The sequence below is a fragment of the Bradyrhizobium sp. cir1 genome (assembly GCF_014198245.1).
Lineage (GTDB): Bacteria > Pseudomonadota > Alphaproteobacteria > Rhizobiales > Xanthobacteraceae > Bradyrhizobium.
This window is the reverse complement of record NZ_JACIHE010000031.1, coordinates 1-55,914: the sequence shown is the minus strand read 5'-3', so window position 1 is coordinate 55,914 and position 55,914 is coordinate 1. Positions and strand designations below refer to the sequence as shown.

The window sequence follows — 55,914 nt, the reverse complement described above, 5'->3', positions numbered from 1 at the left end:
GGAGATGCAGGGACACAACAACGGCCTCGCGCCACACTGGAGAATGAAGATGTTTCGTAAGCTTGCTCTTGGTCTGATCGCCGCCGGCTCGCTCGGCGCTGCCGCTCTCGCGCCCACCGCCGCTTCGGCTCACGGCTTCCATCACTGGGGTCATGGCTGGGGCCCGGGCTGGGGTTATGGCGGCATCTACGTCAACACCGGCGTCAGCAACTGCTACCAGGAGCGCGTCGTCCAGACCCGTCACGGCCTGCGCGTCCGCGTCGTGAATGTCTGCGCCTACGGGATCTACTGATATCTCGCCCTCACGACAAAGCTCCGGTCGCATCGCGGCCGGAGTTTTGCGTTTGGCTAGCTACCCTGCCGCTGCCGGCGAAACCAGGCCCAGGTCTCGCGCGTCGTTTGAATGTAGCCGCGCCCGCGATAAACGATCTCGCCGTCGACGATCTCGTTCAGCTTCGGCAGGGCGTGAAAGGGAATCGAGGGATAGGCGTGATGCTCGACATGGTAGGGCATGTTCCAAGCGAACCATTTGACGATGGTACCGGTATAGGTGGTGCGGGTGTTCTGGAAGGCGCTGCGGGTGCGGTCGCAGCCGGTGTGCTCGGCATAGAGATAGGGCCGCAGGAAGAACTGCCCGATCACGAGCGGCACGATCCAGACCCAGAGCAGCAGCGCTGAGGAGAACCACAGCGAGAGCGCAATCAGCAGGGCATAGAGTGCGACATAGGCACGCGCCTCGGCCACGATGGTGGCGCGCTTGTTCTCGGGAATCCAGGGTACGACGACCTTGCCGGTGACGGCATGGCCGAGCATCAGCCGCAGACGGCCGGCGACCTGGAGCAGGCCGCTATAGGCGATCGCGAGCTGGGTGTCGGAGGCCGGCTTCCTGCCGACGATCAGTTCGGGATCCTTCTCCGGATCCTGGGTGTAGCGGTGATGGTCCCAGTGGAACAGGCAGTAATATTCGTACGGCAATCCGATGATGAAGGCCGAGAGATAGCCGACCGCGAGATTGAGGCCGCGGCTTCTGAACGCGGTCTTGTGCGCGGTCTCATGCACCGCCATGAACAGGAAGGCGACGACATAGCCCTGCACCGCCATCAGCGGCAGCGCCCAGAGCACCCCGTAGCACGAGGTCGCCATCCAGATCAGAGTGCCGACCAGCGCGATCATTCCGTAATGACCGAGGCTCTGCGCAGCGCCCCTGAGATTGGAGCGCACCGACAATTCGCGCAGCATCGCCGGGCTCAGCGGCTTCAGGCGATGGCCGGGCTCTGAAATGGTCGCGTCGGTCATGATCGAATGCCTGTGCTACTTGGCGAGGAGCGCTGCGATCTCGGCCTTGATGAAGGCCTGGTCGCGCGGGTTGTTGACGGGATTGCCGGCGCGATGGCCGTGCAGCGACGGGATCGGATGCAGCACGGCTGACTTTGCATTGACCAGCTTGCCGAGCTCGTCCTCATTGTCGCGGACATCGAAATAGCGATCGGTCGCACCCGGAATCAGCAGCATCTGCGCCGTGATCGCGGCAAGCGCGCGATCGAGATCGCCGCTGAAAGCGGCGCAGCGACTGATGTCGCCGCGCTGCCAGATGCCGATCTGCGCCAGCAGATCGTTGGCATCGCGCCGCGCGAAGGTCGCGTCCCATCCACGGACGAGATAATCTTCCAGCGAGGTGAAGCCGGCCTCGCGCCAGAGCTCGTCGCGATAGAAGCCGTGCGACATCGCCCAGCCGGCATAGACGCGCCCCATGGCGCGATAGCCGGCGACAGGCTTTTCGACAAAGCGGCCGTCCCGGAAAGCGGGATCGGCAGTCAGCGCCGCCTTGACGCTTTCCAGGAAGACATGATTGTAGGGCGCGCAACGCGCGCTGCCGCAGACGACGGCGGCGCGCTCGACCATTTCAGGGTGCAGCGCCGCCCAGTGATAGGCCTGCATGCCGCCCATCGACCAGCCATAGACCAGCGCGAGCTTTGTGATACCGAAGCGCTCGGCGAGAAGGCGATGCTGGACGGCGATCGCGTCGTGATAGGTGACTATCGGAAACGGCGCGGCGGAGTTCGACGGCGAGGACGACAGGCCGTTGCCGAACAGGTTCGGGATGATGATGAAATAGCGCGAGGAGTCGAGCACGCCATCGGACCCGATCAGCCATTCGCTGTCGACATGCTGCGCGCTGAACGAGGTCGGATAGAGGATGACGTTGTCCCTGGCCGGGCTCAGCGTGCCGTAGGTCTTGTAGGCGAGCTTGAGCCCTGAGAAGACGGCGCCCGACTGGAGCGCGACGTCGCCGGCCTCGAAGATCTCGTAGTCGCGCTCAGCCATTACGCGTCCGCCCCTCGCTCACGCGGCCCCACAACGCGCCGCAGCAACGGCGATGCATCGATCATGCCGGGTTGCAGACGCGCCGTTGCGCCATCTCAATAACTGTACGTTTAGTACATTTATTATGGGTCGGCAAGATAAATCCGATCGGAGCGCCGGCTCTCAGGCGATGGCCGCGATATATCGCGCCACCGATGCCGCGAAGGCGGCCTTGGCGCCGCTGGCGATGTTGCGTCCCCACCAGGCGCCATAGATGCGGTCGAAGGCGAGCGGCTCGACGGCGCCAGCGATCCGCCGCACCGCGGCTGCGTTGAGCGGCATGTAGTTCGGATAGGAGTACATGAAGCTGACGAAGCGGCGGTCCATCGTCACCTGCGCGATGTCCCCGGTGAGCAGCGCGCCCCCGCCGTCCGCGCCGCGTGCCCAGTGCAGCACGGTGGCGCCGGCGAAATGGCCGCCGGTGCGCAGCAGCAGCACATCGTCGGAGATGCGGTGCTGATCGCCGGTCCAGTGCACGATCGATGGATGCGGACGCGTCACCCATTGACGGTCGTCCGCGTGCAGATAGACCGGCACACCGTCGAACGCCTCGCTCCAGTCGGCGAGCGCGCCATAATAATGCGGGTGCGAGATCGCGATCGCTTTCAGCCCGCCGAGCGAACGCACATGCGCAATCGCCTCCGGCGTCGCCAGCGGCACGCAGTCCCACATCATGCATCCCTCGCTGAGCGGCACCAGCAGCGCGCGCTGGCCGATGGCGAAGCTCGGCTCGAGCCCAAGACCGGTGAGGCTCAGATCGTCGCGCCAAACCACGCGGTGACGTTCCGCCAGCGCCTCGCGCGTCAGAAAGGTCTGTCCCTTCCAGTTCACGAATTGCCGTTCGTCCTCGCAGATCGGACAGGACGCGGGCGGGCGTCCGCTGTCCGAAAATTGCGCGCCGCAGGTTTCGCAGGTCCAGAAGGGCATGGTCATGATCCGAAAGAGGCCGGAATGGCGTGACGCGACAGCGTCCCGCCGACGCAAGTGGCGAGGAACCAACGCTGTCAGCGCAGGTTACGTTCTGGTCCATGCCGGCGCAATTGGCCGGTCATCACGATCAGCTTTGCACGAGACTTACTCGACGGCAGGAACATTTTCAGCGTCTCGATGACATCGCGCCCCTCAACAACCCGCACCTGGCCGCTGTTTGCAGTCAATTTCTTCATGGCCGACATGCAGTCCGGCATCGGCCCCTTCGTTGGCGTATTCCTGCAGGAGCGCGGCTGGGCGAGCGGGCTGATCGGCACCGCCATGACGATCGGCAATATCGCCGGCATGCTGATCACGACGCCGATTGGCGGCTTCATCGATGCGAGCCGCAACAAGCGCATGTGGGTCGTCATTCCCGGCATCTGCGTGGTCGCGGCATCCGCGATCATCCTGATCTCGCAAAATTTCTGGGCCGTCACTTTCTCCCAAATCGCCCAATCGCTCGCGAGCGCCGCCATCGTGCCGGCGGTCACCGGGATCACGCTCGGCATTGCCAGACAGAAAGGCTTCAACGCGCTGAACGGCCGCAATCAGGCCTTCAACCACGCCGGCAACATGGTCGGCGCGGCGTTGTCGGGCTATCTCGGCTACAAGTTCGGCTATGTCGCCGTGTTCGTGCTGGCGGCGGTGTTCGGCGCCATCGCGATCGCCTGTGTGATGATGATCCCGGCGAAATCGATCGATGATCGCGCCGCACGCGGCAGTAGGGAGGACGACAGCAAGGCTCCGCCGGACGGCATGTCCGTCCTGCTCAAGCACAAGCCGCTTCTGGTGCTGGCACTGGCGCTGGCCCTGTTCCATCTCGGCAATGCCGCGATCGTGCCGCTCTATGGACTTGCGGCCGTGGCCGAGGGACAGGCCAACGGACCGAGCTTCGTCGCGACCACCGTCGTGATCGCGCAAGGCGTGATGATCGTGACCTCGCTCATCGCGATGCAGGTCGCAGGCAAGCGCAACTACTGGCCGGTGATCCTCGTCTCCTTCATATTCTTACCCGTCCGCGGTGTGCTCGCCTTCTTCGTCACGGGATGGTGGGGCGTCGTGCCGATGCAGGTGCTCGACGGCATCGGCACCGGACTACAAACGGTCGCCGTCCCCGGCATGATCGCGCGCTCGCTCAACGGCACCGGCCGCATCAATCTCGGCCAGGGTGCCGTGATCACGGTGCAGGGTGTCGGCGCCAGCCTCAGTCCCGCGCTCGGCGGCTGGATCGCGCAATGGATCGGCTACGGCCCGACCTTCCTGCTGCTCGGCGGCTTTGGCCTTGCGTCGACGGCGCTGTGGCTGGCCTTCGGAGCAGCCGTGAAGAAGTATTGAAGGGAGCATCTCCGAGAAGACGGAGAAGCCCTGTTACTCCGAGCTGACCAGCGGCTGGCGAAGACTGCTGCTCACGTCCCAAAGCTCTTCTGGACCGCCTTGTCGAGCGTCTCTCCGCCGACGAAGCGCTGGCGCAGCTCGCGCTTGAGCAGCTTGCCGCTCGGATTCTTCGGCAGGGCATCCACGAAGATCACGCGCTTGGGCACCTTGAAATGGGCCATATGGCCGGCGCAATGCTTGATGACGGTTTCTTCGTCGAGCTCTTCCCCGGTCTTGACCACGACGATGGCGGTGACCGCCTCGATCCAGCGCGGATCGGGCAGGCCGACCACGGCGACCTCGGAGACGGCGGGTATGCGGTACACCATCTCCTCGACCTCGCGGCTCGCGACATTCTCCCCGCCGGTCTTGATCATGTCCTTGACGCGGTCGACCACGGTGATGTGGCCCTCGTCATCGACGGTGGCGAGATCGCCGGAGTGAAACCAGCCGCCGCTGAACGCCGCCGCGGTCTTCACCGGATCGTTGTAATAGCCGGAGAGCAGATGCGGCGAGCGATGCACGATCTCGCCGACCTCGCCGACCTTGACGTCTTCCATCGAAGTATTGACCACGCGCGTCTCGACATTGAGCACCGGCTTGCCGGCCGAGCCGGCCTTGCGCAGCTGATCCTCGGGACGCAGCACGGTCGCCAGCGGCGCGATCTCGGTCTGGCCGTAGAAATTCCAGAACTTGACGTTGGGAAGGCGGCGCTGGAGCTCGAGCAGGACCTCCACCGGCATGATCGAGGCGCCGTAATAGCCCTTCTGCAGCGTCGACAGATCGGTCTTGTCGAAGTTCGGCGAGCGCAGCATCGCGATCCAGATCGTCGGCGGCGCGAAGAAGGACGTGATCCTGTGCGCCTGGATCAGCGCCAAGATGTTGTCGGCTGTCGGCTTGCCCGTAATCACGCCGGAGGCGCCGAGATAGATTTGCGGCCCGAGGAACACATCGAGCTGGGCACAGTGATAGAGCGGCAGCGCATGCAGGAACTTGTCCTCCGCACTCATGCCGCCGTCGATGACGCAGCTGACATACTGCCACATCACGGCTTCATGGGTCAGCATCGCGCCCTTGGGCAGCGACTCCGTGCCGCTGGTGTAGACGATCTGCGCGAGATCGCGGCTGTCCACCGACGCCTCCAGGAACGAGCCGTCGGGATGAAGAAGATCGTCGAAGGTGGTGAGGCCCGCGGGCGCAGTCGCTGGATCCTCGCCCGGCAACCAGATCATCTTCTCCACCGCGCAATCCTTCGCGCTTGCGGCCTTCGCCGGCTCGACGAAATCAGGCCCGGTCGCGAGCAGCTTTGCGCCGGAGCTCTTCAGGATGAAGTTGATCTCGTCCGGATTGAGCATGAAGTTGATCGGCACCAGCACCGCGCCGATCCGCGCCACCGCGAAACGCAGCGCCGCGAAGGCGTGTGAGTTGCGCGAGAGCACCGCGAGGCGGTCGCCCTTCCTGACGCCGAGACCGAGCAGACCGCGGCCGAGCCGATTGCAGATCGCATCCATCTCGGCAAAGGTCCAGCTCACGCTGCCGCAGCTCACCGCAAGCTTGTTCGGCTCGCGGCCCGCCGACCGGCGCAGGAGATCGCCGATGGAATGCTCGCGCGCTTTCGAGATGGTGGCTGCGGTGTCGCTCGACATTTCCATTTCCCCCAAGATTTGCAATTCGCGCGACGCTCGGCCTCGACATTGGCGAGGGCTTTGCATTTACGCGCTCGAATTTACACGAAGGGTAGTCGGCGCTGCCGGCCACGTCAAATTGCCTGCGCGCCGGCGTCATGACGCAAGAATTGCCCCCTCGCCGCGGCGAATTTGCGCTGGTGCACCAACAATAATATCGAGGAAAATCATGCATCGGATCGCGCGCGCCGCCTTTGCGGCCGGGCTGCTATCTGCGTTTTTCGTCAACCCATTGTCCGCCCAGCAGACCCCGCTCAAGATCGGCGTGCTCTCCGACTTCTCCTCGGTCTATTCCGACATCGGCGGCATGGGGAATGTCGAGGCCACCAAGATGGCCATCGAGGATTTCGGCGGGCAGATGTTCGGCAAGCCGATCGACATGGTCTCGGCCGACGTGCTCAACAAGCCCGACGTCGCCTCGACCATCGCCCGCAAATGGTGGGAGACCGAAGGCGTCGACATGATCATCGACCTGCCGACCTCGGCCACTGCGCTCGCGGTGATGGAGCTGTCGAAGCAGTACGAGAAGATCATGATCGTGACGGATGCGGCGAGCTCCGACATCACCGGCAAGTCGTGCTCGCCCTATACGGCGCACTGGACCTACGACACCTATGCCAACGCACACACGGTGGGCAGCGCCATCGTCAAGAACGGCGGCGACACCTGGTTCTTTCTCACCGCCGATTACGTGTTCGGCCATTCGGTCGAGCGCGACACCGGCGACGTCGTGAAGGCCGCCGGCGGCAAGGTGGTCGGCAGCGTCAAGCATCCGCTCAACACGGCGGACTTCTCGTCCTTCCTGCTGCAGGCCCAGGCCTCCAAGGCCAAGATCATCGGGCTCGCCAATGGCGGCGGCGACACCATCAACGCCATCAAGCAGGCCGGCGAGTTCGGCATCGGCGCCGGCGGCCAGAACCTGGCCGCGATCGTGATGTTCATCTCCGACGTGCACAGCCTGGGACTGAAGCTCGCGCAGGGACTGATCATCACCGAGGCCTACTACTGGGACCTCAACGACAAGACCCGTGCCTTCGGCAAGCGCTTCATGGAGCGCGTCAAGCGCATGCCGACCATGAACCAGGCCGCGACCTACAGCGCGACGCTGCATTACCTCAAGGCCGTGCAGGCCGCCGGCACCAAGGACACCAAGACGGTGATGGCCAAGATGCGCGAGCTTCCGGTAAAGGACGCCTTCACCGACAACGGCACGCTCCGCGAGGACGGCCGCATGGTGCACAGCATGTTTCTGTTCCAGGTGAAGAAGCCCGAGGAATCGAAGGGTCCGTGGGATTACTACAAATTGCTTGCCGAGGTCCCTGCCGACCAGGCCTTCCGGCCGCTGAAGGACGGCGGCTGCCCGCTGCTGAAGTGAGCACGGATAATCCGTGAATCGACGACGAACCGCTCAACAAGGCTTGCCGTCCGCCTGATCGAACAGGGCGGACGGGCCATCGCGACCAACTGCCCAAAATAGAGACAGGCACACCGCCGTCTGATCTGCATCAAGTTGCGATGCAAAAATCGCTGCAATGTTGTGGCTGCTCGTTCGCGCAAATGGCGGCTGGGCACTCTTGTCTCAACATGTGGGCGCCGCCGCTCGGCGTTTGTGCACAGATGAACTTCACACTGGGGCGCGTCGTCGCCGCGATCGCCATCGTCCTTGCAGGCGGCGGCTATTACTACTGGCAGCACCGCAATTCCAACACGCTGCCCGCGGGCTTCTCCCGCGGCAACGGCCGCATCGAGGCGGTCGAGATCGACATCGCCACCAAGACGCCGGGCCGGATTCGCGAGATTCTCGTCAACGAAGGTGATTTCGTGCGGGCGGACCAGGTTCTGGCGCGCATGGACACCGAGCAATTGCAGGCGCAGCGTCGCCAGGCCGAAGCGCAGCTCCAGCGCGCCACGATCAATGTCGAGACCGCGAAGAGCCTGGTGAACCAGCGCGAGGCCGAGCGCAAGGCTGCGGAGGCCGTGGTCGACCAGCGCGTCGCCCAGCTCGACACCACGAGCCGCAAGCTCGATCGTTCCGAGCAGTTGATCAGGACGAATGCGGTGTCGCAGCAGGTGCTGGACGACGACCGCTCGGCCAATGCCACGGCGAAGGCGGCGCTGGCCGCGGCCCAGGCCCAGGTTGCGGCCTCGGAAGCCGCGATCAGTTCCTCACGTGCCATGGTGATCGATGCCGGCGCCTCGGTCGACGCCGCCAAGGCCGCGATCGAAAGCATCAACGCCGACCTCAACGACAGCGTGCTGAAGGCGCCGCGCGATGGCCGCGTGCAGTATCGGGTGTCGCAGCCGGGCGAGGTGCTCGCGGCCGGCGGCCGCGTCCTCAACATGGTCGATCTCGGCGACGTCTACATGACGTTCTTCCTGCCGACGGCGGATGCCGGCCGTGTCGCGATCGGCACCGAGGTTCGTCTCGTGCTCGACGCCATCCCGCAATATGTGATTCCGGCCAAGGCCACCTTCGTCGCCGACGTCGCGCAATTCACGCCCAAGACCGTCGAGACCGAGGAGGAACGTCAGAAGCTGATGTTCCGGATCAAGGCGCATATCGCGCCGGACCTCCTGCGCCAGCACATCGAGCAGGTGAAGACCGGCCTGCCCGGCATGGCCTATGTGCAGCTCGATCCGGCCGCACAATGGCCGGACAATCTCAAGATCAAGCTGACCCGATGAGCGCGGCAGCCGCAGCCGATGCACCGCCCGCGCCCGGCATCGTGGTGCATCTCGAAGGCGTGGGCCTGAGCTACGGCAAGACCCGCGCACTGGACGCCGTGACGCTCGACCTCCCGTCCGGCTGCATGATCGGGTTGATCGGTCCCGACGGCGTCGGCAAGTCAAGCCTGCTCGCCCTGATCGCCGGCGCGCGCGCGATCCAGGAGGGACGCATCCATGTGCTCGGCGGCGACATGGCGAGCACACGCCATCGCCGCAACGTCTGCCCCGACATCGCCTATATGCCGCAAGGGCTCGGCAAGAATCTGTATCCGACGCTCTCGGTGTTCGAGAACATCGACTTCTTCGGCCGCTTGTTCGGACACGACAAGGCGGAACGACGCAGGCGCATCGCGGGCTTGCTGCGCGACACCGGGCTCACCCCCTTTGCCGACCGGCCCGCCGCAAAACTCTCCGGCGGCATGAAGCAGAAGGTGGGCCTGTGCTGCGCACTGATCCACGATCCCGAGCTCCTGATCCTGGATGAGCCGACCACCGGCGTCGATCCCTTGTCACGGCGCCAGTTCTGGGAGCTGATCGCCTCGATCCGGAGCAGCCGGCCCGGCATGAGCGTGATCGTCTCGACCGCCTATATGGAGGAGGCCGCGCAGTTCGACTTTCTCGTCGCGATGAATGCCGGTCGGGTGCTGGCGACGGGAACGCCCGCCGCGCTGCTGCAGCAGACCGGTGCCGATACACTTGACGATGCCTTTATCCATCTCTTGCCGGAGGAGGATCGCAGCAACCACACCAGCGTCGTCATTCCCCCGCGTAGCAATGGCCATGACGAGATCGCAATCGAGGCCGACCATCTGACCCGGCGTTTCAACGACTTCGTCGCCGTCGACGACGTGAGCTTCCGCATCAGGAAGGGCGAAATCTTCGGCTTCCTCGGCTCGAACGGCTGCGGCAAGACCACGACCATGAAGATGCTCACGGGTCTGCTGCCCGTGAGCGGAGGCAACGCGCGGCTGTTCGGCAATGCGATCGACGCCGGCGACATGTCCGTACGCCGCCGCATCGGCTACATGTCGCAGGGCTTCTCGCTCTATTCGGAGCTGACGGTCGCACAAAATCTCGATCTCCATGCGCGGCTGTTCGAGCTGCCTTTGGAGACCATCGCCGCGCGCATCGACGAGATGATTACCCGGTTCGATCTTGCGGACGTGACTGACGCCCTGCCCGATGCGCTGCCGCTCGGCCTCAGGCAGCGGTTGTCGCTGGCGGTCGCGATGATCCATGCGCCCGACATCCTCATCCTCGACGAGCCGACCTCCGGCGTCGATCCTGTCGCACGCGACCGCTTCTGGCAGATTCTCGCCGAGCTCTCGCGCAAGGACAATGTCACCATTTTCGTCTCGACCCATTTCATGAACGAGGCCGAGCGCTGCGACCGGATCTCGCTGATGCATGCGGGCAAGGTGCTGACCTCGGACACGCCTGCCGCGATCGTGGCCGCACGCGGCACCGCCACGCTGGAGCAGGCCTTCATCGCCTGCCTCGAAGAGGCGATCGCCGATACGGCGGACGCAGCTGCTCCGCCGGCGGCCGCATCGCCTGCGCCAGCCGGGACGGCGGCGCCGCGCAAGCGCAGCGCGACATTCAATCTGACCCGCATGCTCGCCTACTCCCGGCGCGAGGCGCTCGAGTTGCAGCGCGATCCGATCCGCGCCACGCTGGCAATCCTCGGCAGCGTGCTGCTGCTGTTCGTGCTCGGCTACGGCATCAGCATGGACGTCGAGAACCTGACCTTCGCCGTGCTCGACCGTGACGACAGCGCCATCAGTCGCGACTACAGCCTCCAGATCGCGGGATCGCGCTACTTCACCGAAAAACCCCCGATCACCGATTACGCCGACCTCGACCGCCGCATGCGCGCCGGCGAGATCGGCCTTGCCATCGAATTGCCGCCCGGCTTCGGCCGCGACGTCAGCCGCGGCCGCCATGTCGAGATCGGCGCCTGGGTCGACGGCGCCAACCCGACCCGCGCCGAGACGCTGCGCTCCTATGCCCAGGCCATCCACGCGACCTGGCTCGCGCAGAAAGGCCGCGAGCTCTATGGCGAGGCGGCGATCGCCGGCTCCTACCAGCTTCAGCTGCGCTATCGCTACAATCCCGATGTCAGAAGCGTCGTCGCCATGGCGCCGGGCATCATCCCGCTGCTGCTGATCATGATCCCGGCGGTGCTCGCCGCACTCGCGGTCGTGCGCGAGAAGGAGCTCGGCTCGATCGTCAATTTCTACGTGACGCCGGTGACGCGGCTGGAATTCCTGCTCGGCACGCAACTGCCCTATGTCGTGCTCGCGTTCGGAAACTTCCTGCTCCTCGTCGGCTTCGCGCTTGTCGTGTTCGGCGTGCCCTTCACCGGAAGTTTTGCGACCTATGCGCTCGCCGCCCTGCTCTACGTCACGGCTACGACCGGCATGGGGCTGGTGATCTCGGCCTTCATGAACAGCCAGATCGCGGCGCTGTTCGGCACGGTGCTGCTCACGCTGATCCCGGCCATCCAGTATTCCGGGCTGATCGATCCGGTCTCATCGCTGCAGGGACTGGGCGCCCTGGTCGGCCGGCTCTATCCCACCACCTATTTCGTCACGATCTCGCGCGGCACCTTCTCCAAGGGCCTGGCGTTCGACACCCTGCACAATGATCTGCTGGCGCTCGCCATCATGGTCCCGGTGCTGGTGACGGCCGGCGCAATGCTGCTGAAGAAACAGGCCCGCTGACCATGCGCCTCGACAACGTGCTGCAGCTCGGCATCAAGGAATTGCGCGGTCTGGTGCGCGACCCGATGCTGCTCGTGCTCATCGTCTATTCCTTCACGCTGGCGGTCTATGCCGGGGCAAAGGCCCTTCCAGAGACGCTGAACCGCGCCGCGATCGCCATCGTCGATGAGGATCATTCGCCGGTCTCGACCCGGATCGGGATGGCGTTCACGGCGCCCTATTTCTCCGAGCCGCGCCTGATCTCGCCATACGAGATGGACCGGAGGATGGATGCCGGCCTCGACACCTTCGCGCTCGACATTCCGCCGGACTTCCAGCGCGACCTGCTGGCGCGGAAGTCGCCGGCGATCCAGCTCAACGTCGACGCGACGCGGATCTCGCAGGCCTTCAACGGCGGCGGCTATGTCGAGCAGATCGTCGGCGCGGAGGTCGCCGAATTCCTGGCCCATACGCGCGATGCGCAGGCAGCGCCGATCGAGCTGGCGCTGCGCGCGCGCTTCAACCCCGAGCTGAAGAAATCATGGTTCGGCGCCATCGACCACATCATCACCTCGATCACCATGCTCTCGATCATCCTGACCGGCGCCGCCCTGATCCGCGAGCGCGAGCACGGCACGATCGAGCACCTCCTGGTGATGCCGGTCACGCCGCTGGAGATCATGGTCAGCAAGGTCTGGTCGATGGGAGCGGTGGTGCTGATCGCCTCCGCCCTGTCGATCCTGTTCGTGGTCAAGGGATGGCTGGCGGTGACCATCGACGGATCGGTTGCGCTGTTCCTCGTCGGCGCGGCGCTGCAGCTGTTCGCCACCACCAGCATGGGCATCTTCCTCGCCACCGTCGCCGGCTCGATGCCGCAGTTCGGGCTGCTCCTGATCATGATCCTGCTGCCGCTGCAGACCCTGTCGGGCAGCATGACGCCGCGCGAGAGCATGCCGCAATTCGTCCAGGACATCATGCTGGCCGCGCCCAACACGCATTTCGTGATGCTGGCGCAGGCCATCCTGTTCCGCGGCGCGGGCCTCGAGGCCGTATGGCCGCAGCTGCTCGCGCTGACGCTGATCGGCGTCGTCTTCTTTGCGATCGCGCTGCGCCGGTTTCGCGCCTTTCTGGCCTAAAGCGCGATGAGATCTGGATGAATCGTCATCGCGCTTTAGGTTGTTGTTTACGCATGATCTTGTCGGAAAACCGCTTCGCACTTTTCCGGATCATGCTTTAGGCTTGGGCCAGGCAGCTCAGAGCTTGTGCCCCTTCTGGCGCAGCGCCTCGATGAGGCGCTGCTTCAATTCGTCGGCGGCCTTCTGGCTGACGTCCTGGCTGATCTGCACGCTCGCCTGCGCCAGCGCATCCGACTTCTCCAGGAACTTTCGGCCCGCGGGCTCCGCGTAGAAGGTGTCAATCTGGCGCAGTTCGTCCACCGTGAAAGTTTGGGCGTAGAGCGCCGCGATCTGGTCGATCATGGACGCAACGAACGGAGCATAGATGTCGGAGCCGGGTGCCGTCACCGCATCGTAGTCGCGCTCGAGCTCCGGCCTGTCCTGCGCGACCACGGGCCGCAGCTTGAGCAGGAGCTGCGGCAGCAAGGCGCGGTACTGGTCGGCAACCTTCAGGGTGACGATGAGCTTGCGCGCCGCGCTCATCGCCTCCGGCGACGGCGCCTGTGCCGCTGCGCCGCAGACGAGAAACAGGAGAGTGCCGGCGATCGTCAACAAACGTCTGGACATTGAGCTCTCCGTTGGACCTCTCCATGAACAGCAGGCGGCGCGCTGCCTCAGCGGCTCGCAGGGGCGACAGTGGCGGTTGCGGCCGATGCGCTGCTCTCGGCCGCCATCTCCGGCTCCTCGACCTCCGTCACCTTCACGAACAGGTTCGGCACGCGCTCGGCCCGGCCGAGCAGCCATGCGGCGCCGACCATGATGACGATGCCGGCGATGGAGACGGCGAGCTGCTCCCAGACCCCCTTGGTGTATTGCGTCAGGATCCAGTGCGCGGAGAACGACAGGAACACCCCGAGGCAGAAGATCGGCAGCGAATGCTGGCCGCAGAGGATCACGGGGCGCAGCCAGATGGCATGCAGCCTCCGCCATTTGCGCGAGATGAAATGGGTTACCCAGATCGCCAGCGCCAGGAAGTGGGTGAAGCGCAGCATGTCGAGGTCGGTCTTGTCGATCGGGTAGATCAGCTTGATCATCCATTTCGGGATCAGGGCCTCGAGCGCGTGGATGTGCCAGGTCATCACGATCAGCAGCGCGAAGACCAGCCACGCCGCGGCGAGCGCCATCGTCGTCCTGGACCAGGCCCATTTGGCGATCTTGTCGATCTGGCCGATGCCGCACCAGGCCGCGAACACGAACATCAGCTGCCAGCAGAACGGGTTGAAGTACCATTTCGTGCCGGGCGGATAGGAGGCGATGTTCCAGTCGAACCAGCGTGACAGCACGTAGAGCACGACGGAGGCGGCGAGAGTCAGGTTCGGCCGGCGCACCAGGCACCAGACCATGAAGGGCGAGGCGACCACCAGCGTGATGTAGAGCGGCAGCACGTCGAGATTGACCGGCTTGTACTTCAGGAGGATCGCCTGCCCGATCAACTCGTCCGGATGCGACAGGAAGTTGAACACGTTGAACTCGTGCTCGTACATCGGATTGTCGAAGCGGCGCGCGGTGCGCGCGATCTGCGCCGTGAACAGCAGGAACAGCATGATATGGGCGACATACATCTCGGCCGCCCGCCGCCACAGCCGCTTCAGCGCGGCGAGAAACCAGCCGCCGGCGATGATCGGCCCGTAGATCCAGCCGACCAGATAGCCGGAGATGAAGACGAAGAACTCGGCGGCGTCGCTGAAGCCGTAATTGCGCAGCGTCAGCCAGGCCACGACGTCGTGCGGGATGTGGTCGAGGAAGATCATCCACAGCCCGATGCCGCGGAAGAGATCGAGCCGCAGGTCGCGCTCGATCGGCGCAAGGAGTGCTGACTGGTCCCGTATGATCATGGCCCCCGCCTCTCCGGGTGGGCGTCGCGCCATGGCGGCGCCGGCAAAATGGAATGCTAAAAAATGCGAATCAAAAGGTCACCTGGCCCCGTGGCCAGCGGCCCGCCAACGGTAGCTGACCTCTGCGTCTACGCAAGGGACTTTGTGGTCGCGTCGGCGCGGGCCACCGCCGGGCCGTCCCAAAAGCGGCGGCCGGCTCAAACAAACATCGAAAACAACCCCATGCACAGTAGAAGCGCAAAATTAAGCCATTGATATCATTGGGAAATAAAAACGGCCGGCCGGGCAGGAAAAACGGCGTGGCGGTACGATCGCACGCCAGACCGCTGAACGCCAAAGGTCAGGTCAGCTCGTCGCCGCGGGCGAGCATCTCGTTCAACATCGCCTCGGCCTTCTGCTTGAGCGGCAGCGCGCCGCTGTCGGAGGCGATCGCGATCGCCGCGCGCAGGGCGGCCAGGACCGCCGCCTTGTTCGCCTCGTCCGAGGCCGGCGTCACCATGGCCTCGCCGACCAGGGCCTCGGCCTCGAGGCCGGAAAAGCCCTGCTGGCGGGCGGTGTTGCGGGCCTCGCGCAGCATGTTCTGCGCGGTCTGAACATCGCCGAGGCGATGGGTCGCGAGCGCAAGGTAGATCGAGCTGCGCAGCACCGCCGAGGTATAGCCGACCGCCTTGGCCTCCTCGCGCGCCTCGGTCAGCATGCCGCGCGCCCGGTCGAACAGCCCCTGCTCGAGATAGGCGATGCCGAGATGGCAGGCGAGCACCGGCACGAACAGCCGGATGCCGTGCTTCTGCGCCAGGACAAAGCCGTCTTCGAGGATGGCAGCAGCCGCCGCCGGATCGTTCCGCCCGAGCTTCAGCCAGCCGCCGCTATAGGCGGCGGCGACGCGGTCGTAGGGACGGCCGGTCTCCTCGGCGATCGCGGCGGCCTGTTGCTGGAGCTGTTCGGCAGCATCGAGCTCGCCCATGACGGCTTTATTGATGCCGTTCATCATGCAACAGAGCAGCAATGCGGATTTCGGGGTCGAACCGAAAGGAGCGCTAGCCTCTGGTCCCGCGAGCTGGGTGCAAGTCCGTACAAAAAGACCATCGGCCGCACGATAGCGTCCGGCAAGAAAATACACTTGGCCAAGGCCGTATTGTGCAGCATTGAGCCACCCCGGATTGCCCCACTCCTGCGCAAGGCGCACCACTTCCTCACCGACGGTGACCGCTTCGAGCGGTGTCCCGTAGAAGTTCTGTGCAGCCGCCATGACCGTCATGGCAGCGACCTTCCGGCCGATGTCGTTGATCGCATCGGCACGGCGCTCGGCCTCCTTGCCGAGGTTCAGCCATTCGGCAATCTGACCGGATGCGATGAACGCCGCACGCGCCTCGATGCGAATATCCACGGCATTCGCCTCCCTCGAGGGGTTCGGCGGTGTCATATCCAAAGAACGCATCGCGGTCTCGAAATAGTCAGCCGCATCGGTAAATGCCGACCGCGCCAGACATCGTCTCGCCGAAGCCCTGCCATACGTGAACGACTTGCCCCAATCCTTCGCCCGCGTGGCGTGATAGCAGAGCTTGTCGGGATCGTCGGCACCGCCTTCGCTGCTCTCCAGGGCAGAAAGAACGCGCGCATGAATGTCTTCGCGCACCTTTTCGACCATCGAGTCGTAGGTGACCTGCCGGACCATTTCATGCCGGAACTCCAGCGAATTCTCCAATTCGCTATCGATCCTGACGAGCAACTCGGCGCGATCCAGCGCGGCGAGGCAACCTTGTAGAACCCCGTGAGACAGGACTGCAATCCTCGCCAGCATCGCTTCGTTCGATCTCGGCCCCAAAGTAGCGGCTATCTGCAGAACAGATCGTTCTTGCTTCGACACCCGATCGAGACGCGCTGCAATAACGCCCTGGATACTGGTGGGAATGCCGAGTTCGTCGATTGGACGCACGAGCGCAAGATCGCCCCATTGGCCGCGAAGCGTGCCGCTGTCCTTCAATCCGCGGCAAACCTCTTCGATGAACAGAGGAACGTTTGCGGTATGAGAAATGATCCGGCTCTTCAGATCGGCGTTCGTCGCGGAGGAGCCGAGCATGTCTGCCAGCATGGCCAGCCCCGAATCGTCGTCGAGGGGCCGCATCGCGACGATCTCGGCGTGGCAGCGCGCGATCCAGACCGGCATCCCATTGGGGCGCGAGGTGAAGAGCACGAGCAGACCGGCCGCCTGTAGCGACGCAATGGCGGCTACGACGATATCGCTCGCCCGGTCGATCCAATGCAGATCTTCGAGCAGAATCACCGTTTGCTGCCGACTGGCCAGGCCTCCGATGATCGCACAGCTCGCATCGGAGATCGCTCGTCCCCGTGCATGAGGCTCCAGCTCGTCCCAGTGTGGATTCGATATTGGCAGATCGAGCACCGCGTCGAGCGCGGTTTGCTGAATCGCCGACAGATCCTTCCGAGGATCCCCCGGGCTGCCGGGGTCCTTTGCTGCTGCATCCATTGCCGACAGCAGGATCCGCTTAAGCGTGCTGAAGGGCGCACCCTGAAGGTTCGGGCTGGCCTCGGCGTCGATCAACCGCCAGCCATCGGCCTTCAGTTCCTGGGCAAACTCATGCGCGAGTCGCGATTTGCCGATACCCGCATCGCCGAGCAGCAGAACCGTCTGCCGGCTTGCCCTGGCGTTTCCGGCGGTACGCTCCAGCAAGGCCCGTTCGGCGGTGCGATCGACGAAGCGAGAGACGCTGCGCGCCCGCCGCACCCGCCAACTCGACAGGTCGCTCGCGCCCACGATCCGGTAGACCGGCACGGGCTGGCTGAAGCCGCGCAGCGACTTGCCGCCCAGCGATTCGAACCGGACATGTCCCTCAGCGAGCTTTTGGCAGGCTTCCGAGGCGTAGATCTGGTTCGCCTCGGCCGACGCCTCCAGCCGCGCAGCCAGATGCTGGGCGGCACCGCCGATCTCGTAGACCTTGGAGAACTCGCTGGCGACCATGTAGGCGACGACATGACCGGAGTGGAGGCCGACTCGCACTTGAAGTCCGGGGTCGCCCAGGCCTGCAACGCGCCTGACAAGCTCGATCGCCGCATGGCATGCCATGGGCGCGTGGTTGTCGTCCGCAATCGGGGCGCCGAACACCGCCGCAAGCCCATCGCCCAGCTCCTTGCTGACGATGCCGCCGAACTGTCGAACCGCCCCTCGCATGGCCGCCAGGGCCGGCTCCAGGCGCGAGACCGCCTCCTCCGGATCAAGCTCCGCAACGAGGCCGGTGGAATCGATGACATCGGCCCGAAGGATTGTGACAAACCGTCGTTCACTGTCGGGATCGGAGCGGCGCACGCCTGCTCCGCAATTGGGGCAGCGGCTGTTGCCTGGGTCGATCGTCGACTGACACGCCGTGCAAAGCATTCCGTGCTCTTAAGACCTTGCAGCGGTATGGTCGGTAGGCCACTGCGAACGATGGCGATAAGATCGCTTATGAATACCCGCTTAGCAACGGGCATGCAGTTCATCCTGGGCATAGTGCCCCCGAGTCGTTTGCTGATCTGGACGATTCACAGTTCCAAGTGTTAGCTTGCCAAGAGCTGCGCGAAAAAGTGGCTGCGAACGACGAGCCGCCAGGCTCTTGTTCTCGCCGTCGAGCTTCGCAGAGCTGCATATTTCCCGGGGAAGCCAGGCACTCATTGAGGGGCAGAATACATGGGCATGATCGTCTATACCGGTAAGCCATTTAAAGACCTGATGAACAGCAATTACTATCCGCTGGCGAACATGAAGAGGAGCGTGGCCAAGCTCAAGGCCTCGGAAGACATCGATCTACCGACTTTGGAATACGGCCAGTACCACCTGATCCTGAACCCGCCGTCGAAATGGCCGCAAGGCAGCGCCAAGTACTGGCACAAGGAGAAGGGCCGGGCCCGCGTCGACCTCAGTACCCAACCTAACACGGTCCCGCTGTCCAGGGATGAGCCGGGCGTCATCCCTCTGACACGGTGCGACCTGCTCGATGCCTGCGTCCGGAAGTGCTTCAACTCCGAACCGCCGATCCCGATGAAAACCAACATCATCAGCCACGCGGCGAGCGACGCATATGCCCATCGGCACGAGATCCGGTTGGAGTGGGAATACAAGAAGGGCTCGGACAGGCCGACGCTGCTCTATCTGACGATGGTCTGTCCGCATAAGCCGGCCAAGTCCTGACCTCTGCGCGGACCTGAAAGGTTGACGAGGAGGAAGGTCCGGATGTCATCGCCGCCTCGCCCAGCCCCAAATGCACTACTCGACGGACCGATACTGCGCACCCTGCTCTCGCTAGCCTGGCCAAACGCGCTCGCGTTCCTGGCCGGCACACTGGTCGCGGTCGCGGAGACCTCGTATATCGGGCGGCTCGGGATCGAGGCGCTGGCGGCGATGGCGCTGGTGTTTCCCTGTGTGATGCTGACCATGAGCATGTCCGGTGCGGCCATGGGCGGGGGCGTCGCCTCGGCGATTGCCCGCGCGCTCGGCGCCGGCGACCGCGACCGCGCCGAGAGCCTGGCCACGCACGCACTGCTGATCGCGGTCTTCTTCGGCCTGGTCTTCATGCTGGGCATGCTGGCCGGCGGCCGGCAGCTGCTGGAATTGCTGGGCGGCCGCGGCAACGTGCTGGCGCAGGCGGTTGCCTACAGCCAGGTTTACTTCGGCGGAGCCGTGCTCGCCTGGCTGGTCAACACTCTGGCCGGTGTCCTGCGCGGCACCGGCAATATGAAGTTGCCATCCCTGATGGTCGCCAATTCCGCAATCTGCCAGATCATCCTTGGCGGCGCGCTGGGCCTCGGTCTCGGGCCGGTGCCGCAGTTCGGGATGCCGGGGGTCGCGACCGGATCGCTGATCGCCTATTCGATCAATATCGCGATAATGAGCTGGTACCTGTTCTCCGGCCGAGGTCGCATCGTCCCTCAATTGCGCGGGTTTCGCATGCAGTGGGCGCTGTTCGCCGACATCCTCAAGGTCGGCGTGGTCTCCTGCTTCTCCCCGCTGCAAAATACGCTGACCAACCTCGTCTTCACTCATATGCTGGCCGTGTTTGGGACGGCGGTCCTCGCGGCGTATGGGATCGGCGCACGGCTTGAATACGTGCTGGCGACCATTGCCTTTTCCGTAGGCATCGGCTCGGTGCCAATGATCGGCGTTGCGATCGGGGCGGGGCGCATCGCGCGGGCCCGCCACATCGCCTGGACGACCGGTCTCGTAGCTCTCGCTGTCGTCGGGGCGCTCGCGAGCGCGGTCGCTCTCTTCCCGGACTCGTGGGTTCGCCTCTTCACCGACAATGCCGACGCAGATGTCGCCAGCCGGCAGTTTCTCCGGACCGTCGCCCCGTTCTACGCTTTCATCGGGCTTGCCTCGGCGATGTATTTCTCGTCGCAGGGCGCCGGCAACGTGCTCGGTCCGGTGCTGGCGCAGACGGCGCGCCTCCTCTTTATCGTTCTTGGCGGCTGGTATCTGATGTCGCGGGCGGCAACTGCCGAGAGCTTCTTCGCGCTCACGGCCGTTTCGATGATACTGCTGGGCCTTCTCTCCTGCGCGGGCATTGCGTTTACACGCTGGGGACCACGTACGGTCAGCGCAAAGGCCCCGCTGAGCTTGGCGAGCGTTGGCGACAAGTAGCGGCGCAAGGCACACATGGCGAAACGCTCTCAGGTTGCCTTCGTTGACGTCGCATCTTCACGAATGATAGCGTTCGCAACGTAACCTTGGGGGCACAAGCGCGGTGCGTCGTTGACCGCGCTACCGTGGAATATCTCGCCGGCACTCGTGCCAGTGCGACGGCGGAAAAATCGAGAGCAATCGATGGGCGGAATCTACGACGATCAGGACTACAAAGACCTGATGAACGGCAACTACTATCCCCTCAAAAACATGAAGAAGAGCGTAGCCCGGCTCAAGGCCTCGAAGCAGATCGACATCGAGACCATGGAATACGGCCAGTATCAGCCGATCCTGTCGCCGCTGGAGACCTGGCCGAACGGCAGCGGCAAGGTGTGGTTCAAGGCGCTTGGCCATGCCCGCCTTCAGCTCACCGCCCAGCCGAACACCACGCCCCTGTCGAACGACGAGCGCGTCGTGGTCCCGCCGACGAAATGCGCGCTGCTGGATGCATCTATCCGCAAATGCTTCAACTCGGAGCCGCCGATCCCGATGAAGGCCGACATCACGCAGCATCGGCAGGATGCACCGAACTCGGACCAGCACGAAATCCGCCTGGTCTGGGAGTACGGCAACGGCGAGGATCAGGCACCGACGCTGCTCAACCTGACCATGGTCTGCCCCTATGCGGCGAAGCCGCGGAAAGCGGAGGCGTCAGCGGGGACCCGGCTCGATCTCTCCGAAAAATAGACCGCGCCTCGGCGACATCATCGTCCGATTGGGCGCGGGTCGGCACTTTGCCGGCCCGCGCCCTTTTATTGCGTGCATGCGAAAGGCAACGACCGCGCGCTCTGCGCCGGACTATGTCGCGCCCGTCCCACCTCCCGTCACGGCTCTGTCGTACGAACATGATCCGCTCCTCTTCAATGTGTGCGCGGGTCGGCTCCGAAGACAGCGACCGTCGCGCGCGTTGGACAGGAGCGGCCGATGCCCGTGGGACTGCTGGAGGTCGAAGGCACCATCGATGTCAAACAGTTCTGGCCGGAGGGCCGGTCGGACGCCGATACGACGAAGGTGGTGGTGACCATCGCGCCCGACGCGATCCGCTTCCGCAAGAACGATACCGCGCCGTTCCAGCCGACCCGCGTCTTCGGGGGCGCCAAGGTCAGGGGTCGCACGTCGACGCCTCCGATCAAGAACGGCAAGCTCACCATTCGCCTCCAGGGCATCGACGCGCCGGAGCTGCACTATATGCCGTCGCCGCTCTCGGCCGCCGAGAAGAAGGGGCTGACGGATGCCGGGAAGCAGGCCTGGCACGAGGTCACCCACTCCTACCGGCAATTCCTCGGCGCGACCGCGAGCAAGGCGCTGCATGATTTCCTCAGCAGCAGCGGCGAAGTCGCGCTTGCCTGCCGGGTGTTCACCCATGTCGATGCGCCGAACGAGGTGTTCGACACCTATGGCCGGCTGGTCGGCGACATCGAGGTGATGGTCGCGGGCGACAAGGTCGACATCAACCACTGGCTGGTCGCGCAGGGCTTTGCCTATCCGACGTTCTACTCCTCGATGAACGAGGACGAGATCAGGGCTTTTCTTGCGCTGGCCAAGACCGCGCGCGCGAAGAAGCTGCTGGTCTGGAAGCATCTCGCCAAAACCATCGGAGCCTTCGACTTCGACCTGCGCGAGCCCAAGGCGGGCGAGACCGGCGTGCTCGCGACTGACAAGGGCCCGGTGATCCTGCCAAAGCTCTACCGCCGCTACACCAACTGGTCCGCCCGCAAGAAGGCCAAGGTGACGAGCCAGAACTTTCAGAAGTTCCTGGGCGAAGGCTCCGGCGGCAAGCCCGACACCTGCTACGAGACCAGCGACTTCCTGCAAAACGGCGTGCACTCGGCGACGCCGCGGAATTTTGCGGAGTTCGTCGAGGGCGGAAGCAAGATCAAATTTCAGCCGGAGGGGCTGGTGTTCGGGGAAGCGCCGTCGACGCTGGTGGGAGCGGATGGGAAGGCGATCAGGGAATTTTGAGGAGGGCACCGACCGAAATGGTTCGCGCGAAGCCGCGCGGGGCAAGAGCAAAATTGAGTGCACTTCACCGTGGTTAAGGATCGCGGCTTACCTCGGCTCCAGCCGGCGCCAAAAATCGAGAACGGCGGCGACGATCGCCTCGGGGGCGTCCTCCTGGACGAGATGTTTGGCGTCGGCGATCACCGTAAACGACGCTCCCGGAATGCGACGAGCAAGCTCCTCGCCGTCTTTCAGGGGGATGAAATCGTCTTCGGCGCCCCATAGGATGGAGACGGGACACCGTATTTCTCCATACCGTCTTTCCACTTCCTCCGAGTACTTGTCGTCCATCTGCGCGATCTGCCGCCAAAAACCCTTCCGCCCCACTTGGTCCAGCCATGGCTCGAGGTAAACCCGCATGTCCTCCTCGCGCAGGCTGCGCTTCACGGCGGCGCCAATGTAGGCGCGCAGGATCGCCTCGTGAATATAGAGGGGCAAGCCGGCCAACACTTCGGGATGCGCCCTCGCCGCCTGGACCAGCGCCGAACCTTGCGGGCTGATCGCGACCGGATCGATCAGCACGAGGCTGCGGTAGTCGACCCTGTCCAAGAGGTGCGCGCGTAGCGCGGCCGAACCGCCGAAATCATGGGCGACGATGTCGGGCCGTTCGATGCTCCAGTGGTCTAGGAGGGCAGCGAACAGCGTGTTCTGGGCACCATGCAGGACATCGGCGTCCGGCTTGGCCGACTGGCCGTAGCCCAGGAGATCATAGTAGAACACGCGCCGGCGCATAGCGAGCCAAGGCGCGATCCGCCGCCATTCGCGCGAGGAGAACGGCGAGCCGTGCATCACGACGGCCGGCGGTCCTGCACCGATCGCCCCCCAGGCGATCGCCTGTCCTTCGAACGAGAACCGCTCCGGTAGAACCCATTGCGCCGTCATCGCTCCTCCGGATCAATTGGTCATCAAGGTCCTCATCCGCCGAGGCGCGTGACTGCGGCGACGGGCTCTATCGCTCTATCGTCCCCGTTCGCCGGATCTTCTTCTGAAGCAGCATGATTCCGTAAAGCAGCGCCTCGGCGGTCGGAGGGCATCCCGGCACATACACGTCGACCGGGACGATGCGGTCGCATCCGCGAACGACCGAGTACGAGTAATGGTAGTAGCCACCGCCATTGGCGCAGGAGCCCATCGAAATGACGTATCGCGGTTCAGGCATCTGATCGTAGACCCTGCGAAGTGCAGGCGCCATCTTGTTGCAGAGCGTTCCCGATACGATCATGCAGTCCGACTGCCTTGGTGAGGCGCGAGGGGCGCATCCGAAACGTTCGACATCGTAACGAGGCATGGAAACCTGCATCTGTTCGATGGCGCAACATGCCAGCCCGAACGTCATCCACATCAGGGATCCGGATCGCGCCCATGTGATGAGATCATCGAGCCGCGCGACGAAGTGGCCGCGGTCATCGAGACTCTCGTTGACGATGTTCCAGGATGTGGCGCTTGTTTCATTCATCCGAACCTCCGATTCAAGGCAGGGCCTCGTTGCGGCGGCCTGCGCGCACGCCTCGTCCTTCGAGACGGCGCTTACGCGCCTCCTCAGGATGAGGCTCATCAGCGTGAGCGCCCGTTAAAACTGCTGCCGCGCACTCCGTCCTCATCCTGAGGAGCCCGCCTGAAGCGGGCGTCTCGAAGGATGGTCACAGGGAAAGCTCTCAAATGCGATAACCCTCCCATTCAAGGGACGACGCCTGTTGTCTGCTCAACAGGCGTTCGCAGGTGCGGTTGCTATTTTATTTTTCTGCCAGATGCATTTTTCGTGTTCTGCAAGGAGCGCCACGTTGATCGGGTTCCAGACGGACTGCGCCTAACGGGCCAAGACAACGAGCAGTGCCGCCAGGACAACGGCCCCAACCAATCCGGCCAGGAAGATTGTTCGTCTTCTGGGGGCATCTCGGAAGCGACCGACGCGGAGCGCCGCCACATGCACGGCAGCTAGGACTCCGGCAGCCTTTAGAGTCGGGACGGCGGAAGACAATGGGCACCGACCGCCAGCAAGCGGTCACCCGGCTCGGTGAAGTGAGTTGCGTGCTCCGAAGCTGCCCTTTGAAAGCAAGTACCCTGTCAGGCTGCAAGGGCGTCCTGGTTGACTTCACTCTTCGCGAGCGCAGTCAGCATGCGGTCGGCCGCCTTCTCCTCCTCGAGGCTCTCGTGGAGCACGTTCTGGTCCTCTCTGAGATCGAGCTGTCCGGCGAGAGCGGCCGCACTGCCATAGGCCGCAATCTCGTAGTGTTCGAGCTTTTGGGCGGATGCGATCAAGGCGGCGTCGCGCAAATCGTCCTGCCCGACGATCTTCATCATCTTCGCGGTCTCCTCGATCAGGGCCTCCATCGCCTGATCCGTATGCGCAAGCGCGTCTGCATCATGCCTGCGCAGGATTCCACGAAGCCGCTGGGCCTGCTGCATCGTCTCTTGCTGATGCTGCGTCAGTGCATCCCTTAGCGATGGATGCACCGCTATCTCGGCCATTCGCCCCAGCGCGTCGCCGAGTTGGTGCTCCATGCTCACGAGTTCTTGCAGTTCGGCAATGTACATGTCCTTGAAGTTCTCGATCCTCATGATGGCTGCCTGTAGCTTGGATTGACGATTTCGGCTCGGATGCCCCGCTTTGCGGTCAACAGGCTGCTTCGGCAGCCGTTCCTCACCGGCCCCGCGCCTCTGGAAGGAACTCGCCGGTTGCGCCACGGACGGAGGTCTAATTTAGGGGACCATTTCCCTCGATCGGGCGTTAGCATGTCGAAAGGATGGTACCGGCGAGAACCATTTTGGAACCGGACGGCGCCACGACGATCCAGCAGTTACGCCCATGCCGAGAAGCACGCGATCACGGAAACTCAGAAATAGGGCCTCCAAGGCGCTACTCCCACGACATCCTCGGAATGCGCAAAGGCACTATGAACGCTATTTGGAGCTGGCTCGTGCCGAAGCCCTGAGGGGCGACACCGTCGCGGCAGAGAACTATCTTCAGCACGCCGAGCACTATCTGCGGTCAATGCGCGACAATCACGCCGCGGACGCTTCGCGCCGGGAGCTATAGTGACCGCGCTGCTCGATTGGTGACGGGGCAAAGATCACGGTCGCGATGGCCCCAAAACAAAAACGGCCCGCATCATGCGGGCCATTTTCATCTCGGATCCGGTAAAATCCGAATTTGGTTGCGGGGATAGGATTTGAACCTATGACCTTCAGGTTATGAGCCTGACGAGCTACCGGGCTGCTCCACCCCGCGTTAAACTGTTGCTTAGCCCTCGTCGAATGCCGGGGACGGTGGATGAGGGCCGGCGCTGTTCGCGTGGCTTTTCTCTTCCGTCCCAAAGGCTTCCTTGGAAGACAACCCCGGGCCAAAGCCCGTCGGGTGCGGGGCGTATGTATCAAGGCGGGCTGCCTTTGGAAAGGGCTGCGGGGACGTTTTTTTCGACTTTATGACAGGCAGAGGGACCGGATTCCGGTCGATTTGCCGCAGACTTGCCAGAAGTTCCGCAAAGGGCCAGCTTGCGGCAACAAAAGTCGGGGCAAACGCCCTTTGAGGGGAGAGCGCCATGAACCACGGCTTGGATCGTCCCTTGGACCGATCGCTGACGAGCCCCGCGCTGCGGGCGCTGCAGGATGGCTTCCATGCCATGGTCGCGCGGTCGCGGACCGGACCGGCCGCAACGCTCGCCGAGCGGCTCGACCGGCTCGCGCGGCTGCGCGCCGTCGTCGCCGACAATGAAGAACGCTTCCGGCAGGCGATCTCGGCCGATTTCGGCCACCGCTCTTCGGTCGAGACCACCATCGCCGAAGCCATGATGGTCTACAGCGAGATCCGGCATGCGACAAAGCACCTGAAGAGCTGGATGGCGCCGCAGCGCATCGCCACCGCGCTCCAATTCCTGCCGGCGCGCAACCGACTGTTGCCGCAGCCGCTCGGCGTCGTCGGCATCATCGCGCCCTGGAATTATCCGCTCCAGTTGACGCTCGCGCCCGCGATCGGTGCGCTCGCCGCCGGCAACCGCATCATCATCAAGCCGAGCGAACTGGTGCCGCACTTTTCCGCGCTGCTGAAGGAGACGATTGCCGCAAGGTTCGATGCGACCGAGCTGCTGGTCACCGGCGTTGAGGATGAAGTCGCAAAGGCGTTTGCGAGCCTCCCCTTCGATCACCTGGTGTTCACCGGCTCGACCCGGGTCGGGCGGCTGGTCGCGGAAGCCGCGGGGCGCAATCTCACGCCCATCACGCTCGAGCTCGGCGGCAAGTCGCCGGCGATCATCGACGCCTCCGCCGATCTCGATGAGGCGGCCGAGCGCATCGCCTACGGCAAACTGCTCAATGCCGGGCAGACCTGCATCGCGCCGGATTACGTGCTGGTGCCGGAAAATTCCGTGCAGTCCTTCGCCGAGAAGGTGCGCGCGCAGATGCGGCGCATGTTCGGCACCGATCCCGCCAACAGGGACTACACCGCCATCATCTCCGACCGGCATTATGCCCGGCTGGAAGGCCTGGTCGCGGATGCCTCCCAGCGCGGCGCAAAGATCCTGCAACCGGCGCAGGCGGATGATCCCAACTGGAAGGCGCACCGCAAATTCCCGCCGACGCTGATCGTCGGTGCGACGGAAGCGATGGCGGTGATGCAGGAGGAGATTTTTGGGCCTGTGCTGCCGGTGCTGGGCACTCGCGATGCGAACGAGGCGATCGCCTTCGTCAACGCGCGCGACCGGCCGCTCGCGCTGTACTGGTTCGGCAAGGACGGCATTGCCCGCGACGAGGTGCTGGCGCGCACGATCTCCGGCGGCGTGACCGTCAACGACTGCCTGTTTCATTTTGCGCAAATCAACCAGCCGATGGGCGGCGTCGGTGCCTCCGGCACCGGCGTCTATCACGGTGAATGGGGTTTTCGCACGTTCAGCAAGCTGAAGCCGGTGTTTTATCGCTCGAAGTTCAACCGCCTCGCCGATCTCTATCCGCCCTATGGCGGCAAGATCGCGCGGCTGGAGAAGCTGATGCGATTGATGTCGTAGGGGCAGTCGTTCCGGGGCGCGAAGCGAACCCGGAATGACGACCAACAAAAAGACTCTGGGGGGAAACAACATTGACTGACACATTCGATTTCATCGTCGTGGGCGCGGGCTCCGGCGGCTGTACCGTCGCGGGCCGGCTGTCGGAGGATGCGGCCACTTCCGTGGCGCTGCTCGATGCGGGCGGGCGGAACGACAATTGGCGGATCACCACGCCATTCGGGCTCGCTTTGCCATACAGCGCGGCCAACTGGGCGTTCGATACCGTGCCGCAGAAGGGATTGAACGGCCGTATCGGCTATCAACCGCGCGGCAAGGGCCTCGGTGGTTCCTCGGCGATCAACGCGATGGTCTACATCCGCGGCAACAAATGGGACTACGACCACTGGGCCGCGCTCGGCAATTCCGGCTGGTCGTATGCGGACGTGCTGCCCTACTTCAAGGCTTCCGAAAACAACGCCGATTTCGACGGCGAATATCACGGCAAGGGCGGCCCGCTGCACGTCAACAAGCTGCGCTCGGACAATCCGATCCATGACGTCTTCCATCAGGCCGCGCGCGAGGCGCAGTTCCGCATTCGCGAGGACTTCAATGCCGAGGACCATGAAGGACTCGGCAGCTACCAGGTGACGCAGCGCCATGGCGAGCGCTGGAGCGCGGCGCGCGCTTATGTCGATCCCTACATGGACAAGCGCGCGAATCTGCGGGTCGAGACGGCGGCGCAGGCAACGAAGATCCTGTTCGAAGGAGGACGCGCGGTCGGCATCGAATATGTGCAGGGCAGGCAGAAGAAGCAGCTGCGCGCCCGCCGCGAGGTGATCCTCGCCTCCGGCGCCTTCCAGTCACCGCAGCTATTGATGCTGTCGGGCGTCGGCGACGGCGATGCGCTTCGTGAGCACGGCATTGGCGTCGTGCATCACCTGCCGGGCGTCGGGCGCAATCTGCAGGACCATCCGGATTTCGTGTTCGTCTACGCCTCCGACTACCCGCACTTCGTTCACTCGTCGATCGGTCGGCTGCCATCCCTGCTGCGCGCGATCCAGCGGTACCGCAGGGAGCGACGCGGACTGATGACCACCAATTTCGCCGAGTGTGGCGGCTTCCTCAAGACGCAGGCCTACCTCGACGTACCAGACATTCAACTGCACTTCGTCATCGCGATGCTCGACGACCACGGCCGCAAGCGTCACAAGGAGGCGGGCTTCTCATGCCATTTCTGTCTGCTCAGACCGAAGAGCCGCGGCAGCATATGGCTGAAAAGCGCCGATCCGCTCGCAGCACCCATGATCGATCCGAATTTTTTGGGTGAGGCGGAGGATCTCGAGGCGATGGTGGCGGGCTTCAAGACCACGCGCCGGCTGATGGAGACGCCGGCGCTGCGCGCGTTGCAGAAAAGGGACATGTTCACATCCGATGTGAGAACGGACGACGACATCCGCAACGTTCTGCGCGAACGCGTCGATACGGTCTATCATCCCGTCGGCACCTGCAAGATGGGCACGGATGCGATGGCCGTGGTCGATCCGGCGTTGAAGGTACACGGCGTCGAGGGGTTGCGCGTCGTCGACGCCTCGATCATGCCGACGCTGATCGGCGGCAACACCAATGCGCCGACCATCATGATCGGGGAGAAGGCGGCGGATATGATCAGGGGGGAGGTGCGGTAGTGTGAGCCGTTGCGTCATCCTCCACTGTCGTCCCGGACAAGCGTAAGCGCCGATCCGGGACCCATAGCCACAGGGAGAAGTTGTGGCGCGAGATGGCAACTCAGAGTCTTCGCCAAACCACGTCCTGTGGTTATGGGGCCCGGATCGGCGCGCGCTTGAGGCGCGCTTGTCCGGGACGACGGCGGAGTGAAAATCGCTTGTGGAGCAATGCGGCAGCGTTCAATTCAGCAAGAACCCGCCGTCCACCGTCACCACACTCCCCGTCATATACCGCGACGCCTTCGAGGCCAGCAGCAGGATCGCGCCGTCGAGATCGGATTCGGTGCCGATGCGGCGCTGGGGGATGCGTTTGGCGAGGCGCTCGCCCGCCGGCGTCGACCAGAACGCGTGGTTCATCTCGGTGTCGATGTAGCCGGGCGCGAGCGCGTTGATGCGGATGTTCTGCCCCGCGAGCTCCAGCGCCATCGCCCTGGTCGCCTGGATAATGCCGGCCTTGGAGATCGCGTAGGGCGAGACCGCCTTCAAGACGCCGGTGCCGAGCACGGAGGCGATGTTGACGATGTTGCCGTCCTGCTTGCACGCGATCATGCGGCGGGCGATTTCGGTGGCGAGGAAATAGGCGCCCTTCAGATTGGCGCCGATCACGGCATCCCAATCGGCCTCGGTCTGCTCGGTCGCGAGCTTCTCGATGGCGATGCCAGCGTTGTTGATCAGCACCGTGACGGGACCAAGCGCGGCTTCCGCCGCATCGACGGCCCCTGCGATCGAGGCGGTGTCGGTGACGTCGAGCGCGACGGCGGCGGCGCGGCCGCCCTTGCCGCGGATTTCCTGTTCCAGACTCTTCAGCTTGTCCGTTTGCCGCGCCGCCAGCACGACGGCCGCACCATGCGCTGCCAGCACCCGGGCAAACTGCCGCCCCAGCCCCTGGCTCGCGCCCGTGACGAGGATGGTTTCTTTACTGACGTCGAATAGGCCTGACATGACGATGTCCTTGCGCGTGACCCCTGATCTTTTGGAGCCATCAATACAGACGATTTTAGCGATCTGAAACCGGAATGATCGGTTCAGCGTTCAATCGTTCCATCGAGGCAGGGTTGTGTTCATGAACAGTTTCGATCTCGCCGTCTATGCCGCGCTCGCCGTCGCGGTGGGCCTCGGTTTCAGGACCGGCCTGCTCCGCAGCGCCATGACCATCCTCGCCTATCTGCTCGCCGCGCCGATCGCGGTCGCGCTGATGCCGCTGATCGCGCCGCAGATCGCAGGCAATCCGAATTCGCCGCTGCTGCAGAACTGGATCTGGTTCTTCGGCATCTTCGTCGTCGTCGGCATGCTGCTCGGCCATATCGGCCGCGTCGCGCTGAACGACACCATCGGCGAGGCCGGCATCGGCGACCGGCTCGGCGGCGCCGCGCTCGGCGCCGTCAGGGTCGGCCTCGTCGCCACCACGCTGGTGCTGGTGTTCGACCGGATCGTGCCGGCGAACCACCAGCCGCCATTCCTCGCCGGCTCGCATCTGCGGCCGTTGTTCTCCACGGTCGGCCAGATGGGCTTCAAGTCACTGCCGCCGGAGGCCGCGTCCGTGATCGACCGCCTCAAGCAGGAGCGGCGCATCTGAGCGCGATACGATCGCGCTTTGTTGTTTGGGCATGATCTTTTCGGAAAACCGCTACACACTTTTCGCTAACGCGCCCTTCGGGTCCGGATCATGCCTGCACATTTGCATCGCAGCGCCGGCGCGCATGCATTTTGGTGCGAGCCCGTCTCTTATCAGCGGCGTCACATTTGGCTAGAGTGCGGCCCATCCAAAACCTGCCTGCTATTTTCGGGAGTGAAACAGTGGATCTTGGGATCAAAGGTCGCCGCGCCATCGTCTGCGCATCCAGCAAGGGCCTCGGGCGCGCCTGCGCCATCTCGCTGGCCGAAGCCGGCGTTGACGTCACGCTGACCGCGCGCGGCGCCGAAGCTTTGAAGAAGACCGCCGACGACATCCGCAAGGCCTATCCCGGCGTGAAGGTCACTGAGATCGTCGGCGACATCACGACGCCTGCGGGGCGCGAAGCCGTGCTGAAGGCCTGCCCCGATCCCGATATCCTGATCAACAATGCCGGCGGCCCGCCGCCCGGCGATTTCCGCAACTGGACCCGCGACGACTGGATCAAGGCGATCGACGCCAACATGCTGACCCCGATCGAGCTGATCAAGGCGACCGTGGACGGCATGATGGCGCGCAAGTTCGGCCGCATCGTCAACATCACCTCGGCCGCGGTGAAGGCCCCGATCGACATCCTCGGCCTCTCCAACGGCGCGCGCGCCGGCCTCACCGGCTTCATCGCCGGCCTGTCGCGCAAGACGGTGATCAACAACGTCACCATCAACGGCCTGTTGCCGGGCCCGTTCGAGACCGACCGCCTGACCGGCACCGCGAAGGCCGAGGCCGACAAGCGCGGCACGACACCCGAGCAGATCCTGGCCGAGCGCGCCAAGCTCAACCCGGCGGGGCGCTTCGGCCAGCCCGACGAGTTCGGCTATGCCTGCGCGTTCCTCTGCGGCGCCAAGGCGGGCTTCATCACCGGGCAGAACATTCTGCTCGACGGCGGCGCCTTCCCGGGCACACTCTGAGGCTTCTGCCTCTCCCCGCTCTTGTGGGCAGGGCTATCGCATCTGAGAAGCATGGCGGGACAGCTCGCCCGCAACCCATCCTTCGAGACGCCCGCCTGCGGCGGGCCCTCAGGATGAGGGCGGAGTGCGCGGCAGCAATTCCAGCGAGCGCCGATGCTGCTTAGCCTCATCCTGAGGAGACCGCGGAGCGGTCGTCTCGAAGGACGAGGCGTGCGGTGAAGTGTCGCCGAAAGTCATATGCGATAGCCGTCGCTCTCGCGGGGAGAGGCAAGTTCAATCACCGCTGCTTCGTCGGCTCGTCCTCGTCCCGCTCGCTGGGATCGGAGGAATCGGCGGTGAGGCGCTCGTCGGTCCAGTCGATGCCGAAGGCATCGAGACCATCGGCGAGCAGATCGCCCAGCATCGGCTCGCCGAGCAGATAGTGCACGGTCTCCCGCCGAGGGTTGCGATATTCACCGCGCGCCTCCACGGCGCGGGCACGCAGATCGTCCCAGTCGTCGATCGTGCCGTCGCCACGGCCGAGCCAGGTCAGCGCGACGAGATCGACCTGCTCGTCCTCGTTCAGGGCAACGATGAAGCCGCCGAGCTCGCGGCCGACGGGATCGGAGCCGTCATCCTCGAGCACATCGACCGCATCGTCATCGCTCGGATTCGATCCCGAATCGGGATCGGCATCGCCTTCCTTGACGTCGAATTCGCGCGCCTTCTCGATGATGAAGGCAACTTTCTCGGCGGAAATTGCAAGCTCTGGCATGGCAGCCCTCTTTTGGCGTCGCTTTCTCTTGGGTTCCCGCGATAACGCCGCATCGCAGCAGGTGATCCATTGCGCTTGACGGCGGAAAGTGTGCATGTTTCCGCGCCAAAGCAAGAACATGGGGGTGCGCCGCATGCAATGGAAGATCGGCAGGGTCAAGGTCACCAAGGTGGTGGAATTGGAGACGGTCGGCTCGACCCGCTTCATCCTGCCGCTGGCGACCAATGATGAAATCTGCAAGCTGCCCTGGCTGATCCCGCATTTCGCCACCGACGAAGGCCGGCTGAAGATGTCGATCCATTCGCTGGTGGTGGAAACGCCGACGCGCCGCATCGTGGTCGACACCGGCCTTGGCAACGACAAGCAGGGCCGCAGCGTCCCGACCTGGAACAACCGCACCACGCCTTTCCTGCAGACTATGGAAGCGGCAGGCTTTCCGCCCGACAGCATCGACACCGTGCTGTGCACACATCTCCACGTCGACCATGTCGGCTGGAATACGAAGCTGATCGATGGCAAATGGGTGCCGACCTTCCCGAAGGCGCGTTACGTCTTCGGCCGCACCGAATACGAGCACTGGCGCGACCATTCCATCGAGCCGGACAAGGCCGCCGTGTTTGGTGATTCCGTGCAGCCGATCATGGATGCGGACCGGGCCGATCTGATCCCGAGCGACCATCAGCTCTGCGAGGGGATCAGCATGATCCCAACCCCGGGCCACAGCCCCGGCCATATGAGCATCCTGATCAAATCTGACGGCGAGCAGGGCCTGCTCACCGGCGACGTCGCCCATCATCCCTGCCAGATGGCGAATCTCGGCTGGTCCTCGACTGCGGATTCGGACCAGGCGCAATCGGCGGCGACGAGGGCAGCGCTGTTCGGCCGCTTTGCCGACACGGAGACGCTGGTGATCGGCGGGCATTTTTCGGCCGGGCATATCAGGCGCGACGGGGACGCGTTCAGGTTTGTGGCGCTGGAATCGCGGGGTTCGTAGGGTGGGATTAGACCTGCGGCTGCGCGCAGCGCAGTCCGCTGGGCGTAACCCACCACGGTCTATCCTCCTCGGAAAGAAAAGAGGTGGGTTACGCCCGGACTGCGCTTCGCGCAGCCGCGCGCTAACCCACCCTACAAAGGAAGGGCTGCAATGCGGCCCGTTTTGAGCGGTTGAATTTCCCGCCGCCCTGTTCCATGAAGCTGTTAACCGATCGGTCCAATCTCCAGGGAGAAACGAGAATGAAGCTTGTTCGTTATGGCGAAAAGGGTGCGGAAAAACCCGGCCTTATCGACAAATCCGGCCAGTTGCGCGACCTGTCGGCGCATGTGAAGGACCTCACGGGCGAGGCCTATTCGCCGGAGTCCCTGAAGAAGCTCGCGGCGCTCGACCCCGCCTCGCTGCCCGCCGTCTCCGGCAAGCCGCGGTTCGGCGCGCCGGTCACCGGCATCTCGAAATTCATCGCCATCGGCCTCAATTACAGCGATCACGCCAAGGAAACCGGCGCTGCGATCCCGACCGAGCCGATCATCTTCATGAAGGCTAACACCTCGCTCTCCGGCCCGAACGATGCGGTCGAGAAGCCGCGCGGCTCGACCAAGCTCGACTGGGAGGTCGAGATTGCCGCCATCATCGGCACCCGGGCGAAGTACGTTTCGGAAGCCGACGCGCTGAACTACGTCGCCGGCTATTGCGTCTGCAACGACGTCTCCGAGCGCGCCTTCCAGATCGAGCGCCTGGGCCAGTGGACCAAGGGCAAGTCGCATGACACCTTCGGCCCGGTCGGACCATGGCTCGCGACCAAGGACGAGATCAAGGACGTGCAGAACCTGTCGATGTGGCTCGACGTCAACGGCCAGCGCCGCCAGACCGGCTCGACCAAGACCATGATCTTCTCCATGGCCAAGTGCGTCTCCTATGTCTCGCAGTTCATGACGCTGCTGCCCGGCGACATCATCACCACCGGCACCCCGCCCGGCGTCGGCCTCGGCATGAAGCCGCCGACCTTCCTCAATGTCGGCGACGTCGTGACACTCGGCATCGAGGGCCTCGGCGAGCAGCGCCAGGAGATCATCGCGGCGTAAGACCTCCGCCCTCTCCCCGTCATTGCGAGGAGCAAAGCGACGAAGCAATCCAGACTATTTCCGCGGAGACAGACTGGATTGCTTCGCTTCGCTCGCAATGACGAAAACCAATTGCCGGCCAGCCCGTAGGACATTTTCCGATGAAGCTCACCTTCTCCCCCGCCTCGCCCTTCGCCCGCAAGGTGCGCATTGCAGCGATCGAGCTCGGGCTGATCGACAAGATCGAGCTGACGCCTGCGACCGTCGCGCCGGGCACGGCCAACGAGGATTATTCGCGCATCACGCCGCTGAAGAAGCTGCCGGTGCTGATCACCAATGACGGCGACGTCATTCTGGATTCCTACGTCATCGTCGAATATCTCAACGAGATGGCCGGCGGCAGCCTGATCCCGGATTACGGCCCGCGGCGCTGGAAGGCCAAGACCAATCACTCCCTGATCAACGGCATGCTCGATTCCATGCTGCTATGCCGTTACGAGAAGATGGTGCGGCCGCAGGGCCTGCAATGGCAGGCGTGGTCGGACGATCACTGGAACCGGGCCTGGACCGGCATGGCGCGCTTCGAGAACATGCCCGACGTGCTGAACGGCCCGTTCGACATCTCGCAGATCGGCCTCGTTTGCGTGCTCGGCTATGCCGATTTCCGCTTCGCCGATTGCGGCTGGCGCAAGGCCTATCCGAAGCTCGACGCGTTCCACCAGAAGATGCTGGAGCGGCCCTCGGTCAAGATCTCGGTGCCGCCAGCCGCATAACAGCGGGAGTTCTCATGAGCCTGAAGTTTTCAGTCGGCGATCTCACGATCCATCGCATCATCGAGCAGGAAACCTCGTTCGTGCCGGCGCTGGAGATGCTGCCGGGCCTCACGCCCGAAGTGCTGGCCGAGAACCGGGCTTGGATGCGCGAGGCGAAGGCGCTGGACGAGCAGGACGTGTTGCTGCTGTGCTTCCAGTCCTACGTGGTGAAGACGCCGCACCACACCATCCTGGTCGACAGCTGCATCGGCAACGACAAGCCGCGGCCGCGACCGAAATGGAACATGAAGACCGACGACACCTATTTGCGCGGACTCAACGCCGCGGGGTTTTCGGTCGACGACATCGACTTCGTGATGTGTACCCATCTGCGTGTCGATCACGTCGGCTGGAATACGCGGCTGGAGAACGGCCGCTGGGTGCCGACCTTCCCCAACGCGCGCTACGTCTTCGCCAAACAGGAATTCGATCACTGGTCCGCGCAGAATGCGAAGGCGGAAGTGCCGCCCTTTGCCGACAGCGTGCTGCCGGTGGTCGAGGCTAACAGGCACGAGCTCGTCGGCAACGACCACCAGATCGGCGATCACGTTCGTATCCTGCCGACGCCGGGCCACACGCCAGGCCATATCGCCGTCACGATGGGGCGCGGCAAGGACGACGCCGTGTTCTCCGGCGACCTCATGCATTCGCCGCTGCAGACGCTCTATCCGGAGCTGTCGATCAAGTTCGACGCCGACCCGGCCAAGGCGGCAACGACGCGCCGCAGTTTTCTGGAGCGCTATTGCGACACCGACACGCTGTGCTGCACCGCGCATTTTCCGTCACCGTCGGTGGGGAAGATCAAGCGCAAGGGCAACGGGTTCGTCTGCGCTGCGGTTTAGCGAGATGCCGTAGGGTGGGTTAGCACGGCGGCTGCGCAAAGCGCAGTCGCAAGGCGTAACCCACCGCTTCTGCCTCCGCGGAGATTAAAGTGGTGGGTTAGACTAGCCGGGCGGCTTGCGCTTCGCGCAATCCGCCCGGCTAACCCACCCTACGATTCCACCCAAGTGGAGGAAACGATGACAACACTCCCCGACATCCCCCTGCCCGCCGGAATCCGCTCGCGTTATGTCGATGGCATCAACGGCTTGCGCATGCATGTGCTCGAAGCAGGTTTCGAGACCAGGGGCCGTCCCTGCATCCTGCTGCTGCACGGCTTTCCCGAGCTCGCCTTCTCCTGGCGCAAGGTGATGCCGGCGCTGGCGGCCGCCGGCTATCACGTGATCGCGCCGGACCAGCGCGGCTATGGCCGAACCACGGGATGGACCGCGGACTATGATGGCGATCTCGCGCCGTTCTCTCTCCTCAACCTCGTGCGCGATGCGCTCGCCCTGGTGTCGGCCTTCGGCTACAGGCAGGTCGATCTCGCCGGGCATGATTTCGGCAGCCCGGTCGCGGCGTGGTGCACGCTGATCCGGCCCGACGTGTTTCGTTCGGTGACGCTGATGAGTGCGCCGTTCGGCGGAGCGCCGCCTCTTCCTTTCAACACGGTCGATGCGCCGGCAAGGCCGCCAACCGAAGACCCCGTTCATCGCGAGCTCGCCGCGCTGCCGCGCCCGCGCAAGCACTATCAATGGTATTACGCGACACGTCCGGCCAACGCGGACATGCAGCACGCGCCGCAGGGCGTGCATGATTTCCTGCGCGCCTATTATCATCAGAAGAGTGCGGACTGGATCGACAACAAGCCGTATCCGCTCAAGTCCTGGTCCGCAGGCGAGCTTGCAAAACTACCGACCTATTATGTGATGGATCTGAACGAGACCATGGCGGAGACGGTCGCGAAGGAGATGCCCTCGCCCGCCGCGATCGCCGCCAATCAATGGCTGCCGGACAGCGACCTCGCCTACTACAGCGCCGAATATGGCCGCACCGGATTCCAGGGCGGGCTGCAATGGTATCGCTACGGCACGTCGGGCATGCTCAACAACGAGATGCAGCTGTTCGCGGGCCGCAGCATCGACGTGCCCTCCTGCTTCATCTCGGGCAAGCAGGATTGGGGCACCTATCAGCGTCCCGGCGTGTTCGAGGCGATGCAGGGGCGCGGCTGCACGAAGATGCTCGGCTGCCATCTCGTCGACGGCGCCGGCCATTGGGTGCAGCAGGAGCAGCCGGCCGAGGTGAGCCGGTTGCTGCTCGACTTCCTCGCAAAGGCCGGCACGGCCTGATTTGACCCGGAAACGACGGCGCTCTATATAGTTTAGAACAATTCTAAACTACCAAAACAGGGCCGCCGTGAAGAATTTTGCCGATCTGACCGAGCGCGAGGTGCTGGCGGTCGCGATCTCCTCCGAGGAGGAGGACAGCCGCATCTACATGACCTTCGCCGAGGATCTGAAGGAGCGCTATCCCGACTCGGCCAAGCTGTTCGAGCAGATGGCCGAGGAGGAGCGCGGCCATCGCCACATGCTGCTGGAATTGTACGAGCAGCGCTTCGGCCAGCATCTGCCGCCAATCCGCCGCGAGGACGTCAAGGGCTTTCTGCGCCGCCGCCCGATCTGGCTGACCAAGAACCTGCCGCTCGACACCATCCGAAGGGAAGTCGAGACCATGGAGCTCGAGGCCGAGCGCTTCTACGCCAAGGCCGCCGAGCAGGCCGAGGATGTCAATGTGCGCCGGCTGCTCGGCGACCTCGCCGAGGCCGAGAAGAACCATGAGCACACGGCAGCCCGACTGACCGACGAGATCCTGAAGCCCGACGTGCGCGCCGAGGAGGACCGCACGCGGCGTCGCATGTTCGTGCTGCAATATGTGCAGCCGGGCCTCGCCGGCCTGATGGACGGTTCGGTCTCGACGCTGGCGCCGCTGTTCGCGGCGGCCTTCGCCACGCATCAGAACTGGCAGACGTTCCTCGTCGGCCTCGCCGCCTCGATCGGCGCCGGCATCAGCATGGGGTTTGCGGAAGCGCTGTCCGACGACGGCTCGCTGACCGGGCGCGGCTCGCCCTGGCTGCGCGGCGTCACCTGCGGCGCGATGACGACGCTTGGCGGGCTCGGCCACACCGCGCCGTATCTCGTGCCCGACAGCTGGGCGAACGCATTCTGGATCGCGACGGGAATCGCCTGCGTCGTCGTGTTCTTCGAACTGTGGGCAATCGCCTTCATCCGCTCGCGCTACATGGACACGCCGTTCCTCCAGGCGGTGTTCCAGATCGTGCTCGGCGGCGCCATCGTGCTGGCGGTGGGGATAGTGATCGGAGCGGCGTAGCGGCCCCACGCGCGCTGTCATGCCCCGCGAAGGCGGGGCATCCAGTACGCCGCGGCGGATATAGTGAGAGCGAGCTCTCCAACGCAGGCCTCTGGAATACTGGATCGCCCGGTCAAGCCGGGCGATGACAGCGAAATTCTCGACTCGATCCGTTCCGTCCCGCCGGCATATCAATCTCGGTCAAACAGCGGTTGCGGCGTTCGGCCAAACTGCGCATCATCCCTAGACAACCAGAGCGGGAGAAGCGCCGTGGCCAAATCGGAATGGAGTTTCAAGAGTGCGGTCGAGCTGTCAGCCGCATTGAGCGCGAAGAAGGTCTCGGCGGTCGAGCTCACGCAGGATGCGATCGCCCGTATCGAGCGTCACGACGGCAAGATCAACGCGGTCTGCGTGCGGGATTTCGATCGTGCGCTCGGCGCGGCGCGCGAGGCCGACGCCGCACTGGCCCGCGGCGAGCGCAAGCCGCTGCTCGGCCTGCCCTTGACGATCAAGGAATCCTTCAACATCGCCGGCCTGCCGACGACCTGGGGCTTCGTGCCGCAGAAGGATTTCAAGCCCGTGGAAGACGCGCTGCCGGTGGCCCGCATCAAGCAGGCCGGCGGCGTGATCCTCGGCAAGACCAACGTGCCGGTCGGCCTCGCCGACTGGCAGAGCTACAACGACATCTACGGCACCACGAACAACCCCTATGATCTCGGCCGCACACCGGGTGGATCGTCCGGGGGATCGTCGGCAGCCCTTGCCGCAGGTTATTGCGCGCTCGCCACCGGCTCCGACATCGGCGGCTCCCTGCGTGTGCCGGCATTTCATTGCGGCATCTTCGCGCACAAGCCGACCATCAATCTCTGCCCGGCGCGCGGTGAGACCCCGCCGCCGTTTCCGGCCCTTCCGCGCGAGGGCGACCTCGCCGTCATCGGCCCGATGGCGCGCACCGCTGCGGATCTTTCCTTGCTGCTCGACGTCATGGCCGGACCGGATCCGCTGGAAGCCGGTGTCGCCTACAAGCTCGACCTGCCTGTCGCACGACATCAGTCGCTGCGGGATTTTCGTGTCCTGGTGATCGACAGCCATCCGCTGCTGCCGACCGACCGGGACGTCCGCGGCGCGATCGACAAGCTCGCCGCGGATCTTGCGAAGGCTGGCGTGGCGGTCGCGCGCGAGAGCGCGCTGCTGCCGGATTTCGCGGAGACGTCGCGGCTTTACATGCGCATGCTGCTGGGATTCCTCGGCGCGTTCTTCCTGCCCGACGAACTGGCGGATTCGCGGGCACGGGCGAGCCAGCTGTCGCCGGAGGACCGCAGCCTCGCTGCCGAGCGGCTGCGCGGCACGATTGCAAGCCACCGCGCCTGGGTGCTCGACGCGGGTAGCCGCGCCGGCCTGCGTGCGCAATGGCGCGCGCTGTTCAACAGATTCGACGCGGTGATCTGCCCGATCATGCCGACGCCGGCCTTTCCGCATGATCATTTGCCGGAACAGCGCCTGCGACGCATCAGTATCGACGACACGGATTATCCCTATGTCGACCAGCTTGCCTGGCCCGGCATCGCGACGCTTCCGGGCCTGCCTGCGACGGCCGTTCCGCTCGGCCTGTCGAAAGACGGCCTGCCGGTCGGCGTGCAGATCGTCGGCCCGTGGCTGGAAGATCGCACGCCGCTGAAGCTCGCCGAATTGATCGAGAGGGAGTTCGGCGGGTTCGCGCCACCGCCATTGTTTGATGATTAGTCCCTCCCGTCATTGCGAGGAGCTCTTGCGACGAAGCAATCCAGACTGCGTCCACGGAGACATTTCTGGATTGCTTCGCTTCGCTCGCAATGACGGGGTAAAATAACATGGAGATTCCGGGTTCGCGCTCCGCGCGCCCCGGAATGACAGGGAGGAAACTCAATGAGCCATGATCTCGAACAGCTCACCGCGCTCAACCGCGACTACGTCGCCTCGGTGCAGAACTGCGACGTCAGGCGCTTCGACGAGATCCTGGCACCGGAGTTCTACTGCTCCAATCCCGACAAGACGCTGGTCGATCGCGCCGCCTTCCTGGAGCAGACCGCGCGGCCGATCGCGATCCGCAATCTGCATGCGCACGACGTCATCATCCGCATCATGGGCGATTTTGCGATCATCCACGCCGCGACCAGCTACACCACGTCCGACGGTCAGCAGGCGACGGGGCGGTATACCGATTGCTGGGCGAAGAAGAACGGGACATGGCTCGCCGTGTCGGCGCACGTGTCGCGGTGAGGCGACGTAAGCTACTCCCAAACTTCGCTGTCATGCCCCGCGAAGGCGGGGCATCCAGTACTCCGCGGCGGTCATTGGGTCACATAACTGCCGCCGCGGAGTACTGGATCGCCCGGTCGAGCCGGGCGATGACACCCGTTTTGGGGCGGCACCGGCGGGCGCCAGCGCTCAATTATCAAACACGATCACGCTGCGCAGCGTCTTGCCGGCTTTCATGCTGGCGAAGCCCTCGTTGATCTCGCTGAGCCTCAGCTTGGCCGAAATCCAGTCCTCGAGGTGCAGCCGGCCGCGCAGGTAGAAATCGACGAGGCGCGGCATGTCGACGCGGAAATGGTTCGAGCCCATCGAGGAGCCCTGGATCCTGCGCTCGCGCAGGAAGTCGAAGCCGTGCAGCTCGATCTTCTGGCCGAACGGGATCATGCCGACGATGGTGGCGGTGCCGCCGGCGGCGAGCATGCCGAACGCCTGCTCAGCGGTCTCCTTGCGGCCGAGTACCTCGAAGGCGTGATGCACGCCGCCATTGGTGAGGTCGCGCACCTGTTTCACCACGTCGCCGTCGGCGGGATTGATGATGTCGGTGGCGCCGAGCTTGGTCGCGAGCTGGAGTTTTGCCGGATTGGTGTCGATGGCGATGATGCGGCCGGCGCCCGCGATCTGCGCGCCGTTGATCGCGGCCATGCCGACCCCGCCGCAGCCGATCACCGCCACGCTCTCGCCGGCCGTCACTTTCGCCGTGTTCACCACCGCGCCATAGCCGGTGATGACGCCGCAGCCGATCAGCGCGGCGAGATCGAGCGGCATGTCCTTGCGGATCTTCACGATGGCGTTCTCGTGCACCAGCATCTGCTCGGCGAAGGAGGAGAGATTGAGGAACTGGTGCAGCTTCTCGGGCTTCGACCATTGCATGCGATTGGAAACACCCGGCAGCATCTTCACCGTCGCATCGGTGCAGAGCACGGTGCGGCCGGTGGTGCAATTGTCGCAGGTGCCGCAGAACACCGATAGGCAGGTGACCACGTGATCGCCCGGCTTCACATAGGTGACATCGGAGCCGACCTGCTCGACCACGCCGGCAGACTCATGCCCGAGCACCGCCGGCAGCGGATGCGGATAGAGGCCTTCCATGAAGTGCAGATCCGAGTGGCAGAGGCCGGCAACTGCGGTGCGGATCAGCACCTCGCGCGGGCCGGGCTTCGGCAGGCTGACATCCTCGATGACCAGCGGCTGGTTGACTTCATAGAGGACGGCGGCCTTCATCGGGCACTCCCTATCGCTTTTTTTGTTTGATCGTGGAGTGCAGCCTACGCCGCCCGAACCAGTTCGCCAACCTCGCTCATGCCTGCTGAGCGATCGCCGAGCAGCAGCGCGGCGATCTTCGCCTGCGCGGCATTTTCCGTCAGCCGGAACGGATCGCTCGGCGTCACGCGATGGTCGATCACCAGCCGCGACAGCAGCAGACGGCGCGCATCGCCGCGCATCTCGTGGATACGGTGCGACTCCCATGCCAGCGCGACCGCGCTGGCGACGTGATAGAGCAGGCTGGTGGCGCGGCGCGCATCGGCCTCGTTCTCCGACTTGCCCGCGACCTCGCGTGCGAAGCCGACGGCGCGATCGACGAGGCCGCGCAGATTGTCGCGCCAGGCCTGCGGCACCGACGCGCTGTCGTCGAGCCGCGCATGCAGATCGGCCGCGAGCGCGGATTCGGCGCCATGGCGGCCGACGGCGCGCCGCAGCGCGTCGATCGCGACGATGTTGCCGGTGCCTTCCCAGACCGAGCCGAGATGCGCATCGCGCAGCAGGCGTGGGGTCGCGAATTGCTCGATGTAGCCGATGCCGCCGCGCATCTCGAGCGCATCGCCGCAGACCTTGCGTGCGTCGCGCGTGGCGCGGAATTTCAGCGTCGGGGTCAGGATGCGCAGCAGCGCCGCGGCATCCTGGCTGCCGGCCTCGGCACGATCGAGCGCGTCGGCGGTGAGAAAGCTCATCGACAACCCCTGCTCGACCGGGAGCATGATCTTCAGCATTTGCCGCCGACCGAGCGGCAGATCGATGATGCGCTGGCCGAACACGACGCGGTTGGTCGCCACCGTCATCGCATCGTGATAGGCGCGGCGCATCAGCGCGGTCGACTTGACGCCGTTGGAGAGCCGCGAGGAGTTCACCATCTCGGCCATCTGCACGAAACCGCGGTCGAGCTTGCCGACCGCGTAAGCAATCGCGCCTTCGAGCTTGATCTCGCCCGAGGCCATCGAGCGCGTGCCGAGCTTGTCCTTGAGGCGCACGATCCGGTAGTGGTTCTGCGAGCCGTCGTCGAGGAAGCGCGGCATCAGGAACAGGCCGACGCCGCGCGTGCCGGGGCCGGCGCCTTCAGGGCGCGCCAGCAGCATCACGACTTTCGCATCGGCATTCGAGCAGAACCATTTTTCGCCAGTGAGGCGCCAATGGTCGCCCTCCTGCACCGCGCGCGTGGTCAGCGTGCCGACGTCGGACCCGCCCTCCTTCTCGGTCATGAACTGGCCGCCCTGGGTCAGCTTGCTCATGTCGGTCGAGGTCAAGCCGTCCAGATATTTCGCCTTCAGCGCCTCGCTGCCGAAATTCGCCAGCAGCTTGGCGCAGCCGTCGGTGACGTTGATCGGGCAGCCCATGCCGAATTCGGTCTGGTTGAACAGGAAGGTGAAGGCGTGCTTGGCGACAACAGGATATTTGTCCGGCCAGCCCATGATGCCCTTGCGGAGCGAGAGCGCGTGAATGCCGAACTGGCCGAACGCGGCGTTCTCCAGCTCGCGATAGGCCGGGTGATATTCGATCCACTGCACGTCGCGGCCGAACTTGTCGCGCTGGTGCAGCACCGGCGTGTGCCGGTCGGCGAGCCGCGCGCACTCGTCGAGCACGCCGCCGGCGAGCTCGCCGAGGCGGTCGAGATGCGGCTCGATGTGGCGGAATAGCGTGTCCGGCAGATGGATGCGGAGCAGGTCCGTCAGCGCCGGATCGGCGCGATAGAAATTCATGCCGGTGGTGTCGGGTGCCAGCAGGCCGGACTGCTCGGCCGAGGCATTTTTTGGCTGTGCTGTGACCGGCTTGAGCATGATCGTCCTCTTCGTTTCCGTCCCGCGGACATTTTGCACTGTTTTGGCGCTTGCCGCTTTGGATGATGTCGATCATGCTCCAGTCAGGAAGCGCGATAAAGCCGCAAATTGTCAGGGAGGCATGATCGCCGTGACGGAGCAATTCGCTCTGCGGAATTGTTATCGGCCCGGCTGGTTGTCCGCGCGGCGGATGCATAGATCAGCGGCTTCCTCCTTCCGAGAGATCACGCGATGGAACACCCGAAATACAAGATCGCCCTCATTGTCGGCGCCGGTGAAGGCCTGAGCGCCTCGCTGGCCCGGCTTCTGGCCGCGCAAGGAATCCGCGTCGCGCTCGCCGCGCGCAAGATCGAGAAGCTCGGCGCGCTCTGCAGCGAGACCGGCGCGAAAGCCTATGCCTGCAACGCCACCAAGCCGGAGGAGGTCGAGCGGCTGTTCGGCCTGGTCGAGCGCGAGATCGGCACACCCGACCTCGTCGTCTACAATGCCAGCGGCCGCACGCGCGGGCCGTTCGTGGACCTGATCCCCGCCGACGTCGCGCAGGCGATCGCGGTCAGCGCCTATGGCGGCTTCCTGGTGGCGCAGCAGGCGGCGAGGCGCATGCTGCCGAACCAGCACGGCGCGATCCTGTTCACCGGCGCTTCCGCCAGCGTCAAGGGCTACGCGCAGTCCGCCTCCTTCGCTATGGGCAAGTTCGCGCTGCGCGGGCTCGCGCAGAGCCTGGCGCGCGAATTGTCGCCGCAGGGCATCCATGTCGCGCATTTCGTCATCGACGGCGGCATCCGTAGCGCGGCGCGCACGGAAGCAGCCGACAAGCCGGATTCAATGCTCGATCCCGATGCCATCGCGCAGAGCTATTGGAACGTGTTGCAGCAGCCGCGCAGTGCCTGGAGCTGGGAGCTGGAGCTGCGGCCCTGGATGGAGAAGTTTTGAAGCGATAACTTAACAACAACCGTCATTGCGAGCGCAGCGAAGCAATCCAGAAATGTCTCCGCGGAAGCAGACTGGATTGCTTCGCTTCGCTCGCAATGACGAAGGGAGGGAGGCGACATGACCACGGAAACCACCATCGACACCGGCACCCATGAACTCCTCTGCGTCATCCGCGACCGCGTCGCGGTCATCACGCTGAACCGGCCGGAGGCGCGCAATTCGCTGTCGGACGCGCTGACGCCGGCGCTGCGCACCATGATCCGGAGCTGCGGCGAGGACCCGAACGTCGGCGCACTGCTGCTCACCGGCGCGGGCGAGGCGTTCTGCGCCGGCGGCAACGTCAAGGGCATGGGCGCGCATCGCGCCCCCAGAAAGCTGGAGATGTCGCTGGAGGATCGCATCGCCGATCTGCAGGAGCGGCAGCGGCTGCTGACCGGCGCGCTGGTGTCGGTGCGCAAGCCGACCATCGCCGCGCTGCCCGGCCCCGCTGTCGGCGCCGGGCTCGCCATCGCCATGGCCTGCGACATCCGCATCGCCGCGCAATCGGCCTTCGTCGCCACCGGCTATGCCCGCATCGCGCTCAGCGGCGACTACGGCATCGCCTGGCTGCTCACCCGCCTCGTCGGCACCGCGCGGGCGCGCGAACTGATGTTTACCGGCGATCGCGTCGACGCCACGCGCGCCGAAGCCATCGGCCTCGTCAACCGCGTCGTGCCCGACGACAAATTGCAGACTGAGGCGTTCGCGCTGGCAAGATCGCTCGCCGAAGGCCCGCGCCTCGCGCTGCGCTACATGAAGGACAATCTCGACGAGGCGCTGCTGTTCGACTTCGAAACCGCCAGGGATCACGAAGCCGAGCGGCTGATCCGCCTCACCACGACCGCCGACCACAAGGAAGCCGTGCAGGCCTTCATCGAGAAGCGGAAGACGGTGTTTACGGGGAGGTAGGCGCGCCTGACATCCACGGCGTCATTCCGGGGCGATGCGCAGCATCGAACCCGGAATCCATTGGGCCGCAAGGCGAGCCGTGAAATGGATTCCGGGTTCGCGCTATGCGCGCCCCGGAATGACGCTGGAGAGAGATCGCAAAGCAAAAAAACGCCCGGCTCTGGCTTGGCCAGGCCGGGCTTGCAGTGGTGTCAGGCCGAGGCTGAGGGGCTGTCGGCCTGACGGGAAAGGGCGGCGAGGCGCCAGCTCGCGCAGGGAATGTCTTTTGGCGCGACGCTGATTTCCTTGTCGAAGCGCACCAGCTTCCAGTCGTCGGGATGATTGACGAAGGCGAAGCCGGATTTGCGCGCCAGCGAGACCATGGCCTCGTTGGAGCGCAGCGTGTCGCCGAACATGTGCTCGGCGCCGAGCGCCGCGGCACGGCATTCGAGATTCTTCATCAGCGCAGTGGCGATGCCATGGCCGTGCCAGCGGTCATCGACCGACAGGCCGAACTCCAGCGTCGCGGTTTCCGCATGCAACGCATAGCGCGCTTCAGCGATGATGGTCTCGAAGCCATCGACCATCATGGTCGCGACGACGGTGAAACGTTCGCGCTCGCCGACCTCGAGGAAATCGTGCAGCAGGCCCTTCGGCAATTCGCTGATCGCTCCAAAGAAGCGGTTGTAGCGGGAGCGGGTCGAGAGCGAGCGGAAATAGTGCTGAAGCTCGTCGGTGTCGCGCGGCTCGACGAAGCGGACGTTGAGCGCCGTGCCGTCGCGGGTGCGCAGCGTATCCGAATATTGCTTCAGGTCTTCGAGGCGGAGAGCGCTCATGACACGAGCCCTCGAGAAAAAGGGACCGCCGGCGCCCCTGTGAATAGGCGGCGCCGGCCTGGCGGCCAATCAGGCCCGCCAGAAGGGTTTGTCGGCCTCGTAGGCGATGTCGGACCAGGACAGCCCGACGTCTTGAAGATCGCGGGCGGTCCAGTTGGTCAGCTCGCGCCTGTTACGATAGCGCTCGTGCCAGACGTGAAGGGTCTCGCCGATCTGGTAGAGCAAGCCGTGCGCATGATGATTTGTCATCGAATTGTCGGTCAAAGTAGACATTTTCAGCTCCTGGAGCTAAGTTGACCGCTAATATCTGCTTCCGAGTGCGCTGCGACAAACGACAATTTGTACCCTTTCGCATGAAATAACGTCATGCATCCTGCTGCCAGATGACTGCCAGATTGCCCTCCCTGAACGGATTGCGGGCGTTCGAGGCCGCCGCGCGCCATCTCAGCTTCACGCTGGCGGCCAGCGAGCTGAACGTGACCCAGACCGCGATCAGCCATCAGATCCGCAGGCTCGAGGAGGAGCTCGGCATCCGCCTGTTCATCCGGCAGAACCGCGCGCTGGCGCTGACGCCGGAGGCGCGCGACTACCTCCCGGGCGTGCGGGCCGCCTTCAACGACCTCCGCCTTGCCACCGACCGTCTCTTGCGCAAGGACGACGACAAGGTGCTGACGGTCTCGACAATCGCCTCGCTTGCAGCAAAGTGGCTGCTGCCGCGCCTGACCGATTTCCAGGAGAGCCATCCCGGCATCGACGTCCGCATCACCACCTCGACCAGCCTGGTCGACTTCCAGCGCGACAATGTCGATGTTGCGATCCGCTACGGCCGCGGCCAATGGCCGGGCCTGCGCGCCGACTGGCTGATGGCGGACGAGTTGTTTCCAGTGTGCAGCCCCTCGCTGTTGCGCGGTGACAAGCCGCTACGTCGTCCGGAGGATCTGAAGGACCACGTGCTGCTGCACACCAACGTCAGTGACGACTGGCGGCTGTGGCTGACCGCGGCCGGCCTTTCGGCCGGCATCTCCCGGCAGCCCGGCATCACCTTCGACATGACCCTCATGACGGTGCAGGCGGCGATCGACGGCATGGGCGTGGCGATGGGACGGACCTCCTACGTCCAGGACGACATCGCCAAGGGCCGGCTGGTGGTGCCCTTCAAGATCGCGCTCCCGGCGGATGCAGGGTTTTACCTGGTCTCTCCCGACGGCCGCCGAGAGGCGCCGAAGCTCGCCGCATTCCGCCAATGGATCCTCGCTGCGACGCAAAATAAAGCCTGAAAAATCATCAGCTTCCTCCGGAAAACCGGTTGACTCCCCAGCCCTCGCGCGGGAAGGGGTATGACAGATTGTCGCAGCTTCAATCTGTTGCCTTGCCGTGAAATGAGTTCCGGTCCGGCCACGTCATTCCAAGGGGAGCAACGTCATGGCTGGACCAGCCACCTCAACCAATCCGCCCGTGATCAAGTCGCGCATCGGCGCGATCCTGCGCGCCACCAGCGGCAATTTCCTCGAACAGTTCGATTTCTTCCTGTTCGGCTTCTACGCCGCCGCGATCGGCAAGGCGTTCTTCCCCTCGACCAACGAGACCGCCTCGCTGCTCAACACCTTCGGCGTGTTCTGGCTCGGCGCGTTGATGCGCCCCGTCGGCGCCATCGTGCTCGGCGCCTATATCGACCGCATCGGCCGCCGCCAGGGCCTGATCGTCACGCTCGGCATCATGGCGTTCGGCACCGTCGTCATCGCGTTCTGCCCGAGCTACGCGACCATCGGCATCGCGGCGCCGGTCATCGTGCTGATCGGCCGCCTGCTGCAAGGCTTCTCCGCCGGTGTCGAGCTCGGCGGCGTCTCGGTGTATCTCGCGGAAATCGCAACGCCCGGCAACCGCGGCTTCTACACCTCGTTCCAGTCCTCGAGCCAGCAGGTCGCGATCTTCGTAGCCTCGATCCTCGGCTATCTCCTGTCCGAGGTGATGCCGGCCGATACCGTCGCATCCTGGGGCTGGCGCATTCCGTTCTTCGTCGGCTGCCTGATCATTCCGCTGATCTTCGTCCTGCGGCGCACGCTGGAGGAAACGCCGGCCTTCCTTGCTATGAAGAAGCACCCGACCGCCAGCGAAGTGTTCGCCTCCGCGCTCGCCAACTGGCGCATCGTGCTCCTCGGCATGATGATCGCGATCCTGACCACGACGACGTTCTACTTCGTCACCGTCTACACGCCGACCTTCGGCAAGACCGTGCTGAAGCTGTCGACGCAGGACGCGCTGCTCGTGACGCTGCTGGTGGCGGTCACCAACTTCATCTGGAATCCGGTCGGCGGTGCCCTCTCCGACCGCATTGGCCGCAAGCCCGTGCTGATCGGGATCGCCGGCCTCGCGCTGGTGACTGCCTATCCGGCGCTGTCCTGGCTGGTGGCTGCACCGACCTTCGGCAAGCTGCTCGCGGTCGAGATGATGTTCTCGTTCTATTTCGGCATGTACAGCGGCACCATGCTCGGCGCCCTCGTCGAGATCGTGCCGGCGCATGTGCGCACCACCTGCTTTTCGCTCGCCTTCGCCCTCGCCGCCGCGCTGTTCGGCACCTTCACGCCGTTCGCCTCGACCTGGCTGATCGACACCACCGGCAACAAGGCCGCGCCCGGCGCCTGGCTGATGTTCGCCGCCCTGCTCGGCATCATCGCGGCGTCGATCGTCTACCGCGACGGTGGCAAGGCGGTGCCGACGTATGATGCGGCGGCGGAGCCGGTTGCGGGGCATTAATCAGCGCAGAGCCCGCTTTCTTCACCTCTCCCCGCCTGCGGGGCGAGGTCGGATCGCTCTTGCGATCCGGTGAGGGGTACAGGTCTCACAACGATCTCATTCGCGGAGAGAAGCCCCTCACCCCAACCCTCTCCCCGTAAGAACGGGGCGAGGGAGCGCACCGCCGGTGCGGCTTAGAGTTCGACCACCACGTAATCGCTCTCGACCTTCACCGTAACAGTCTCCGCCACGTACGGCCCCTTCACCACGCTCGCGCCCGGCTCGACATGGGCCGGATAGGCCTTCACGCGGAAGCGGCGGGGATCGCAGTAGGATTGTCCGGTGCGGATATCGAATTCCCAGCCGTGCCAGGGGCAGCGGATGATCTCACCTAACTTTGTGTATTCGATCTCGCCGGGATTGCTCGACTGGGCGAGGCCGATCAGCGGGCCTTCGCACAATGCCGCGCCCTGATGCGGGCAGCGGTTCATCAGGCCGAAATACTCGCCCTTGATGTTGAAGATCGCGATCGGCCGTCCGTCGATCTCCAGGAATTTTCGCGTGCCCGGCGGAAGTTCATCCACTGGCGCAATCACATGACGCGCCATGCTTTATGTCTTCCGCATGATCTTATCGAAAAACCGCTTCACACTTTTTCGGATCATGCGGCGATCCCATACAGCTTCTTCGCATTGCCGAGATAGAACGCCTCGCGGTTGGCCTCGCTGACACCCGCTGGCAGCACGCGCGACGGCTCATCATAGTCCCAATGCGGATAGTCGGTCGCGAACAGCAACTTGTCCCAGCCGATCCATTTGATGACGTCGAACAGATCCTCACGCCGCTCCGGATCCTCCATCGGCTGCGTCGTCCACCACACCTGCTCGCGGATATATTCCGACGGCGGGCGCTTCACATGCGGGACCTCGCTGCGCAGCCGCTGCCAGGCCTTGTCGAGCCGCCACGCCAGCGACGGCGCCCAACCGAAGCCGGCCTCGATCATCACCATCTTCAGTTTCGGGAAACGCTCGAACACGCCCTCAAGCACAATGCTCGCCAGCGCCGATTGCTGGCACTGCGAGTGTCCCACCATCTCCTCGATGTAGTAGCTCGGCCAGCCCGACGGCGTGATGGGGTTGCCGCCGAAGCCGAAGGCATGCACGCCGACGGGAAGACCGGCTTCTTCCGCGGCCTGATAGATCGGCCAGTAGCGGCGCTGGCCGAGGGGCTCGACGTTGCGGCTGAGCAGCAGTACCTGCACGAAATTCTTGTCGCCGGCGCGCTCGCGGATCTCGGCAGCGGCCGACAGCCCGTCCTCATTGCCGACGACAATGGACGCCTTCAGACGCTTGTCCTTGCTGGTCCATTTGTCGATCTGCCAGTCGTTGATAGCCGAGCACAGCGCGGCCGAGAGCTCGTGATTGCGGATGCCCTGCCCGGTGTTGAGCGGATTGAGCACGCCAAGCTGCACATTGTTGGGATCGAGCAATTGCTTCTGCATGAAGGAGAGCGAGGAGCCCTGCGGGCCGCCCTCCGGCGGATAGGCATCGCGGCGCGAGGCATTTGGCTGGGCCTTCGGATAGGGCGGGCCTTCCATCATGCCCTGATAGGCATGGACGCCGTAGATCTCGAGATGATGCTGCCAGCGCTTGGCGAGGTAGGGATAGAGCTCGGTGCGGGTGGCGCGTGCCGGGTGGATGTCGCAGTCCGCGATCGCGGTTTTGGCGGTCAGTGGGGAAGCGGCCTCTTGGTTCTCGCGGAACTGGATATTCATCGCCTTGCCTCCTTTGGCAGCGGGCTCATTTCAGGCGGGGATAGGTTGCATACGGATTGTCGATCATGATCTTGCGCACGAGATCGGGGGACAGACCTTCGGGCAACGCGTCCTGGCCGTCGAACTGCCAGTGCGGATAGTCCGTGGAGAATAAGACCAATTCGTCCGACTGCATATGCTCAAACAGGCGAATTAATGTCTCGGGTTCCGGTGGCGCATCAAATGGCTGTAACGAGAAGCGGATGTTGCTGCGCACAAGTTCCAGCGGCGCGCGATCGACCCACGGCGTCTCCATCCGCACCCCGCGCCAGAACTTGTGCAACCGCCAGAGGTAGGGCGCGATCCAGGAGACGCCGGATTCCAGCATCACCATCTTCAGGCGGGGATATTTGGCGAACACGCCTTCGACGATCGCGCTGGTGAGCTGGGTCTGGAACGCCTGGGCCTGACCGACATAATCCTCGATGTGATAGGACCCCCATCCCACCGCAGTCGGCGGATTGTGATAGGCGGAACCGGCGTGGACGCCGATCGGCAGGTCGAGCCGTTCCGCGGCTTCATAGATCGGCCACAGCGCGCGCTTGCCGAGCGGCGTGTCGCTCATAACAAGCATCAACACCTGCACGAAGCGCCGGTCCTTGGCGCAGCGCTCGATCTCGGCGACGGCCTTTTCGACGCTTTGCGTGGGGATCACGATCGAGCCGCGCAGTCGCTTGTCGCGATCGAGCCACTCCTTCACGAGCCAGTCGTTCAACGCGCGGCAGAAGGCGGCCTGCAAATCTTCCGAAAACACCATCTGCACGCCATAGAGCGGATTGCAGATGGCGTAGCTGAGCTGGAAGGGATCGAGCACATGGTGCTGCATGGCCTCCAGGCTCTCGCCCGGCTTGCCGCTTTCGGGCCGCCAGTCAGGGCGCGCCGTGATCGGCGAGTTCTGCGGATAGGATTGCGAGACGAGATCGACCATGCCGCGTGTCGTCACCTGATCGCGCCAATAGTCGTTCAGGTACGGCAGCAGGCTGGTCAGATGCGGCACGGCCGGATGCACGTCGCAATCGATACCGCCGGCGATCAGGGACGCCATGACGTCTCCCTTCTCACGTTTCCTCGCATGTCTGTTCTTGTACCCGCCATTCAAGCAGGCCTGCCGGTCGCCCGCAACTCGGCCAAGCCTCCTGTCATATGCTAGGAAAGCTGAGCTCGGTTGCGAAGGGATAAGGGGTTCAAGAGATGAAAGAGCTCGTTGGAATTGCGGAACAGGTCGCGGCCCAACTGATCGCGCGCAAACAGACCATTGCGGTTGCGGAATCATCGACCGGCGGTCTGATCGCGGCCAGCCTGCTCGCGGTGCCCGGGGCGTCGGCCTATTTCCTCGGCGGCGCCGTGGTCTACACCCGCGATGCCAGGCGCGTGCTGATGGATATTTCGGATGAAGGAATGAAGGGCTTTCGCTCCTCATCGGAGCCCTATGCAAAACTCCTGGCCGAACAGATGCGCAGCCGCTTCAATTGCGACTGGGGCCTGTCCGAGACCGGCGCAGCCGGCCCCACCGGCAACCGCTACGGCGACGCCGCCGGCCACAGCTGCATGGCCGTCGTGGGCCCTGCAGCGGAGGTGATGACGCTGGAGACTGATAGCAATGACCGATTTGCTAACATGCAGGTGTTTGCAGCGACGGCGCTGAGGTTGTTGTTGAGGAAGCTGGAGGGGTGAACTTTTCGGAGGCGACAGCGGCCACACTTTCTGAACCGTCATCCTGAGGTGCGAGACACGCGGCGCAACGCGCCACGTGACGAGCCTCGAAGGATGAACGGCCGAGATGCAGCCGGGCCGTCGCCCTTCGAGGGCCGCTGAAGAAGCGGCCACCTCCAGCGACAACGGCTTCGCCGTTGCGCGGGGGTGACGGTGAGAGATTTGTGCTCGCGGCAACGACCGTTGTCACCGTCCCAAATGCCGCATGAAGATCCGCACCACATAGCCCTGCACCCGCGGCGCCTCGTCGTAGAGGTCCGACGCGATGCGTTCGATGGTCTCGCGCAGGGACAGGAATTGCGCCTGCCGCGCGCTGCTCTCGGTGCCCTGCATGCCCGCAAGCTCGTCCATCGCGGCGTCGGAGATCTGGCACTGCACGACCTCGCCATCGTTCAGCATGGTGAAGCGAAAGGCCAGCCGGCCCAGATCATGGCCAATGATCCTGTCGCGCAAAAGTGGCATCAAGTCGTCCCGGTCGCGCCCCCGCGACGGACAATGCTGAAAATCTGATGCGTTGTCACCACCCGCGCCAGGGGACATGGCGGTCTTACGAGGCTCGTCAACAGCGCGCTCGCGTCAGCCCGCCACGCTCCGACCTCAATAGACAAGCGCCGTTCCGGCCGGCTTGTCCAGCGCCGCGGCCAGCGATCGATATTCCTCGCAGTCCGTCCCGCAGATGGAAGCTATCCGACCGAGGTGATAGAGCGCTTGCTCGCGGTTGCCGCGCTCGAGCTGCCACAGTCCATAATATTGCCACGTCAGCACGTGGTTCGGATCCGCCTGCAAGGCGCGCTCGTACCAGACCTGCGACTGTTCGTAGTCGCCGAGCTTGCGGTAGGCGTAGCCGATGAGGTTGGCGACGTTCGGATGCTCGTCATGGCCGAGCGACTTCAACTGCGCGATCGCGGCCGCATAGTCGTTGTGCTCGTAGATGGTATCATAGGCGGCGCGATAGCCGGCGGCGAAAGCGGGATCGCCGATGCTGGATTGGCTGCCTTGCTTCTTGCCCTTCTGGCTTGCCTTGGCGCCCGGCCGCTTCGGATAGGTTGGCTGCGGCTTCTGATCCGAATAGGCGCCGGCATAGGGATCGGTCGAACTGCCACCGCCACCGCCTCCTCCACCACCGCCCGCGGCGAGCGCCGGCGAGTTCAACAGCGCTGCCGCAAATGTACCGAGCGTGACGAGCCTGATCATCCCAGCGAACATCTTCGTCTCCTGTCCTGCTTCAAGCGGCCCCGGACGAATTGATAACCCTGCCTCGGCAGCGATATTCCGGGGCGCTGCGCTCACGGAGACGTCAGCGTTCGTACGACAGTTCTGTTGTCCTTTACTGGAACGCCACTTCGGCAAAGCTTCTCAGCTTTCGCGAATGCAGGCGTTCTGATTCCTGCTGCTTGAGCCGCTCGAGCGCCTTCAGACCGATCTCGAGATGCTGGCCGACGCGGCGGCGGTAAAATTCGCTGGCCATGCCCGCGAGCTTGATCTCGCCATGCAGCGGCTTGTCGGAAACGCACAGCAGCGTGCCGTAGGGGACGCGGAAGCGGTAACCGTTGGCGGCGATCGCAGCCGATTCCATGTCGAGCGCCACCGCGCGCGACTGCGACAGGCGGCGGATCACCTCGCGCCCCGAAATCTCCCAATTGCGGTTGTCGACGCTTGCGACGGTCCCGGTGCGCATCAGGCGCTTGAGCTCGAAGCCTTCGAGGCCGGTGACGTCCTCGACTGCCTCCTCGAGTGCGACCTGCATCTCGGCCAGTGCCGGAATCGGAACCCAGAGCGGCAGCTCGCGGTCGAGCACGTGGTCCTCGCGCACATAGCCGTGCGCGAGCACGTAGTCGCCGAGCCGCTGCGTGTTGCGCAGCCCCGCGCAGTGGCCGAGCATCAGCCAGGCGTGCGGCCTCAGCACCGCGACATGGTCGGTGACGTTGCGCGCGTTGGACGGGCCGGTGCCGATATTGATGAGGGTGATGCCGCGATAATCGGGTTCGACGAGATGGAAGGCCGGCATCTGCGGCGTGCGTACGGGCGCGGCCCCCGTCGTCGCGCCACCGGCGCGCGTGATGACGTTGCCGGGCGCGACAAAGGCTTCGAGGCCGGCCTCGCCAGCCTGAAGCCGCTGCTGGCAGAGCTGCGTGAAGGCGTCGATATAGAACTGGTAGTTGGTGAAGATCACGAAGTTCTGGAAATGCTCGGGATCGGTGCCGGTGTAGTGGTAGAGCCGGCGCAGCGAGTAGTCGACGCGGGCGGCGCGAAACAAGGACAGCGGCTCGGGCGCGCCCGGCTGCAGCTCGAAGGTGCCGTCGGCGATGGCGTCGTCCATGGTGGCAAGGTCAGGCACGTCGAACGCATCGCGCAGCGAGCGCGCGACGGACGAGTTCTCGCTGGTGGTGATGGCGGCCTCGATGTTGATGTCGCGGCGATAGGCGAAGTGGATCGGGATCGGCTCGGCCGACTCGCCGATCTCCACGGGCACACCATGGTTCTGGATCAACAGACCGATCTGCTCGGTCAGATAGGCGCGGAACAGATCCGGCCGCGTGACGCTGGTCTCGTGCACGCCGGGGCCGGCGACGAAGCCGTAGGACAGCCGGGAATCGAGCCGCGCATGCGTCGCGGTGGTGAGGCGGACGAAGGGATAGTAGGCTCGCACCCGCGTGGTGACGGCTTCGCCGCCAACATAGGCCTCAAACCGGTCGCGCAGGAACTTTGTGTTGCGCTCGTAGATCTCTTCGAGGCGGGCGACGGCAAGAGACGCGTCGGAGAAGGATTTGGTGGCGATGGACGGAGGGGACTGCATGTTCGACCGCCGGGTTGCTGGAGCTTGGGATGAACTATAGCAAAGAAGGCGGTGTCGTAGGGTGGGCAAAGCGGAGCGTGCCCACCAATCTGTTCGGCGTGTGGAAGATGGTGGGCACGGCGCATCGCGCCTTTGCCCACCCTTGTTTTAGCGCACTGGATTAGAATGGCCTCGTTCCGTGAGGAATGGCCCAGCCCGGGTGGCCGCCCGAGCTGGGCTGC

Annotated in this window: 52 protein-coding genes and 1 tRNA gene; 29 read left to right on the top strand and 24 right to left on the bottom strand. The window is 64.3% G+C overall.

Annotated features, from left to right (window positions below; all coding sequences use genetic code 11):
- Positions 1-49 precede the first annotated feature (49 nt).
- Positions 50-292: a hypothetical protein gene (locus GGD63_RS35580; RefSeq protein WP_080135214.1), complete on the top strand. Its 243-nt coding sequence runs from the start codon at positions 50-52 to the stop codon at positions 290-292.
- A 56-nt stretch (positions 293-348) separates the two neighbouring features.
- On the opposite strand, the gene GGD63_RS35575 is transcribed toward GGD63_RS35580, so the two are convergent.
- The 4 genes from GGD63_RS35575 to GGD63_RS35560 form a co-directional block, all read right to left on the bottom strand.
- Positions 349-1,296, bottom strand: coding sequence for a fatty acid desaturase (locus GGD63_RS35575; protein WP_183249294.1), 948 nt, complete (start codon positions 1,294-1,296; stop codon positions 349-351).
- Between the two features lie 15 nt (positions 1,297-1,311).
- Positions 1,312-2,325: an alpha/beta fold hydrolase gene (locus GGD63_RS35570; protein WP_183249292.1), complete on the bottom strand. Its 1,014-nt coding sequence runs from the start codon at positions 2,323-2,325 to the stop codon at positions 1,312-1,314.
- A 162-nt stretch (positions 2,326-2,487) separates the two neighbouring features.
- Positions 2,488-3,291 carry an MBL fold metallo-hydrolase gene (locus tag GGD63_RS35565; RefSeq protein WP_183249290.1) on the bottom strand — a complete coding sequence of 268 codons (804 nt, stop codon included), beginning with the start codon at positions 3,289-3,291 and terminating at the stop codon, positions 2,488-2,490.
- A gap of 77 nt (positions 3,292-3,368) precedes the next feature.
- A complete protein-coding gene (locus GGD63_RS35560) occupies positions 3,369-3,530 on the bottom strand; it encodes a hypothetical protein (protein ID WP_183249341.1) in 162 nt (53 codons plus the stop codon).
- On the opposite strand from GGD63_RS35560, the gene GGD63_RS35555 reads away from it, so the two are divergent.
- Positions 3,472-4,671, top strand: coding sequence for an MFS transporter (locus tag GGD63_RS35555; RefSeq protein ID WP_183249288.1), 1,200 nt, complete (start codon positions 3,472-3,474; stop codon positions 4,669-4,671). The two genes, GGD63_RS35560 and GGD63_RS35555, sit on opposite strands and share 59 nt — an antisense overlap.
- Before the next feature lie 71 nt (positions 4,672-4,742).
- Here GGD63_RS35555 and GGD63_RS35550 read toward each other — a convergent pair whose 3' ends face one another.
- Positions 4,743-6,356, bottom strand: a complete 1,614-nt coding sequence (locus GGD63_RS35550) for an acyl-CoA synthetase (RefSeq protein WP_183249286.1) — start codon at positions 6,354-6,356, stop codon at positions 4,743-4,745.
- Between the two features lie 208 nt (positions 6,357-6,564).
- On the opposite strand from GGD63_RS35550, the gene GGD63_RS35545 reads away from it, so the two are divergent.
- The 4 genes from GGD63_RS35545 (at position 6,565) to GGD63_RS35530 (ending at position 12,960) form a co-directional block, all read left to right on the top strand.
- Entirely contained in the window at positions 6,565-7,770 is a 1,206-nt protein-coding gene (locus GGD63_RS35545) for an ABC transporter substrate-binding protein (protein ID WP_183249284.1), read from the top strand.
- Between the two features lie 242 nt (positions 7,771-8,012).
- Entirely contained in the window at positions 8,013-9,080 is a 1,068-nt protein-coding gene (locus GGD63_RS35540; RefSeq protein ID WP_183249282.1) for an HlyD family secretion protein, read from the top strand.
- A complete protein-coding gene (rbbA, locus tag GGD63_RS35535; RefSeq protein WP_183249281.1) occupies positions 9,077-11,845 on the top strand; it encodes a ribosome-associated ATPase/putative transporter RbbA in 2,769 nt (922 codons plus the stop codon). Before GGD63_RS35540 ends, rbbA begins: the two co-directional genes overlap by 4 nt.
- 2 nt (positions 11,846-11,847) lie before the next feature.
- On the top strand, positions 11,848-12,960 hold the full coding sequence (locus tag GGD63_RS35530; RefSeq protein WP_183249279.1) for an ABC transporter permease: 1,113 nt from the start codon (positions 11,848-11,850) through the stop codon (positions 12,958-12,960).
- Between the two features lie 117 nt (positions 12,961-13,077).
- Here the strand turns inward: GGD63_RS35530 and GGD63_RS35525 are convergent, their stop codons facing one another.
- From GGD63_RS35525 to GGD63_RS35515, 3 genes are all read right to left on the bottom strand, one after another.
- The gene (locus GGD63_RS35525) at positions 13,078-13,566 is read right to left on the bottom strand and encodes a DUF2059 domain-containing protein (protein ID WP_183249277.1); all 489 of its coding nucleotides are present in this window, start codon (positions 13,564-13,566) and stop codon (positions 13,078-13,080) included.
- Between the two features lie 47 nt (positions 13,567-13,613).
- Positions 13,614-14,834, bottom strand: coding sequence for an OpgC domain-containing protein (locus tag GGD63_RS35520; protein WP_183249275.1), 1,221 nt, complete (start codon positions 14,832-14,834; stop codon positions 13,614-13,616).
- Positions 14,835-15,174: 340 nt separating this feature from the next.
- A complete protein-coding gene (locus tag GGD63_RS35515) occupies positions 15,175-18,228 on the bottom strand; it encodes an AAA family ATPase (RefSeq protein WP_183249273.1) in 3,054 nt (1,017 codons plus the stop codon).
- 291 nt (positions 18,229-18,519) lie between these two features.
- Here GGD63_RS35515 and GGD63_RS35510 point away from each other — a divergent pair, with 291 nt between their 5' ends.
- The 4 genes from GGD63_RS35510 to GGD63_RS35495 all read left to right on the top strand — a co-directional run bounded on the left by GGD63_RS35510 (position 18,520) and on the right by GGD63_RS35495 (position 22,470).
- Positions 18,520-19,020 (top strand): hypothetical protein, encoded by a 501-nt coding sequence (locus GGD63_RS35510; protein WP_183249271.1) that lies wholly within the window; start codon positions 18,520-18,522, stop codon positions 19,018-19,020.
- A gap of 42 nt (positions 19,021-19,062) precedes the next feature.
- Positions 19,063-20,466: an MATE family efflux transporter gene (locus GGD63_RS35505; protein ID WP_183249269.1), complete on the top strand. Its 1,404-nt coding sequence runs from the start codon at positions 19,063-19,065 to the stop codon at positions 20,464-20,466.
- Positions 20,467-20,649: 183 nt separating this feature from the next.
- Positions 20,650-21,195 (top strand): hypothetical protein, encoded by a 546-nt coding sequence (locus GGD63_RS35500; RefSeq protein WP_183249268.1) that lies wholly within the window; start codon positions 20,650-20,652, stop codon positions 21,193-21,195.
- 237 nt (positions 21,196-21,432) lie between these two features.
- A complete protein-coding gene (locus tag GGD63_RS35495) occupies positions 21,433-22,470 on the top strand; it encodes a thermonuclease family protein (protein WP_183249266.1) in 1,038 nt (345 codons plus the stop codon).
- Between the two features lie 87 nt (positions 22,471-22,557).
- Here GGD63_RS35495 and GGD63_RS35490 read toward each other — a convergent pair whose 3' ends face one another.
- From GGD63_RS35490 to GGD63_RS35480, 3 genes are all read right to left on the bottom strand, one after another.
- The gene (locus GGD63_RS35490; RefSeq protein WP_183249264.1) at positions 22,558-23,391 is read right to left on the bottom strand and encodes an alpha/beta fold hydrolase; all 834 of its coding nucleotides are present in this window, start codon (positions 23,389-23,391) and stop codon (positions 22,558-22,560) included.
- A gap of 67 nt (positions 23,392-23,458) precedes the next feature.
- Positions 23,459-24,064, bottom strand: a complete 606-nt coding sequence (locus GGD63_RS35485; RefSeq protein ID WP_312013482.1) for an NADH-quinone oxidoreductase subunit B family protein — start codon at positions 24,062-24,064, stop codon at positions 23,459-23,461.
- Positions 24,065-24,573: 509 nt separating this feature from the next.
- Positions 24,574-25,194 carry a DUF892 family protein gene (locus GGD63_RS35480; protein WP_312013481.1) on the bottom strand — a complete coding sequence of 207 codons (621 nt, stop codon included), beginning with the start codon at positions 25,192-25,194 and terminating at the stop codon, positions 24,574-24,576.
- 121 nt (positions 25,195-25,315) lie between these two features.
- On the opposite strand from GGD63_RS35480, the gene GGD63_RS35475 reads away from it, so the two are divergent.
- The gene (locus GGD63_RS35475) at positions 25,316-25,546 is read left to right on the top strand and encodes a DUF4167 domain-containing protein (protein WP_183249262.1); all 231 of its coding nucleotides are present in this window, start codon (positions 25,316-25,318) and stop codon (positions 25,544-25,546) included.
- A gap of 115 nt (positions 25,547-25,661) precedes the next feature.
- On the opposite strand, the gene GGD63_RS35470 is transcribed toward GGD63_RS35475, so the two are convergent.
- Positions 25,662-25,738: transfer RNA gene (locus tag GGD63_RS35470), tRNA-Met, on the bottom strand.
- Between the two features lie 310 nt (positions 25,739-26,048).
- Between GGD63_RS35470 and GGD63_RS35465 the strand changes: the two genes are divergently transcribed.
- Together GGD63_RS35465 and GGD63_RS35460 are read left to right on the top strand one after the other, a co-directional pair.
- Positions 26,049-27,506, top strand: coding sequence for a coniferyl aldehyde dehydrogenase (locus GGD63_RS35465; protein ID WP_183249260.1), 1,458 nt, complete (start codon positions 26,049-26,051; stop codon positions 27,504-27,506).
- Between the two features lie 71 nt (positions 27,507-27,577).
- Entirely contained in the window at positions 27,578-29,170 is a 1,593-nt protein-coding gene (locus GGD63_RS35460; protein ID WP_183249258.1) for a GMC family oxidoreductase, read from the top strand.
- 219 nt (positions 29,171-29,389) lie between these two features.
- Here GGD63_RS35460 and GGD63_RS35455 read toward each other — a convergent pair whose 3' ends face one another.
- Positions 29,390-30,151, bottom strand: a complete 762-nt coding sequence (locus GGD63_RS35455; protein WP_183249257.1) for an SDR family oxidoreductase — start codon at positions 30,149-30,151, stop codon at positions 29,390-29,392.
- A 121-nt stretch (positions 30,152-30,272) separates the two neighbouring features.
- Here GGD63_RS35455 and GGD63_RS35450 point away from each other — a divergent pair, with 121 nt between their 5' ends.
- Together GGD63_RS35450 and GGD63_RS35445 are read left to right on the top strand one after the other, a co-directional pair.
- Positions 30,273-30,785 carry a CvpA family protein gene (locus GGD63_RS35450; RefSeq protein ID WP_183249255.1) on the top strand — a complete coding sequence of 171 codons (513 nt, stop codon included), beginning with the start codon at positions 30,273-30,275 and terminating at the stop codon, positions 30,783-30,785.
- Positions 30,786-31,006: 221 nt separating this feature from the next.
- Positions 31,007-31,789 (top strand): SDR family oxidoreductase, encoded by a 783-nt coding sequence (locus GGD63_RS35445; RefSeq protein WP_080133341.1) that lies wholly within the window; start codon positions 31,007-31,009, stop codon positions 31,787-31,789.
- A gap of 277 nt (positions 31,790-32,066) precedes the next feature.
- On the opposite strand, the gene GGD63_RS35440 is transcribed toward GGD63_RS35445, so the two are convergent.
- Positions 32,067-32,543: a DUF3775 domain-containing protein gene (locus tag GGD63_RS35440; RefSeq protein ID WP_183249253.1), complete on the bottom strand. Its 477-nt coding sequence runs from the start codon at positions 32,541-32,543 to the stop codon at positions 32,067-32,069.
- Positions 32,544-32,676: 133 nt separating this feature from the next.
- On the opposite strand from GGD63_RS35440, the gene GGD63_RS35435 reads away from it, so the two are divergent.
- The 8 genes from GGD63_RS35435 (at position 32,677) to GGD63_RS35400 (ending at position 40,855) form a co-directional block, all read left to right on the top strand.
- Positions 32,677-33,537, top strand: coding sequence for an MBL fold metallo-hydrolase (locus GGD63_RS35435; protein ID WP_183249334.1), 861 nt, complete (start codon positions 32,677-32,679; stop codon positions 33,535-33,537).
- A gap of 239 nt (positions 33,538-33,776) precedes the next feature.
- Positions 33,777-34,619, top strand: coding sequence for a fumarylacetoacetate hydrolase family protein (locus GGD63_RS35430; RefSeq protein ID WP_183249251.1), 843 nt, complete (start codon positions 33,777-33,779; stop codon positions 34,617-34,619).
- Between the two features lie 140 nt (positions 34,620-34,759).
- A complete protein-coding gene (locus GGD63_RS35425; RefSeq protein ID WP_080133344.1) occupies positions 34,760-35,371 on the top strand; it encodes a glutathione S-transferase family protein in 612 nt (203 codons plus the stop codon).
- Positions 35,372-35,385: 14 nt separating this feature from the next.
- Complete coding sequence (locus tag GGD63_RS35420; protein WP_183249249.1) at positions 35,386-36,252, top strand: MBL fold metallo-hydrolase; 867 nt, start codon at positions 35,386-35,388, stop codon at positions 36,250-36,252.
- Positions 36,253-36,429: 177 nt separating this feature from the next.
- Positions 36,430-37,578 (top strand): alpha/beta fold hydrolase, encoded by a 1,149-nt coding sequence (locus tag GGD63_RS35415; RefSeq protein ID WP_183249247.1) that lies wholly within the window; start codon positions 36,430-36,432, stop codon positions 37,576-37,578.
- A 67-nt stretch (positions 37,579-37,645) separates the two neighbouring features.
- Entirely contained in the window at positions 37,646-38,617 is a 972-nt protein-coding gene (mbfA, locus tag GGD63_RS35410) for an iron exporter MbfA (protein WP_183249245.1), read from the top strand.
- Between the two features lie 249 nt (positions 38,618-38,866).
- Positions 38,867-40,339, top strand: coding sequence for an amidase (locus GGD63_RS35405; RefSeq protein WP_183249243.1), 1,473 nt, complete (start codon positions 38,867-38,869; stop codon positions 40,337-40,339).
- 162 nt (positions 40,340-40,501) lie between these two features.
- The gene (locus GGD63_RS35400) at positions 40,502-40,855 is read left to right on the top strand and encodes a nuclear transport factor 2 family protein (RefSeq protein WP_183249242.1); all 354 of its coding nucleotides are present in this window, start codon (positions 40,502-40,504) and stop codon (positions 40,853-40,855) included.
- A gap of 168 nt (positions 40,856-41,023) precedes the next feature.
- Here the strand turns inward: GGD63_RS35400 and GGD63_RS35395 are convergent, their stop codons facing one another.
- Entirely contained in the window at positions 41,024-42,112 is a 1,089-nt protein-coding gene (locus GGD63_RS35395; protein ID WP_183249240.1) for a Zn-dependent alcohol dehydrogenase, read from the bottom strand.
- 44 nt (positions 42,113-42,156) lie between these two features.
- On the bottom strand, positions 42,157-43,941 hold the full coding sequence (locus GGD63_RS35390) for an acyl-CoA dehydrogenase family protein (protein WP_183249237.1): 1,785 nt from the start codon (positions 43,939-43,941) through the stop codon (positions 42,157-42,159).
- A 231-nt stretch (positions 43,942-44,172) separates the two neighbouring features.
- Between GGD63_RS35390 and GGD63_RS35385 the strand changes: the two genes are divergently transcribed.
- The gene (locus GGD63_RS35385) at positions 44,173-44,874 is read left to right on the top strand and encodes an SDR family NAD(P)-dependent oxidoreductase (protein WP_183249234.1); all 702 of its coding nucleotides are present in this window, start codon (positions 44,173-44,175) and stop codon (positions 44,872-44,874) included.
- Between the two features lie 117 nt (positions 44,875-44,991).
- Positions 44,992-45,822: an enoyl-CoA hydratase gene (locus tag GGD63_RS35380; protein ID WP_183249233.1), complete on the top strand. Its 831-nt coding sequence runs from the start codon at positions 44,992-44,994 to the stop codon at positions 45,820-45,822.
- Positions 45,823-46,013: 191 nt separating this feature from the next.
- Here GGD63_RS35380 and GGD63_RS35375 read toward each other — a convergent pair whose 3' ends face one another.
- Both GGD63_RS35375 and GGD63_RS35370 read right to left on the bottom strand, forming a co-directional pair.
- Entirely contained in the window at positions 46,014-46,637 is a 624-nt protein-coding gene (locus GGD63_RS35375) for a GNAT family N-acetyltransferase (RefSeq protein ID WP_183249231.1), read from the bottom strand.
- A gap of 69 nt (positions 46,638-46,706) precedes the next feature.
- Positions 46,707-46,910: a DUF1127 domain-containing protein gene (locus GGD63_RS35370; RefSeq protein ID WP_183249229.1), complete on the bottom strand. Its 204-nt coding sequence runs from the start codon at positions 46,908-46,910 to the stop codon at positions 46,707-46,709.
- A gap of 110 nt (positions 46,911-47,020) precedes the next feature.
- Between GGD63_RS35370 and GGD63_RS35365 the strand changes: the two genes are divergently transcribed.
- The gene (locus GGD63_RS35365; RefSeq protein ID WP_018643364.1) at positions 47,021-47,914 is read left to right on the top strand and encodes a transcriptional regulator GcvA; all 894 of its coding nucleotides are present in this window, start codon (positions 47,021-47,023) and stop codon (positions 47,912-47,914) included.
- Between the two features lie 145 nt (positions 47,915-48,059).
- Complete coding sequence (locus GGD63_RS35360) at positions 48,060-49,391, top strand: MFS transporter (RefSeq protein ID WP_183249226.1); 1,332 nt, start codon at positions 48,060-48,062, stop codon at positions 49,389-49,391.
- A gap of 173 nt (positions 49,392-49,564) precedes the next feature.
- Here the strand turns inward: GGD63_RS35360 and GGD63_RS35355 are convergent, their stop codons facing one another.
- Genes GGD63_RS35355 through GGD63_RS35345 form a run of 3 tightly spaced genes read right to left on the bottom strand, consistent with a single transcriptional unit; the run spans position 49,565 to position 52,228 of the window.
- Complete coding sequence (locus GGD63_RS35355; protein ID WP_183249224.1) at positions 49,565-49,978, bottom strand: Rieske (2Fe-2S) protein; 414 nt, start codon at positions 49,976-49,978, stop codon at positions 49,565-49,567.
- A 53-nt stretch (positions 49,979-50,031) separates the two neighbouring features.
- Positions 50,032-51,144 (bottom strand): amidohydrolase family protein, encoded by a 1,113-nt coding sequence (locus GGD63_RS35350; RefSeq protein ID WP_183249222.1) that lies wholly within the window; start codon positions 51,142-51,144, stop codon positions 50,032-50,034.
- Positions 51,145-51,169: 25 nt separating this feature from the next.
- Positions 51,170-52,228, bottom strand: coding sequence for an amidohydrolase family protein (locus tag GGD63_RS35345; protein WP_183249220.1), 1,059 nt, complete (start codon positions 52,226-52,228; stop codon positions 51,170-51,172).
- 146 nt (positions 52,229-52,374) lie between these two features.
- Between GGD63_RS35345 and GGD63_RS35340 the strand changes: the two genes are divergently transcribed.
- Positions 52,375-52,857 (top strand): CinA family protein, encoded by a 483-nt coding sequence (locus GGD63_RS35340; protein ID WP_183249218.1) that lies wholly within the window; start codon positions 52,375-52,377, stop codon positions 52,855-52,857.
- Between the two features lie 225 nt (positions 52,858-53,082).
- On the opposite strand, the gene GGD63_RS35335 is transcribed toward GGD63_RS35340, so the two are convergent.
- The 3 genes from GGD63_RS35335 to GGD63_RS35325 all read right to left on the bottom strand — a co-directional run bounded on the left by GGD63_RS35335 (position 53,083) and on the right by GGD63_RS35325 (position 55,693).
- Positions 53,083-53,358 carry a DUF1488 family protein gene (locus tag GGD63_RS35335; RefSeq protein WP_183249215.1) on the bottom strand — a complete coding sequence of 92 codons (276 nt, stop codon included), beginning with the start codon at positions 53,356-53,358 and terminating at the stop codon, positions 53,083-53,085.
- Between the two features lie 135 nt (positions 53,359-53,493).
- The gene (locus tag GGD63_RS35330) at positions 53,494-54,102 is read right to left on the bottom strand and encodes a tetratricopeptide repeat protein (protein ID WP_183249214.1); all 609 of its coding nucleotides are present in this window, start codon (positions 54,100-54,102) and stop codon (positions 53,494-53,496) included.
- Positions 54,103-54,223: 121 nt separating this feature from the next.
- Complete coding sequence (locus GGD63_RS35325; protein ID WP_183249212.1) at positions 54,224-55,693, bottom strand: AMP nucleosidase; 1,470 nt, start codon at positions 55,691-55,693, stop codon at positions 54,224-54,226.
- 29 nt (positions 55,694-55,722) lie between these two features.
- On the opposite strand from GGD63_RS35325, the gene GGD63_RS40685 reads away from it, so the two are divergent.
- Positions 55,723-55,857, top strand: coding sequence for a hypothetical protein (locus GGD63_RS40685; protein WP_283812020.1), 135 nt, complete (start codon positions 55,723-55,725; stop codon positions 55,855-55,857).
- Positions 55,858-55,914 lie beyond the last annotated feature (57 nt).

What these genes read in the sequence shown, in the direction of transcription:
- GGD63_RS35580 (WP_080135214.1), top strand. Translation starts at nt 50, where the DNA reads ATGTTTCGTAAGCTTGCTCTTGGTCTGATCGCCGCCGGCTCGCTCGGC.
- GGD63_RS35575 (WP_183249294.1), bottom strand. Translation starts at nt 1,296, where the DNA reads ATGACCGACGCGACCATTTCAGAGCCCGGCCATCGCCTGAAGCCGCTG.
- GGD63_RS35570 (WP_183249292.1), bottom strand. Translation starts at nt 2,325, where the DNA reads ATGGCTGAGCGCGACTACGAGATCTTCGAGGCCGGCGACGTCGCGCTC.
- GGD63_RS35565 (WP_183249290.1), bottom strand. Translation starts at nt 3,291, where the DNA reads ATGCCCTTCTGGACCTGCGAAACCTGCGGCGCGCAATTTTCGGACAGC.
- GGD63_RS35555 (WP_183249288.1), top strand. Translation starts at nt 3,472, where the DNA reads ATGACATCGCGCCCCTCAACAACCCGCACCTGGCCGCTGTTTGCAGTC.
- GGD63_RS35560 (WP_183249341.1), bottom strand. Translation starts at nt 3,530, where the DNA reads ATGAAGAAATTGACTGCAAACAGCGGCCAGGTGCGGGTTGTTGAGGGG.
- GGD63_RS35550 (WP_183249286.1), bottom strand. Translation starts at nt 6,356, where the DNA reads ATGTCGAGCGACACCGCAGCCACCATCTCGAAAGCGCGCGAGCATTCC.
- GGD63_RS35545 (WP_183249284.1), top strand. Translation starts at nt 6,565, where the DNA reads ATGCATCGGATCGCGCGCGCCGCCTTTGCGGCCGGGCTGCTATCTGCG.
- GGD63_RS35540 (WP_183249282.1), top strand. Translation starts at nt 8,013, where the DNA reads ATGAACTTCACACTGGGGCGCGTCGTCGCCGCGATCGCCATCGTCCTT.
- rbbA (WP_183249281.1), top strand. Translation starts at nt 9,077, where the DNA reads ATGAGCGCGGCAGCCGCAGCCGATGCACCGCCCGCGCCCGGCATCGTG.
- GGD63_RS35530 (WP_183249279.1), top strand. Translation starts at nt 11,848, where the DNA reads ATGCGCCTCGACAACGTGCTGCAGCTCGGCATCAAGGAATTGCGCGGT.
- GGD63_RS35525 (WP_183249277.1), bottom strand. Translation starts at nt 13,566, where the DNA reads ATGTCCAGACGTTTGTTGACGATCGCCGGCACTCTCCTGTTTCTCGTC.
- GGD63_RS35520 (WP_183249275.1), bottom strand. Translation starts at nt 14,834, where the DNA reads ATGATCATACGGGACCAGTCAGCACTCCTTGCGCCGATCGAGCGCGAC.
- GGD63_RS35515 (WP_183249273.1), bottom strand. Translation starts at nt 18,228, where the DNA reads ATGCTTTGCACGGCGTGTCAGTCGACGATCGACCCAGGCAACAGCCGC.
- GGD63_RS35510 (WP_183249271.1), top strand. Translation starts at nt 18,520, where the DNA reads ATGGGCATGATCGTCTATACCGGTAAGCCATTTAAAGACCTGATGAAC.
- GGD63_RS35505 (WP_183249269.1), top strand. Translation starts at nt 19,063, where the DNA reads ATGTCATCGCCGCCTCGCCCAGCCCCAAATGCACTACTCGACGGACCG.
- GGD63_RS35500 (WP_183249268.1), top strand. Translation starts at nt 20,650, where the DNA reads ATGGGCGGAATCTACGACGATCAGGACTACAAAGACCTGATGAACGGC.
- GGD63_RS35495 (WP_183249266.1), top strand. Translation starts at nt 21,433, where the DNA reads ATGCCCGTGGGACTGCTGGAGGTCGAAGGCACCATCGATGTCAAACAG.
- GGD63_RS35490 (WP_183249264.1), bottom strand. Translation starts at nt 23,391, where the DNA reads ATGACGGCGCAATGGGTTCTACCGGAGCGGTTCTCGTTCGAAGGACAG.
- GGD63_RS35485 (WP_312013482.1), bottom strand. Translation starts at nt 24,064, where the DNA reads ATGAGCCTCATCCTGAGGAGGCGCGTAAGCGCCGTCTCGAAGGACGAG.
- GGD63_RS35475 (WP_183249262.1), top strand. Translation starts at nt 25,316, where the DNA reads ATGCCGAGAAGCACGCGATCACGGAAACTCAGAAATAGGGCCTCCAAG.
- GGD63_RS35465 (WP_183249260.1), top strand. Translation starts at nt 26,049, where the DNA reads ATGAACCACGGCTTGGATCGTCCCTTGGACCGATCGCTGACGAGCCCC.
- GGD63_RS35455 (WP_183249257.1), bottom strand. Translation starts at nt 30,151, where the DNA reads ATGTCAGGCCTATTCGACGTCAGTAAAGAAACCATCCTCGTCACGGGC.
- GGD63_RS35450 (WP_183249255.1), top strand. Translation starts at nt 30,273, where the DNA reads ATGAACAGTTTCGATCTCGCCGTCTATGCCGCGCTCGCCGTCGCGGTG.
- GGD63_RS35440 (WP_183249253.1), bottom strand. Translation starts at nt 32,543, where the DNA reads ATGCCAGAGCTTGCAATTTCCGCCGAGAAAGTTGCCTTCATCATCGAG.
- GGD63_RS35435 (WP_183249334.1), top strand. Translation starts at nt 32,677, where the DNA reads ATGCAATGGAAGATCGGCAGGGTCAAGGTCACCAAGGTGGTGGAATTG.
- GGD63_RS35430 (WP_183249251.1), top strand. Translation starts at nt 33,777, where the DNA reads ATGAAGCTTGTTCGTTATGGCGAAAAGGGTGCGGAAAAACCCGGCCTT.
- GGD63_RS35425 (WP_080133344.1), top strand. Translation starts at nt 34,760, where the DNA reads ATGAAGCTCACCTTCTCCCCCGCCTCGCCCTTCGCCCGCAAGGTGCGC.
- GGD63_RS35420 (WP_183249249.1), top strand. Translation starts at nt 35,386, where the DNA reads ATGAGCCTGAAGTTTTCAGTCGGCGATCTCACGATCCATCGCATCATC.
- GGD63_RS35415 (WP_183249247.1), top strand. Translation starts at nt 36,430, where the DNA reads ATGACAACACTCCCCGACATCCCCCTGCCCGCCGGAATCCGCTCGCGT.
- GGD63_RS35400 (WP_183249242.1), top strand. Translation starts at nt 40,502, where the DNA reads ATGAGCCATGATCTCGAACAGCTCACCGCGCTCAACCGCGACTACGTC.
- GGD63_RS35395 (WP_183249240.1), bottom strand. Translation starts at nt 42,112, where the DNA reads ATGAAGGCCGCCGTCCTCTATGAAGTCAACCAGCCGCTGGTCATCGAG.
- GGD63_RS35390 (WP_183249237.1), bottom strand. Translation starts at nt 43,941, where the DNA reads ATGCTCAAGCCGGTCACAGCACAGCCAAAAAATGCCTCGGCCGAGCAG.
- GGD63_RS35385 (WP_183249234.1), top strand. Translation starts at nt 44,173, where the DNA reads ATGGAACACCCGAAATACAAGATCGCCCTCATTGTCGGCGCCGGTGAA.
- GGD63_RS35380 (WP_183249233.1), top strand. Translation starts at nt 44,992, where the DNA reads ATGACCACGGAAACCACCATCGACACCGGCACCCATGAACTCCTCTGC.
- GGD63_RS35375 (WP_183249231.1), bottom strand. Translation starts at nt 46,637, where the DNA reads ATGAGCGCTCTCCGCCTCGAAGACCTGAAGCAATATTCGGATACGCTG.
- GGD63_RS35370 (WP_183249229.1), bottom strand. Translation starts at nt 46,910, where the DNA reads ATGTCTACTTTGACCGACAATTCGATGACAAATCATCATGCGCACGGC.
- GGD63_RS35365 (WP_018643364.1), top strand. Translation starts at nt 47,021, where the DNA reads ATGACTGCCAGATTGCCCTCCCTGAACGGATTGCGGGCGTTCGAGGCC.
- GGD63_RS35360 (WP_183249226.1), top strand. Translation starts at nt 48,060, where the DNA reads ATGGCTGGACCAGCCACCTCAACCAATCCGCCCGTGATCAAGTCGCGC.
- GGD63_RS35355 (WP_183249224.1), bottom strand. Translation starts at nt 49,978, where the DNA reads ATGGCGCGTCATGTGATTGCGCCAGTGGATGAACTTCCGCCGGGCACG.
- GGD63_RS35350 (WP_183249222.1), bottom strand. Translation starts at nt 51,144, where the DNA reads ATGAATATCCAGTTCCGCGAGAACCAAGAGGCCGCTTCCCCACTGACC.
- GGD63_RS35345 (WP_183249220.1), bottom strand. Translation starts at nt 52,228, where the DNA reads ATGGCGTCCCTGATCGCCGGCGGTATCGATTGCGACGTGCATCCGGCC.
- GGD63_RS35340 (WP_183249218.1), top strand. Translation starts at nt 52,375, where the DNA reads ATGAAAGAGCTCGTTGGAATTGCGGAACAGGTCGCGGCCCAACTGATC.
- GGD63_RS35335 (WP_183249215.1), bottom strand. Translation starts at nt 53,358, where the DNA reads ATGCCACTTTTGCGCGACAGGATCATTGGCCATGATCTGGGCCGGCTG.
- GGD63_RS35330 (WP_183249214.1), bottom strand. Translation starts at nt 54,102, where the DNA reads ATGTTCGCTGGGATGATCAGGCTCGTCACGCTCGGTACATTTGCGGCA.
- GGD63_RS35325 (WP_183249212.1), bottom strand. Translation starts at nt 55,693, where the DNA reads ATGCAGTCCCCTCCGTCCATCGCCACCAAATCCTTCTCCGACGCGTCT.
- GGD63_RS40685 (WP_283812020.1), top strand. Translation starts at nt 55,723, where the DNA reads ATGAACTATAGCAAAGAAGGCGGTGTCGTAGGGTGGGCAAAGCGGAGC.